General features: G+C 40.4%; 47 protein-coding genes, 1 tRNA gene, 1 pseudogene and 1 riboswitch (2 of these 50 only partly in view). Of the genes and pseudogenes, 30 read left to right on the top strand and 19 right to left on the bottom strand.

Going from position 1 to position 57671, the window contains the following annotated elements; all coding sequences use genetic code 11:
• Positions 1–274, top strand: the 3' portion of a protein-coding gene (gene dtd, locus PALI_RS04250) for a D-aminoacyl-tRNA deacylase (protein WP_193155006.1). 164 nt of this gene lie to the left of the window's left edge; 274 of the gene's 438 nt are visible here — the last part of the coding sequence; its start codon lies off the left edge, out of view; it ends in the stop codon at positions 272–274.
• On the opposite strand, the gene PALI_RS04245 is transcribed toward dtd, so the two are convergent.
• On the bottom strand, positions 271–981 hold the full coding sequence (locus tag PALI_RS04245) for a spermidine synthase (protein WP_193155005.1): 711 nt from the start codon (positions 979–981) through the stop codon (positions 271–273). The two genes, dtd and PALI_RS04245, sit on opposite strands and share 4 nt — an antisense overlap.
• A gap of 163 nt (positions 982–1144) precedes the next feature.
• On the opposite strand from PALI_RS04245, the gene PALI_RS04240 reads away from it, so the two are divergent.
• Positions 1145–2038 carry a bifunctional GNAT family N-acetyltransferase/hotdog fold thioesterase gene (locus PALI_RS04240; RefSeq protein ID WP_077536706.1) on the top strand — a complete coding sequence of 298 codons (894 nt, stop codon included), beginning with the start codon at positions 1145–1147 and terminating at the stop codon, positions 2036–2038.
• Between the two features lie 221 nt (positions 2039–2259).
• Here PALI_RS04240 and PALI_RS04235 read toward each other — a convergent pair whose 3' ends face one another.
• The 6 genes from PALI_RS04235 to dapA form a co-directional block, all read right to left on the bottom strand.
• Positions 2260–4506: a hypothetical protein gene (locus PALI_RS04235; protein ID WP_226894486.1), complete on the bottom strand. Its 2247-nt coding sequence runs from the start codon at positions 4504–4506 to the stop codon at positions 2260–2262.
• A 295-nt stretch (positions 4507–4801) separates the two neighbouring features.
• Positions 4802–5836, bottom strand: a complete 1035-nt coding sequence (locus tag PALI_RS04230) for a phospholipase A (RefSeq protein WP_193155004.1) — start codon at positions 5834–5836, stop codon at positions 4802–4804.
• Between the two features lie 377 nt (positions 5837–6213).
• Positions 6214–7335, bottom strand: coding sequence for a succinylglutamate desuccinylase/aspartoacylase family protein (locus tag PALI_RS04225; RefSeq protein WP_193155003.1), 1122 nt, complete (start codon positions 7333–7335; stop codon positions 6214–6216).
• A 5-nt stretch (positions 7336–7340) separates the two neighbouring features.
• Complete coding sequence (locus PALI_RS04220) at positions 7341–8546, bottom strand: PLP-dependent decarboxylase (RefSeq protein ID WP_193155002.1); 1206 nt, start codon at positions 8544–8546, stop codon at positions 7341–7343.
• The gene (locus PALI_RS04215; RefSeq protein WP_193155001.1) at positions 8546–9286 is read right to left on the bottom strand and encodes a 2,3,4,5-tetrahydropyridine-2,6-dicarboxylate N-succinyltransferase; all 741 of its coding nucleotides are present in this window, start codon (positions 9284–9286) and stop codon (positions 8546–8548) included. The genes PALI_RS04220 and PALI_RS04215 overlap by 1 nt, the downstream gene beginning before the upstream one ends.
• A 15-nt stretch (positions 9287–9301) precedes the next feature.
• Complete coding sequence (gene dapA, locus PALI_RS04210) at positions 9302–10186, bottom strand: 4-hydroxy-tetrahydrodipicolinate synthase (protein ID WP_193155000.1); 885 nt, start codon at positions 10184–10186, stop codon at positions 9302–9304.
• Between the two features lie 129 nt (positions 10187–10315).
• A riboswitch (Lysine riboswitch) is annotated at positions 10316–10516 on the bottom strand.
• Positions 10517–10707: 191 nt separating this feature from the next.
• Here dapA and PALI_RS04205 point away from each other — a divergent pair.
• From PALI_RS04205 to PALI_RS04180, 6 genes are all read left to right on the top strand, one after another.
• A complete protein-coding gene (locus tag PALI_RS04205) occupies positions 10708–11403 on the top strand; it encodes a DNA-3-methyladenine glycosylase I (RefSeq protein ID WP_077536713.1) in 696 nt (231 codons plus the stop codon).
• A gap of 11 nt (positions 11404–11414) precedes the next feature.
• Positions 11415–12824 (top strand): protein adenylyltransferase SelO, encoded by a 1410-nt coding sequence (locus tag PALI_RS04200; protein ID WP_193154999.1) that lies wholly within the window; start codon positions 11415–11417, stop codon positions 12822–12824.
• Positions 12825–13050: 226 nt separating this feature from the next.
• A complete protein-coding gene (locus PALI_RS04195) occupies positions 13051–14115 on the top strand; it encodes an OmpA family protein (RefSeq protein ID WP_193154998.1) in 1065 nt (354 codons plus the stop codon).
• A 603-nt stretch (positions 14116–14718) separates the two neighbouring features.
• Positions 14719–17316 carry a bifunctional aconitate hydratase 2/2-methylisocitrate dehydratase gene (acnB, locus tag PALI_RS04190; RefSeq protein ID WP_193154997.1) on the top strand — a complete coding sequence of 866 codons (2598 nt, stop codon included), beginning with the start codon at positions 14719–14721 and terminating at the stop codon, positions 17314–17316.
• 200 nt (positions 17317–17516) lie between these two features.
• Positions 17517–18149, top strand: a complete 633-nt coding sequence (locus PALI_RS04185; RefSeq protein ID WP_193154996.1) for a 2OG-Fe dioxygenase family protein — start codon at positions 17517–17519, stop codon at positions 18147–18149.
• 9 nt (positions 18150–18158) lie between these two features.
• Positions 18159–19394, top strand: a complete 1236-nt coding sequence (locus tag PALI_RS04180) for a cysteine desulfurase-like protein (protein WP_193154995.1) — start codon at positions 18159–18161, stop codon at positions 19392–19394.
• A 20-nt stretch (positions 19395–19414) separates the two neighbouring features.
• Here the strand turns inward: PALI_RS04180 and PALI_RS04175 are convergent, their stop codons facing one another.
• A complete protein-coding gene (locus tag PALI_RS04175) occupies positions 19415–20119 on the bottom strand; it encodes a 2OG-Fe(II) oxygenase (RefSeq protein WP_138585195.1) in 705 nt (234 codons plus the stop codon).
• Between the two features lie 24 nt (positions 20120–20143).
• Here PALI_RS04175 and PALI_RS04170 point away from each other — a divergent pair, with 24 nt between their 5' ends.
• On the top strand, positions 20144–20542 hold the full coding sequence (locus tag PALI_RS04170; protein ID WP_138585196.1) for an acyl-CoA thioesterase: 399 nt from the start codon (positions 20144–20146) through the stop codon (positions 20540–20542).
• A 13-nt stretch (positions 20543–20555) separates the two neighbouring features.
• Here PALI_RS04170 and glpD read toward each other — a convergent pair whose 3' ends face one another.
• Positions 20556–22058 (bottom strand): glycerol-3-phosphate dehydrogenase, encoded by a 1503-nt coding sequence (gene glpD, locus PALI_RS04165; protein WP_193154994.1) that lies wholly within the window; start codon positions 22056–22058, stop codon positions 20556–20558.
• 86 nt (positions 22059–22144) lie between these two features.
• Positions 22145–23638 (bottom strand): glycerol kinase GlpK, encoded by a 1494-nt coding sequence (glpK, locus tag PALI_RS04160; RefSeq protein ID WP_138585198.1) that lies wholly within the window; start codon positions 23636–23638, stop codon positions 22145–22147.
• A gap of 263 nt (positions 23639–23901) precedes the next feature.
• Here glpK and PALI_RS04155 point away from each other — a divergent pair, with 263 nt between their 5' ends.
• From PALI_RS04155 to speD, 8 genes are all read left to right on the top strand, one after another.
• Positions 23902–24483 carry an anthranilate synthase component II gene (locus PALI_RS04155; protein ID WP_138585199.1) on the top strand — a complete coding sequence of 194 codons (582 nt, stop codon included), beginning with the start codon at positions 23902–23904 and terminating at the stop codon, positions 24481–24483.
• 41 nt (positions 24484–24524) lie between these two features.
• Entirely contained in the window at positions 24525–25685 is a 1161-nt protein-coding gene (locus PALI_RS04150) for an HDOD domain-containing protein (RefSeq protein ID WP_193154993.1), read from the top strand.
• Positions 25686–26064: 379 nt separating this feature from the next.
• On the top strand, positions 26065–27270 hold the full coding sequence (locus PALI_RS04145) for an aspartate aminotransferase family protein (protein WP_077536726.1): 1206 nt from the start codon (positions 26065–26067) through the stop codon (positions 27268–27270).
• An 83-nt stretch (positions 27271–27353) separates the two neighbouring features.
• Positions 27354–28373 carry an arginine N-succinyltransferase gene (gene astA, locus PALI_RS04140; RefSeq protein ID WP_193154992.1) on the top strand — a complete coding sequence of 340 codons (1020 nt, stop codon included), beginning with the start codon at positions 27354–27356 and terminating at the stop codon, positions 28371–28373.
• 16 nt (positions 28374–28389) lie between these two features.
• Positions 28390–29859, top strand: coding sequence for a succinylglutamate-semialdehyde dehydrogenase (astD, locus tag PALI_RS04135; protein WP_138585202.1), 1470 nt, complete (start codon positions 28390–28392; stop codon positions 29857–29859).
• Between the two features lie 140 nt (positions 29860–29999).
• Positions 30000–30347, top strand: coding sequence for a DUF3802 family protein (locus PALI_RS04130; RefSeq protein ID WP_077536729.1), 348 nt, complete (start codon positions 30000–30002; stop codon positions 30345–30347).
• A 91-nt stretch (positions 30348–30438) separates the two neighbouring features.
• On the top strand, positions 30439–30852 hold the full coding sequence (locus PALI_RS04125; RefSeq protein WP_077536730.1) for an OsmC family protein: 414 nt from the start codon (positions 30439–30441) through the stop codon (positions 30850–30852).
• 88 nt (positions 30853–30940) lie between these two features.
• Positions 30941–31753: an adenosylmethionine decarboxylase gene (gene speD / locus PALI_RS04120; protein ID WP_077536731.1), complete on the top strand. Its 813-nt coding sequence runs from the start codon at positions 30941–30943 to the stop codon at positions 31751–31753.
• A gap of 65 nt (positions 31754–31818) precedes the next feature.
• Here the strand turns inward: speD and PALI_RS04115 are convergent, their stop codons facing one another.
• Positions 31819–33102 (bottom strand): aromatic amino acid transport family protein, encoded by a 1284-nt coding sequence (locus PALI_RS04115; RefSeq protein WP_077536732.1) that lies wholly within the window; start codon positions 33100–33102, stop codon positions 31819–31821.
• 399 nt (positions 33103–33501) lie between these two features.
• Here PALI_RS04115 and PALI_RS04110 point away from each other — a divergent pair, with 399 nt between their 5' ends.
• Both PALI_RS04110 and PALI_RS04105 read left to right on the top strand, forming a co-directional pair.
• Positions 33502–34299 carry an alpha/beta fold hydrolase gene (locus PALI_RS04110; RefSeq protein WP_193155044.1) on the top strand — a complete coding sequence of 266 codons (798 nt, stop codon included), beginning with the start codon at positions 33502–33504 and terminating at the stop codon, positions 34297–34299.
• Positions 34300–34669: 370 nt separating this feature from the next.
• The gene (locus tag PALI_RS04105; protein WP_193154991.1) at positions 34670–35110 is read left to right on the top strand and encodes a DUF6979 family protein; all 441 of its coding nucleotides are present in this window, start codon (positions 34670–34672) and stop codon (positions 35108–35110) included.
• Positions 35111–35166: 56 nt separating this feature from the next.
• Here the strand turns inward: PALI_RS04105 and cysQ are convergent, their stop codons facing one another.
• The 6 genes from cysQ to cysG are packed head-to-tail and all read right to left on the bottom strand — an operon-like array spanning position 35167 to position 42128.
• Entirely contained in the window at positions 35167–35937 is a 771-nt protein-coding gene (cysQ, locus tag PALI_RS04100; RefSeq protein WP_077536737.1) for a 3'(2'),5'-bisphosphate nucleotidase CysQ, read from the bottom strand.
• Positions 35938–35946: 9 nt separating this feature from the next.
• Positions 35947–36540, bottom strand: coding sequence for an adenylyl-sulfate kinase (cysC, locus tag PALI_RS04095; RefSeq protein ID WP_010555008.1), 594 nt, complete (start codon positions 36538–36540; stop codon positions 35947–35949).
• Between the two features lie 32 nt (positions 36541–36572).
• Positions 36573–38297, bottom strand: a complete 1725-nt coding sequence (locus PALI_RS04090; protein WP_193154990.1) for an SLC13 family permease — start codon at positions 38295–38297, stop codon at positions 36573–36575.
• A 30-nt stretch (positions 38298–38327) separates the two neighbouring features.
• Positions 38328–39752: a sulfate adenylyltransferase subunit CysN gene (cysN, locus tag PALI_RS04085; protein WP_193154989.1), complete on the bottom strand. Its 1425-nt coding sequence runs from the start codon at positions 39750–39752 to the stop codon at positions 38328–38330.
• Positions 39752–40651 carry a sulfate adenylyltransferase subunit CysD gene (gene cysD / locus PALI_RS04080; RefSeq protein ID WP_008133447.1) on the bottom strand — a complete coding sequence of 300 codons (900 nt, stop codon included), beginning with the start codon at positions 40649–40651 and terminating at the stop codon, positions 39752–39754. Before cysD ends, cysN begins: the two co-directional genes overlap by 1 nt.
• Before the next feature lie 49 nt (positions 40652–40700).
• Positions 40701–42128: a siroheme synthase CysG gene (cysG, locus tag PALI_RS04075; RefSeq protein WP_182701855.1), complete on the bottom strand. Its 1428-nt coding sequence runs from the start codon at positions 42126–42128 to the stop codon at positions 40701–40703.
• A gap of 288 nt (positions 42129–42416) precedes the next feature.
• On the opposite strand from cysG, the gene deoC reads away from it, so the two are divergent.
• Positions 42417–43169: a deoxyribose-phosphate aldolase gene (gene deoC, locus PALI_RS04070; RefSeq protein ID WP_193154988.1), complete on the top strand. Its 753-nt coding sequence runs from the start codon at positions 42417–42419 to the stop codon at positions 43167–43169.
• Positions 43153–43667 (top strand): annotated as a pseudogene (locus tag PALI_RS04065) (hypothetical protein). Before deoC ends, PALI_RS04065 begins: the two are co-directional and overlap by 17 nt.
• Positions 43668–43704: 37 nt before the next feature.
• Here PALI_RS04065 and PALI_RS04060 read toward each other — a convergent pair.
• Together PALI_RS04060 and PALI_RS04055 are read right to left on the bottom strand one after the other, a co-directional pair.
• Positions 43705–44835 (bottom strand): CsgG/HfaB family protein, encoded by a 1131-nt coding sequence (locus tag PALI_RS04060; RefSeq protein ID WP_193154987.1) that lies wholly within the window; start codon positions 44833–44835, stop codon positions 43705–43707.
• A gap of 118 nt (positions 44836–44953) precedes the next feature.
• On the bottom strand, positions 44954–48952 hold the full coding sequence (locus tag PALI_RS04055) for a hybrid sensor histidine kinase/response regulator transcription factor (RefSeq protein WP_193154986.1): 3999 nt from the start codon (positions 48950–48952) through the stop codon (positions 44954–44956).
• Positions 48953–49211: 259 nt separating this feature from the next.
• Here PALI_RS04055 and PALI_RS04050 point away from each other — a divergent pair.
• The 9 genes from PALI_RS04050 to rpoC all read left to right on the top strand — a co-directional run.
• A tRNA-Trp gene (locus tag PALI_RS04050) sits at positions 49212–49288 on the top strand.
• Positions 49289–49420: 132 nt separating this feature from the next.
• Entirely contained in the window at positions 49421–49798 is a 378-nt protein-coding gene (gene secE, locus PALI_RS04045) for a preprotein translocase subunit SecE (protein WP_002958877.1), read from the top strand.
• Positions 49799–49802: 4 nt separating this feature from the next.
• On the top strand, positions 49803–50366 hold the full coding sequence (gene nusG, locus PALI_RS04040) for a transcription termination/antitermination protein NusG (RefSeq protein WP_007378450.1): 564 nt from the start codon (positions 49803–49805) through the stop codon (positions 50364–50366).
• 213 nt (positions 50367–50579) lie between these two features.
• A complete protein-coding gene (gene rplK, locus PALI_RS04035) occupies positions 50580–51008 on the top strand; it encodes a 50S ribosomal protein L11 (RefSeq protein ID WP_024610771.1) in 429 nt (142 codons plus the stop codon).
• A gap of 3 nt (positions 51009–51011) precedes the next feature.
• Positions 51012–51716, top strand: coding sequence for a 50S ribosomal protein L1 (gene rplA / locus PALI_RS04030; RefSeq protein ID WP_077536745.1), 705 nt, complete (start codon positions 51012–51014; stop codon positions 51714–51716).
• A 322-nt stretch (positions 51717–52038) separates the two neighbouring features.
• A complete protein-coding gene (gene rplJ, locus PALI_RS04025) occupies positions 52039–52533 on the top strand; it encodes a 50S ribosomal protein L10 (RefSeq protein WP_024610769.1) in 495 nt (164 codons plus the stop codon).
• A 74-nt stretch (positions 52534–52607) separates the two neighbouring features.
• On the top strand, positions 52608–52970 hold the full coding sequence (gene rplL / locus PALI_RS04020) for a 50S ribosomal protein L7/L12 (protein WP_077536746.1): 363 nt from the start codon (positions 52608–52610) through the stop codon (positions 52968–52970).
• A 272-nt stretch (positions 52971–53242) separates the two neighbouring features.
• Entirely contained in the window at positions 53243–57268 is a 4026-nt protein-coding gene (gene rpoB, locus PALI_RS04015; RefSeq protein WP_077536747.1) for a DNA-directed RNA polymerase subunit beta, read from the top strand.
• A gap of 104 nt (positions 57269–57372) precedes the next feature.
• Positions 57373–57671: the beginning of a DNA-directed RNA polymerase subunit beta' gene (gene rpoC / locus PALI_RS04010; protein ID WP_077536748.1), read on the top strand. Its footprint extends 3877 nt past the window's final position; 299 of the gene's 4176 nt are visible here — the first part of the coding sequence; the start codon lies at positions 57373–57375; the stop codon falls past the right edge of the window.

Genomic DNA, 57671 nt, shown 5'->3' with positions numbered 1-57671 from the left:
TACTGACGAAAACGACAAAATGAACTTAAGCCTTAAAGATATTAAAGGCGAGTTATTAGTGGTTTCGCAATTTACGCTAGCGGCTGATACTAAAAAGGGTATGCGCCCTAGTTTTTCGTCTGCGGCAACGCCAAGCCAAGCTAATGAGCTTTACGAGTACTTTGTTGATAAAGCTAAAGAGTTGGGGCTTACAATAGCCACCGGTGAGTTTGGTGCCGATATGCAGGTAAGCTTGTGTAACGATGGACCCGTTACGTTTAACTTATCTGTTTAAGCTTTTTTGGTTACCACGACAATATGATTCACGTAGCCCGTAATTTTTTGCGGGCTGACTGTACAGTCAAACACATCAAATAAGAGTTGCTGAAGTTGCTTTAATTGCGACTCATGCTGGGATAAAAAGTTAATAAATAACACGCCGTTGTTATTTAAAGCCAAATAAATTTTTTTATAAAATGCTTCTTCAAATAAAAACCGAGGCGCGTCTATTTGGCTAAATAAATCTAAAATAATCCAATTTATATTGTGCGCTGTTTTTAAAACCTGTTGTGCGTCAGCGCAAACTAGTTGCTCATTTTTTCTTGATGAAAAAAACTGTGTATAGCAATTAATAATACCAGCGTTTTTTTCTACTGACATGACGTTTGCATGTGGATATTGGTGAAATAAGTAATTGCGAATAGCACCACCACCCAAGCCAAGTTCAAGTACGTTATTAGGTGAAGTGAGAGATTGCCATTGATTTGCTAAGTATTGCAAATGTGGAAAAAGTAAAGCGGATGGGTTTGTTGTATCAATAACAGATTGCAGCGTGTCGTTAATTAATAACCATCTTAAATTCTCATGCTCACGTACCTGAATATGATCACCATTATATTTATGCCAATAAAGTAATAGGCCTTCATTGTGGCTATTTTCAATAAAGTGGCTATTAATTAGGCCTGTAGATACATTTATATAATCGCTCATGACCTTTAGCATAAACCAGCTTTATCAAAGCGCAATGGCTTGTGTCATTAATTTTTTACGTATTGAGTTGTCATCACTAAAGTCGTATTTGCAGTTTTTTAAAGATGGAGTATGGTATTTGCCATAAATAAGCGCTGTAGTCTATTTTCTTTATGGCCAAACAACAGGAGTATGTATGTTTCAGGTAAGCACCCCCCAAAGTAGCGAAGATTGGCAAGCCTATTACCAGTTGCGTTGGCAGGTTTTACGCGCTCCTTGGGGCGAGCCACGTGGCTCTGAGCAAGATGATTTAGAACAAGATGCAGAGCACCGCTTTATAAAAAATAAAGAGGGTGATGTACTTGGCGTCGCGCGTCTGCACTTTAATAATCATGAGCAAGCACAAGTACGTTATATGGCAGTTGCCGAAGGAAATCGTAACCAACATATTGGCAGTCGTTTGTTGCATGAGCTCGAAAAAATAGCGTGGACTCAAAACGCAGGTGAATTGGTTTTATTTGCTCGCGAACGTGCGCTAGAATTTTATAAACGCCACGGTTATGAATTAAAAGAGAAAGCGCACTTAGCGTATGGCGATGTGCAGCATTTTAAAATGATAAAACAAAAACCATGCGAGCCAGGTTGGTTCCGCCATCCTAATTGGACTCAAGTACTACAAAATACATGGCGTGAGTCGATTCCAATTAGTGATGCAATGGGGATTAAAGTAGAAAGCTATACCGATTGGCAGTTCACAACTCGCGCTGATTTAGACGCGAATTTGAATTTACATAATACGATGTTTGCAGGATCTATTTATAGCTTAGCTACACTCACTGGATGGGGAGCTACTTACTTAGCACTTAAAGAAGCAGGGCTTGAAGGTAATATTGTATTAGCCGATGCGAGTATTAAGTATTTAAAACCGCTTAATACAGATCCACGTGGTAGCGTTGATATTCAAACATGCAAAGGTCAACTTAGCGATTTAGAAACTGAAGGAAAGGCAAGCTACTTGGTCCCAGTCACTATTTTTGATGGTAATGACATTGTTGCTGAGTTTGAAGGACAGTTTGTTGTAAAAAAATAGCCATACTGAGATTTTAAATATGTTGAAAAGCCAAGTGTCTACTTAGCTCAAGTTGAAATGCTTTATAGCTTAATTAACTTGGGCTATAGCGGCATATTGCTAATAAATTCAGCGTGGTTAGCAGAATGTGCTGCAATAACGATGGGTTTATCCCCATCGTTATTGCATAGGTTATATCATTATCAAATCGATGTATTATGAACTGTACTCATGCAAATCACTTATGACTCTGAATCAGGGCGACTAACTGATACGCCGCCATTAAGTGAGATAATACGAGTTTTACTGATGCGGTGACGATAAATTTCTCTTAAATAATAAATAGCTTGCTTCACACAGTCTACAGATAAACGAATATCGTTAATCGAAGTAAACTTAGATTTATCTGTTATCAACTCTTTGTATTTTTTCTCATACATGGGCTTAATTGCATACCAATTTGTATCGAGGATTTTGGCTGGATTTTCAAATTTCTCGAGCATAGCTTCCAATTTAGCGTCATCGAACTCATCAGCACGAATAAACTCAATAACAGCGTTATCCAGTGTATCGTCGTAACGATAATCGCTTTTGGCAAAACAGCGTTTAATATAAGAAACAATTAGAGTTAAAAAATCGTCGCTTAAACAAGGGCTTTTAGCAATTAATGTCGTCATAGATAGATTTGCAGAGGCACCTATAACGAGTGCGTAACGTTTAAGAGTTGTGTTCGGAAATAAATTATTTAAGTGCATTTTAAGCTTATTTAAATCTAAATAAGATAATTTATAATCTTTTGGTAAGGAGACAATAGAAACAACAGAAGAGCAGTGTTTATAAAAATGCAGTTCTTTTAGAGCTTCAGACTTATAACCACTTTCTTGATATTTTTTGAGCAGCTCGCTATAACGGCTCGCTTCAATGGGTAATAAACTAATACCTTCAATTGCTTGCGTTGTTTTATTAAAATGCGGTAAATCGATAGACCGGAAAAATAAATCATCAATATCTAGATCACTTTGTCCTTTGTCAGATACCTTTATTTTTTCAGCATTATCCGCAACAACGGATTCTGCGTAAGCAATTGCCACAGGACCGGCTAAGCTCATAAATAAATCGTTTGCATCTAATCTAATTGTTTCACCAATATCTATACCTGCGCGTCTAAAGTAGTCCTGATCGTAATCGGTAGTAACTGACTGAGCGGTCAATATGTTGAAGATTTGTTGACTAATATATTGATTAGCATGTTTTTCCATCGAGTTAACGTCAATATACTGCATGCCATTACTAGCATCATTTTGCTCAGCATAGCGCATAATGTCGTTTGAAATTAGCATCATGGCATTCCAAGGTCTAAGCTTGTTGGTGTCTGTACCTGTCCTTTCATTATTGTCCATATTGTAAGAAAAATTCCATTCTTCAGATAAATACTTACACAACAGACGCCCTGCATTAATGTGCAACGCTTCAGACATTTCCTGATGGTCCGATATATTAGGCAAAATACAAATACCACTAGTGAATATCGGTTCAAAAACAAAAGATTGATTTTGACTGGTGGCTGAGTTTTCTGGCTTTATATCAAAGGTCTTATTAATGTATGAATATTGCTGTGCAAGCCCAAACTCAGATGCCATGCCTGAGCCAGTACCACCGCCAGCACTGAATATGTAAAAATACAATCGAGATTGATTAGCCCTGATCCCGCATGAATCAATTAGATAGGAATGTATGTATTTCCAATCTTGATTATTAAAATGCTCTGTATCTTTATTTAAAATTATTTTTGCTAGATATTGGCCTAATATCGGTGCATTACCTGCACCACCAGCGTGAACTTCCGATAAATCCATTATTTTTAGTTTATTATATTTTTCAATAAACCCGCCATTAGTCCCTTTGGATGAAAATCGGATCCGTCCTTCTATATCTTTATCTAGGTCACCCAACATAACTAAAGGCTCAATTAAGAACACAGGTTTAAATGTTTTACTGCTTTGTAAGTTGATGCTTCTTTGTATCCACTTTAACGGCCTTGTTTCTTGTTCTTTTGCCTTTGTTAAATCATTACGGTATTGCGCTAAGTAGTAGTCGCGAGCATCGTGCACAAGTGATGCCACATCTAAAGCAATATTAGAACCACAACGCCCTAAACCAATTAAGCAAACAGATGGAAAGTTAGGTTTATCACCACCACTGTCCATATTTTCATAGCTTTCTGGGTATACAGAGGCTCTTAATTTATCTAGGTGACTTAGAATTTTATTGATATCTTTTTCTGTAAAGTATTGGTATTCGCTATCAAATATAGGGGATGGTTCAGAAGCTTCTACGGGCTTGTTTTTTACAATAATATCAAATTCATCAGATGGCTGAGGTTTAGTGGGCGCAACTTTAGGTCTAACAGCGGGGTTGTTTAGTGATGGTTTATTGGTAGTTGCTTTAGCCGCTACTGATTTAGTTTGCGTTGTCTTATTAATTGGCATTGCGCACCCTTATAACTTTATATTCCATTCATTCAATTATTTAACTATAGTAGAATGGTGAAAAACTGCGCAATTATCCAGCAATTAAATAAATAACGAGTTACTTAAAGTCAAAACAGTGATTAAGAAGGGTTCTCTCATTATTATTTGGATACTTTTTTGGTTAACAGAGGCTAGGCTTAATGATTAAAGCATCATAAGTAGCAGTAAAATTGATCTCGTTTTTAAAAATATTACCCGTTTATACAAGTGATAAACGGGTAATATTTATTTTTGATTAAGGGCGAATACTTATTTAAAGTAAATCTGTCAGCAATATACCCACGCCAATACGTTCTATATCAGTGTTATAATCTATTAAGCTTTCGCCATAACCATTAAAGTATTGTGCGTAACCACGTACACGACCCCAGAGTGGGAATGACCAATCTACTTGAATGGCACCACGATTATCTGAATTTAAGTTGTTACGTGTCATAAAGCTAAATTCATGATCATTAAGTCGATACGCACCGCTAAACTCAAAGTAACCCATGTAACGATAAATATCTGGGTTATCGTCGCCTTTTGCTTCTAGAACATTTTCTTTTTCATCTTCAGCTATGCGGTACCAAGGTTTAAAGCTAAAAACAAAGCCTTCATTTTCCCAAATGAAATTAGCATAAATACGATTCCATGAGCGAGAGTTTGGCTGACTGCGGCCATTTGATTGATGCGAAATACCTAAAGCAATTGCCATTTCGTCGCCCCAAGGTACGTTTTCTTGGTCGAGATAATTAACCCAAAATATTTCTGGTTCATAGTTGGTTTCACGAAACGGCGAAGAAATTTCTGAATTATAAAGCTGCCAATATGATTGCAGCGTAAAGCCAAAAAATATTGCTTGATCATCATCAGCAAAATCATCATAAAGCGGCACTTTAATAGATAGCTGATATTTTGCTTCTAAATGGTCAAGAGGTTCGCCATCTTCTTCGTCAGTTAGTTCATCAAAGCGATCAAAAGGACGACTGTTAGGATGTGAGACGTACGAAAGAGGTAAAATATAGTTGCGCTTATGTGGCGTAATTACATTTCTATTCTTTTTGCCGACTTCTTCACGTGCTTGGCGTTTATCAAGTGCGGTAAGTTGTTTTTCTTCTTCAAGGGCCGAACATTTTTTACGAAGGTCGTCTAGAGTTTGCTTTCCATCTCCGCCAATAACTTCGTTTAAAATACACTGTTTTACAAGCTCAATATTGTCGTCTTGCTCGTTTGTAGGGGCTTCTTCTTGTGCGAAGGCCGCAGTACTTATTAAAGCAGAAAGAGTGATCCAGTGGCGCCAGCTCATTGTAATTCCTTTGTGAGTTTGAGGGGGAGTTAGGTTAATTTAATTATAACGTCTTTTTACATATGTAACGGTGAACTTTTCCTGAATTTTTATTTAAATCCAAAAATATACGAATGCAAAGTATATATAGATCAGAAAAAAAGCGGCCTAGGCCGCTTTTTTAATGCAAATTAACCATTTTAGTTAATTTATACCAATTTTATTAAAAACATGATCGTTCTAGCGTATTAAATAGCTCACTAACGACGTTAAAAATTATTTATATAGAACAACCTGTATCATAATTTTAGCCTTGTTATTGAGCTATTTTCTTATCGCTATAATAGATCACTAATTTAATGCAATTGGTATTACTCTCACGCAATGAGAAGTGGGAGCTAAAGCTCGAATACGTTAGTAAAAAATTTATAAAGTTCTGTACCTTGGTTAACGCTTGCCGATGCAAAGTGCAAAATGGCAATTGCATCGCAATCAAGAGTAAGTGTTTGTAGTGGCTGCTCGGTTAAGTAGCGCTCCATGCGTAAAATATGTGCAATAGGCTCACCGGCTTTAATGTGCCCGCCAAGCGGTGCTATGTATTCAACCATACCGCCAATAGGGGCGTAATAAGCAAAGTAGTCGTCTAAATTACACGCATAACGAGTAATATCAGCAGGGGTATGCATTGCATTTTGTAATACGCCTTTGTGGTTTAAGTAACTCAAAATACTGTTTGCATCGTTTAGTGCTTCTTTTAAATCTATTTTTTCTTGGCTGCCTAGCTCTACCGTAAATGCTTCTACAGGTATTGTTAACTTACGGCCTTGTGAACTAAGTTCATTACTTAAATGCCACCATGGGCAAAAGTTAGCTTCGTCCATAGCGCCGTCAAAATCACTAGGTATAAGCAGTACATGTTCAATATTAAAGTAACGCGCGCTGTCGGTTGCATAGATTGGGCAGTACAAATGCTTGCTTGAAATAGGACCCGTGTGTAAATCGAGTACTATATCAGCCTGATGAGCGAGCTTTTGTAGGTTCAGCGCAATGCGCTTACCCGTATTAAGTAAATAAGCAGGGCCGTTAAGTTTGCTGTCTACTTCGTCAATAAGCGCCTGTTTAAAGTTACTTTTTAATGTAGCGTCGTCATACTGAGTATGATTTTGTGCAAACTGCGTCACTAAATTTTTATTGTAGTGGTACATGCGATTCCAATTAGTACCTGTAATCGGATCGAACCTGCCAAGGGTAAACTCGCCCGACTTTTGATTACAACCAATCGGATTTGCATAAGGCACTAATGTAATGTCGCCATTAAGGTTTAGGTGTTTTAATTGCTCAAGCAGCTGAAAAATAACTGCGTTACCTTGCACTTCGGCGCCATGCATATTGGCCTGAATATACACACTTGGCCCTGTGCCATCGCCTTTTAAACGATATACAGGAATTGTAAGCGGTAAGCCGTTTGCAACTTCCCCTACTACAATGTTCTCTTGGCTGATGTGGGTTGTATTACTCATACTTATTACCTTAAATAATGACTGGCATTTTCAGCTTGGCGAACACAGGTAAGCTCGCCGTTTTGCAGGGTATACTCGGCGGCTAGCTCATGGCATAAAAAATACGGCATACTTTCGCTAAAGCCGTAGGCGCCGCATTGGCTAAACACAAGCCAGTCGTGCTCATTTAAATCGCTTGGCAGGTTATGTTTACCTAAGCAATCAAGCGCTGTACAAAGTGGCCCGTATAAAGTGACCGTTTGAGCTTTAGCACTGGATTCACGTAGTAATGCAGCAGGAAAGTCTTGGCTGGTAACAGCGGGGCGTAATAAATGATTTATACCGCCACTTAAAATAACTTGTTGTTGATTATAGTTTTGTTTGCGCTCTACTACTGGGTTTGCGTAATGACCACATTCGCCAACGGCATAGCGGCCAAGTTCCATCCATAACTCTTCTACACCCGCATCACTTTTAATTTTAGCGAGCGCAGCAATTAAGTCATCCCAATCAAGTATTGTTTCGCTTTGTGTATAGGGAATGCCTAAACCACCACCTAAATCGAGAATTTTAAGGCTAATATTTAAATCGCCGGCAAGTTTGCTAAGTGGTGCAATCATTTGTGACCACAATTCGCTTAGCTTTTGCGTGCTAAGCATATTGCCCCATTGAAAAATATGTAAGCCATCAAATTTAAGTGCAGGGTAGTCGGCTACATTGAGTGCTTGCCACTCATCACAACCCAAACCAAATGGCGTAATGCTATCACCACCCAGTGGGTTCTTTTCACCTTCAGGCCAACGTAATTGCACCCGCAGTAATACTTGTAACTGCGTATTTTGCAGTTGTGCTTGTTGGTTTAACCAACGGACTTGATTGAGGCTCTCAGCTACAAATATACGTACGCCGCGCTCAATAAAGTGTTTAATTTGTTTAGGGCTTTTTGCAGGCCCTGTATTGAGCACGCGCTGTGAGCTAATACCTTGTGCAAGTACTTGCTCAAGCTCACCTTTACTTGCTACGTCAAAATTAAAACCGGCGTTGTCTAAGCTTTGAATAATTTTAGACAGTGGGTTTGCTTTTACGGCGTACCACAGTTTTACATCGGTCTGCGCAACTAAACGCGCAAGATGCGTGTTTAGTCTATCTAAGTCGTAAACAAAAAAAGGTGTATCAAGTTGTTGTGTAATAGTATTTACAGCAGTTTTGATAGACGTGCTTAAAAAGCTCATTATCGTAAAACCTCTTCAAGTAATAATGATGCATCGCTTTGTTCGTCACGGTATTTAACAATTAACGCACACGACATGCTTAGACCTTGCTCGCGTGCCCATTCGTTTGACGCAGGACGAGAGCCCGGTATTACAATGGCATATTCAGGAATAGGCTCGCCTTTATCTAGTTGGCGCTCGTTTACGCAGTCGTATACCGGAATAGTTGCTGATAAACGCACGCCAGGGGCAAGTACTGCGCCTTTTTTAATGACCACGCCTTCAACAATAATACAGCCAGCGCCAATAAATGCATCGTCTTCGACCACTACTGGGCTTGCACCAATTGGCTCAAGTACACCACCAAGCTGCACTGCAGCACTTAAATGTACGTTTTTACCTACTTGTGCACACGAGCCAACTAATGCATGGCTATCGACCATTGTGCCTTCGTCGATATATGCACCAATGTTTACATACGCTGGTGGCATAATAATGGTGCCTTTAGCCACATAAGCACCACGGCGAACACTCGAGCCACCCGGTACCATACGCACGCCATCGTCAGTACTAAACTCTTGTGGAGCTAAGTTATGTTTATCAACAAAGCCGCCTGCAAACTCAGTATTAGTGCCATTTTTAAAGGCTTCTAAAATGCCTTGCTTTACTTCTACGTTAGCTTGCCATTGGCCGCTTTCGTTTTGTGATGCTGCGCGTACTGCGCCCGATTCTAAATTATTTAATAGTTCTAACCAGCTCATTATAAAAACCTGTATTTAATGCCAAGATAAAATGGTGTTGTTTGCAGTTGTGATGCAATCGGTTTGAGTTAACTCAAGATGTGTTAAAGGTGGACGAAGTTGTGGGCTGCTTAAGCGGCCTTGCAAATGCATCAATACCTTTACGGGAATGGGGTTTGCGACAGCAAATAGGCTATCAATGGCACTAGTCCACTGAGCAAATAAATTAGGATGTTGACCACTTAAACTACGTTTAACAAACTCGTGAGTTTGTGCGGGCCATGCGTTTGCAGCTACCGACACTAAACCTTTTGCGCCAGCTTGGGCAAAATAAGGCATTAGCGCATCGTCGCCACTAAATAAGGCTAAATTAGGCGCGGCTTGGCGATAAGCCTCAAACTGAGCAATATCGCCACTGGCTTCTTTTAACGCCCATAATTTTTTATGATTTTGTAAGTTAGTCACTGTTTGAACAGGAATACTGACACCACTGCGGCCCGGTACGTTATAAAGCATACACGGATGAGCACTTGCATCGAGTAGGCTTTCAAACCAATGAGTTTGACCTACAGCGCCGGGCTTTGCATAAAGCGGTGAGCCAAGTAAAAAGCTATGAATTGGGAGTGTATTACAGTAGTTAACCCACTCAATTTGTTGCTTTAAGTTACTACCGCCCACGGCAACCATAAGTGGTACACTTGGTTTTAGCTGGCATACGTGTTCAACAATGGCTTGTTGCTCGTTAAGCGTTAGTGCCAAACCTTCGCCCGTACTGCCAAGTAGTAAAATACCGTTATGTGCCGCTTCTTGATCGCTAACCAGTTTAGTTAACGTGTTGTAGTCAACATCGCCGTGTTGATCTAATGGCGTAACGAGCGCGGTCCATAATGTGTAGTCGTTTATATTGAAGTTATTGGTCATCTCTCACGAACTTATAAGTTATTCGAAGAGTTAAAAAGCTTTATGGAAGGAGCCGCATTAACGTCGTTCGAACTAATAATTCGAAGAGCGAATGGGCTTAAAATAATAGGGCGCATGGCCTTAATATTTAAGACCAGAAGCTCTCCACCAAACTAATAAGCTGCTTGTTATAAGCAGCTATTGGTGACAGTCGCTAGGGTTCAACCTAGTCGCCCGAAATAAACACCTCGCAAAAGTGATTACTTCTCGGCGTTAATTCCCCTCACGTATGCTCACTGGAGTTTGCGCTCCTAACATACGCTACCTGAATAACGCACCTCTTCTAGCCCTTTGCACCTGTTTGAAGAGTAAAACTTACAAACCTGTGCAATTTAAATAGGGTAATTGCAGCGATTAAAGCATTTTAGCCGTCTGGGTGTCAAGCGGCTAAATATAGATTAATTCATCGATAATGGGAGTGGTTACGTATTGGCTGCTTTTCTCGTACACTAGCAACATAAGTAGTGAGGTATTTAATTAGTATGGAAAAATTTAGCGATATTTATAAGCGAGCGGTAGAGCGAAAAGGCTCTGAAAAAATGCTTAAGTTATTACTTGCAAAACCACTATCTAAAAAACAACTAAGCACGTTAAGTGACGACGATTGGCTGGAAGAATTTACTCGAAAAGTATTTCAAAGCGGCTTTTATTGGTCAGTCATTAATAATAAGTGGTCGGGATTTAGAGAGGTTTTTTGGGATTTTAGCGTTGATAAGTTATTAATGATGCCCCCCGATATGCTGGAACAAAAAGCAACGGATGAGCGTATTGTTCGTAACTATAAAAAAGTAAAAACAATTACTGAAAATGCTTACATGATCCACGAAATAGCACAAGAACATGGCAGTTTTAGCCAGTTTGTCGCTAATTGGCCAGCAGACAATATTATTGGTTTATGGGCGTATTTAAAAAAGCATGGCGCGCGTTTAGGCGGAAATACAGGGCCTTATGCGCTACGAGCACTTGGTAAAGATACTTTTTTACTATCACGCGATGTAGAGAATTATTTGCGTGCCCATAAAATTATAGATGGCGGCTTACAAACTAAAAAGTCATTGAGTGCAGCCCAAGCTTTTTTTAATGAAATGCAAAAGCAAAGTGGCTTAAGTATGCAAGAGCTGAGCTTAATTGTGGCCTATGGTGTAGGTGACAACCGCGTTGGTATAAGTCAGCAATAATAGGAATTACCATGAAATTAGTGCCAAGATATACGCAAATAGCCGAAAACTTTGCGATAGAAGATTTCCCTGCAAGTGTTGCCTCTCCTCAGTTATTGCTGTGGAATGAGAGCTTAGCAAAAGAGTTTAATATTAACGTTGCTGCTGATTTACGTGCTAGCACTTTTAGCGGTAACGAAAAACAGGCAATTCCTGCAGTAGCACTTGGTTACTCTGGGCACCAATTTGGACATTTTTCACCACGTTTAGGTGATGGGCGAGCGCATTTACTGGGTGCTATTAATGATGATAAAAACCAGTTGTGGGATATTCAATTAAAAGGCTCTGGTGCTACTCCTTATTCAAGAGGGGGTGATGGCCGTTGTGCACTTGGGCCCGCTATTCGTGAATACGTAATGAGCGAGGCAATGCATGCACTAGGCATTAAAACTACCCGATGTTTAGCCGTCGTTGGCAGTGGCGAAACGGTTTATCGCAACCCGCCACAAGCAGGCGCCATAGTGACTCGTTTAGCGACGAGCCATATTCGAGTTGGCTCGTTTCAATATTTAGCGACGCAAGGCGATGTTGAAGGACTTAAAAATTTAGCTGATTTAGCTATAGAGCGACATTACTCAGAAATAACTGGTACAGGATCGCAGCGCTATTTAGCATTTTTAGGCGCTGTGATTAAAAACCAAGTTAAGCTAGTTGTGAGCTGGATGCGTGTTGGCTTTATACATGGGGTTATGAATACAGATAATACGTTAGTGAGTGGAGAAACCATTGATTACGGCCCGTGTGCCATGATGAATAGCTTTGATTTTGATACTGTATTTAGCTCTATCGATAAACAAGGTCGTTATGCTTTTGGGAATCAACCAAATATGGCTAACTGGAACTGTGCACGCTTAGCAGAGAGCTTAATACCACTAATTCATGACGATGATGAACAAGCTGTTTCGTTAATGACGCCACATATTAATAGCTTTGCTGAACTGTTTAATATTGAATTTACAGCAATGTGGGCACAAAAATTAGGGTTGGCAAAAGCAGATATTGACGACAGTGATTTGATTGGTGAGCTATTAAAATTATTAAAGGACCATCAATTAGATTACACCAATACCTTTGATGCATTAACTGAATCATTGAAATATAAAGCGACAGTGCCAGACGTGCTAGCACAGTGGGCTATAAAGTGGCATCACCGCACTGATGAAAATAGCTATCAAACAATGCGCCAAGCTAATCCTAGAGCCATTCCACGAAATCACATCATCGAAAAAATAATTACCGAGTATAATGAATTTGGCTCAAGTGATGTGTTAAATCGCTTTACGAAAGTGATAAATAACCCATATTTAGCGAGTGAAGAATTATTAGAGTTCCAGGTTGTGCCAGAGAGTGACAATGGTTATCGCACTTTTTGTGGTACTTAATCATTGATTGTAAATGTAATGGCATGATTATAAAGAGCCATTTTTAATCGTAAACACGCCATCGCTAGGGTAAGCCATGTTCGAGTGGTATTATCCGATGCAATTAAAATAAACTTTGTTTTCGTTAAGTATCGATTAACAAAGGTTAAGGTAGTCTGTACAAAACTGGTTGAGCTAGAGTTTATTAGCTACAATTTATTAGTTGTTAAAAAATGGGAACAAAACAATGAAATTAAAATCACTTGCAATCGCAATTGCGCTAGCTGCAACTAGTGCATCTACATTTGCTGCAGATAAAGAAGAAGGCTTTTACATTGGTGCATTCGGTGATTACTACGATGCTTCATGGGAAAACATCCGCGCTCAAGCTGGCCTTGATATCAATGAATCGACTGGTTGGGGTGCCGAAGTAGGCTACCGTTTCAGTGATTACTGGAGTGCACGAATTGAATATGCAGACATGGATTTTAACGCTTTTGATAAAGTAAATGGTAACCGCAACAATGTTGACGGTGAGCGTTACGGCATTGACGGTTTGTACCACTTTAATGGCGGTCCTTTTTACGGTTTATTCGGTATTAAAGAAATTGACGTTGTTAAAGATAATACGTTTTTAAATGTAGGTGTTGGTTACCAACATTTCATCACAGACGGCTTATTTGTAAATGCAGAAACAGCTGTTTACCAAGGTCTTGATAAAGGTTATACAGATTTAGGCGCTAAAATTGGTATTAACTACTTATTTGGCCAAAACTCTGCACCTGCTGAGCCTGTTAAACCGGCACCAGAACCTGTAGTTGTTGAAGCACCAGTTGCAACTCCTGCTGATAGCGACAATGATGGTGTTGTTAATGCAGATGATAAATGTGCAAACACACCAATGACAGATGCAGTTGATAGCGATGGATGTACTTTATATGAAGAAGCTAAGGTAACGACTAGCTTATTAGTTACATTCCCACATGACTCTGCGATGGTTAAGCAACAATATTTTGACGACATTGCTGCGGTATCAAAGTTTTTGAAAGAGCATACAGAGACAACAGTATTACTTGAAGGTCATGCTTCAGCTGTTGGTGACGCAAGTTACAACAAAAAACTATCTAAAAAGCGTGCAGATGATGTTGCTGATGAGTTAGTTAAAGATGGTATTTCAAGAGATCGTATTAGTACTGTAGGCTACGGCGAAGAACGTCTTAAAAATACAGCTAATACTAAAGCTGCACACGCAGAAAACCGTCGTGTTGAAGCTCATGTATCAACTGTTGAGCGCGTAAAAGTTAAGCGTTAATAGTTAGAATTTAAGTTTTGTAAACCCAGCCACGCGCTGGGTTTTTTTATGCGTATATTAAAAGTAGGTAACGTTATAACAATGGTACTTTATCAATTTGAGGGATTAAACCTGACGCCTAACTGCGTTAAAATTTTCTGATATACAACTACATGGATGCGGATCAACTGTCGATAAAACTATAAATAACCTGAACTCTGGATAATAAACCCATCTCGAGCAGCTATTTTTAACGCTAACTGCGTTGAATTTACTTGCAATAGACCCGCTATTGACGCGTAAATTCGCCTTGTTTTCACTGAAAATCTCTGACTAGAAAAAATAAATTTAAATATCACAATAATTCAATATGTTAGTAAATCCCTTAACCAGAGTTAAGGTTAAATAGCAATGATTCTTACTTAACAAACATTCATGAAAATAGATTTTAACCTAACCACTATTCATAATATTTATAGTCGGTATAATCAGTTGCGTAACTGGATGGATTTTCATCTATCTATAAAAGCTTTATAATCACGCGATAGAATACTATAAGTATTGGGTAATATGTTGCGCATGAAGCGCTACCGGATACTTTCACGTCACCAAGAGGGCAATATTGTGCTACAAGAATATCGTAAACACGTAGAAGAACGTGCCGCGTTAGGTATCGTACCAGCGCCATTAGATGCTCAGCAAACAGCTGATCTTATTGAATTAATTAAAACTCCACCGGCTGGTGAAGAAGAGTTCATTTTAGATTTATTAGTTCACCGCATTCCTGCAGGCGTGGATGATGCTGCTTATATTAAAGCAGGATTTTTAGCGGCAGTTGCTAAAGGTGAAGCTAATTCTCCACTTATTTCTAAAGAAAAAGCAGCAGAACTGTTAGGTACAATGTTAGGTGGTTACAATATCGCACCTATGATTGACCTACTTGATGATGAAACGCTTGCGCCGATCGTAGTAAAAGGCCTTTCAAACACATTACTTATGTTTGATGCGTTCTACGATGTAGAAGAAAAAGCAAAAGCAGGTAACACATTCGCTAAGCAAATTATTGAGTCTTGGGCAAATGCAGAATGGTTTACTAATAAACCAGCGGTTGCTGAAAAGATCTCAGTAACTGTATTTAAAGTAACTGGCGAAACAAATACTGATGACTTGTCTCCTGCACCAGATGCATGGTCTCGTCCAGATATCCCACTGCATGCTTTAGCAATGCTAAAAATTGAACGTGACGGTATTACACCTGATAAAGCGGGCGAAGTAGGTCCAATTACTCAGCTTGAAGAATTAAAAACCAAAGGTTTACCACTTGCATACGTAGGTGACGTTGTTGGTACGGGTTCTTCTCGTAAATCTGCAACTAACTCTGTACTTTGGTTTATGGGCGATGATATCCCATTCGTACCAAACAAGCGTGTTGGCGGTGTATGTTTAGGTAATAAAATTGCGCCAATCTTCTTCAACACAATGGAAGATTCAGGCGCATTACCAATCGAATTAAATGTTGATGAACTCAACATGGGCGAACAAATCGACATCTATCCATATGAAGGTGTTGTTAAGCAACATGGTACTGATAAAGTAATTTCTACTTTTGAACTTAAGTCTGATGTGATCTTAGATGAAGTTCGTGCTGGTGGTCGTATTCCACTAATTATCGGTCGTGGTTTAACTGATAAAGCGCGTACATCTCTTGGCTTAGGTGCAACTGATATATTTAAAGTACCAACAGCAACAGAAGTTTCAGATAAAGGCTTTACATTAGCGCAAAAAATGGTTGGTAAAGCATGTAACGTTGCAGGTATTCGCCCAGGTCAGTACTGTGAGCCTAAAATGACAACTGTTGGTTCGCAAGATACAACAGGTCCTATGACACGTGATGAACTAAAAGATCTAGCATGTTTAGGTTTCTCTGCAGATTTAACAATGCAGTCTTTCTGTCATACATCAGCTTATCCTAAGCCTATTGATGTAAACACTCACCATACGCTTCCTGATTTCATCATGAACCGTGGCGGTGTTTCACTTCGTCCAGGCGATGGTATTATTCACTCATGGTTAAACCGTATGTTATTACCAGATACCGTAGGTACTGGTGGTGATTCACATACACGTTTCCCATTAGGTATTTCATTCCCAGCAGGTTCGGGTGCAGTAGCATTCGCAGCTGCAACGGGTGTTATGCCACTTGATATGCCTGAATCTATTTTGGTTCGTTTTAAAGGCGAAATGCAACCAGGTATCACTTTACGTGACCTAGTCCATGCAATCCCTTACTACGGTATTAAACAAGGTTTATTAACAGTTGAGAAAAAAGGTAAAATTAACGAATTCTCTGGTCGCGTACTAGAAATTGAAGGCGTTGAGCACCTAACTGTTGAGCAAGCGTTTGAACTATCAGATGCATCTGCAGAGCGTTCTGCAGCTGGTTGTACAGTTAAATTATCTAAAGAGTCTATCTCTGAATACCTAGAATCAAACATTGTTATGCTTAAGTGGATGATCTCTGAAGGCTACGGTGATGTACGTACGATTGAACGTCGTATTACTGCAATGCAAGATTGGTTAGCTAATCCAGAGCTTATGGAAGCTGATAAAGACGCTGAGTACGCTCATATAGTTGATATCGATTTAGCCGAAATTAAAGAACCTGTTCTTTGTGCACCAAATGACCCTGATGATGCGCGTCTTCTTTCTGACGTTGCTGGCGAGAAAATCGACGAAGTATTTATCGGTTCTTGTATGACAAACATCGGTCATTTCCGTGCTGCTGGTAAGTTGCTTGATGGCTTTAAAGGTCAATTACCGACTCAGCTTTGGGTTGCTCCACCTACTAAGATGGATAAAGACCAACTTACAGAAGAAGGTTACTACGGTATTTTTGGTCGTGTTGGTGCACGTATCGAAACTCCAGGTTGTTCACTATGTATGGGTAACCAAGCACGTGTTGCAGATAAAGCAACGGTTGTGTCTACTTCTACCCGTAACTTCCCTAACCGTTTAGGTAATGGCGCAAACGTATTCTTAGCATCATCTGAACTTGCTGCAGTAGCAGCTATTTTAGGTAGATTACCAACATCTGCTGAGTACCAAGAATACGCAGCGAAGATCAATGCAACGGCGTCAGATACATACCGTTACTTGAACTTCCACCGTATGCCTGCTTACACTAAAAAAGCAGATAAAGTGATTATTCAACAAGCTGTATAATTTTTAAAGTTTGTTTAAAAACCCGCTTCGGCGGGTTTTTTATTGGCTAAAATAAATATTAGATAGTTCATGTTGTTTTTTTTACATTATTGTATTAAATCTGGTCTTAAGTTGCTTTTAAAGTAAGTAATAAAGCAAAAAATCCTCTCAAAATGCATTAAAATCCTCGCCAATATTCTCATTATTTTAGGCGAGATTTTATGACAGCATTAAACAACCAGAATTTACTGCAACTTCGTTTTATTAACCAAGCAAACATTGATTTGGTTAAGCCTTCTTTTGATAACCTACCTGCTAATCCGTATGCAGATGGTGCTTTTCGAAAACGTCGTTATTCAGTAGTTAAAATGCAAAATGGTGAATTACAGTTACAAAAAACCAAAGCATTTGTGCAAGATGATTCAATTAATACCTTCCAAGGTAATGTAGAGCGCACCTATGAAAATCTAGAGCAAAGCTTGCTTGAATCAGCAGGTATGAAAAATATTGTAAATGAGTTTTGCCAAATTACCGGTATTGATGAGCAGCGCGATATAGAAATTCATCAGTTTCGTATGCTTGCCATTGATAGTGATACACCTGCAGCCCCAGAAGGCGTTCATCAGGATGGGTTTGATCATGTGTGCGTATGTGGTGTTTCTCACGAAAATTTAGAAGGTGGCGAACTACTTGTATACGAAAACAAACAAGCAGAGCCGTGTTTTAAAATGGAAATAAAAGACGGTATGTTTGCATTAATAAATGACCGTCAAGTATGGCATAACGCAACACCTATGAACAAAATTGATGCGAGCAAACCAGGTTACCTGGATTGTTTCGTATTAACGTCTTAAGGAATAAGTATGAACATAGCGCAATTACGTGGGCAGTTTCCTGCACTAATGCAAAACGTTGATGGTAAATCGCCGGTCTTTTTAGATGGTCCAGGTGGTTCGCAAGTACCACAGCAAGTACTTAATGCAATGACGGCTTATTTAGGGCATTACAACTCAAACTTAGGCGGTGCATTTTTTTCAAGTGATAAAACGGTTGAGTTAATGGCGAATGCGCGCCAGGCGGCGGCTGATTTACTCAATGCACCTAGCTCACAACAAATTGTGTTTGGTCCAAACATGACCAGTCTAACGTTTAGTTTTAGTCGTGCAATTTCACGTGATTGGCAGGCAGGCGATGAAATAATTGTAACCAATGCTGATCACTTCTCAAATGTATCGTCATGGCAACAAGCTGCAGAAGATAAAGGTGTAAAGGTAAATACCGCAGTTATTAACGAAGCAGATTGCAGCTTAGATATGGCGCAATTTGAAAGCTTACTAAACAGCAATACAAAGCTGGTAGCGGTAACTTATGCGTCAAATACCACAGGCTCAATTAACAATATTAAACGCATTGTAGAGCTTGCTCACGCGGTGGGCGCACTTGTTTATGTTGATGCCGTACATTATGCCCCTCATGAGCTTGTTGATGTACAAGCGCTTGATTGTGACTTTTTAGCCTGTTCTGCGTATAAGTTTTTTGGTCCGCATTTAGGCATGGTTTACGGTAAAAAAGAACACTTAGAGGGGTTTACTCCCTACAAAGTTGAGCCAGCTAAAGACGTAGCGCCAGGTCGCTGGGAAACCGGCACACAAAGTTTTGAAGCAATGGCAGGTTTTATAGCCGCTGTTGATTACATTGCGGCAATTAGCGAGCTTGACGATAGCTATTCACGACGTGAAAAACTAAGTGTGGCTTTTGCTAAAACTAAACAACACGAAATGGCGCTTAGTGAGCACTTTTTAACGCGCTTAGTTAATTACCCACGCATTAAGTTGTTTGGTATTGATGACTTTGATCGCTTAAATGAGCGTACACCTACTTTTGCTTTAATTTTTGAAGGGCTTGAGCCGCGTGCAGTGTCTGAATTTCTAGGCAAGCATCACATCTGTGTGTGGGATGGTAATTTTTATGCACAAGGCTTGTGTGAACAACTAGGCGTTCTCGACAAAGGCGGTGTAGTGCGTATTGGTTGTATGCATTACAACACCATCGAAGAGTTGGATCAGTTATTTGATTTATTTGATGAACTACTCGGTTAAATCATACTGATTGTGGTGCGCTAGCTTTCAGGCGCACCATATATTTGCTCTGCACGATTAAACAGTACCCACGATGTTAAAATATACTTATCGTTAGATACAGGCTTATTGCCTCGGTGAGTATGTGTAAAGTAGCCAGGCGCTATTACCATCGTGCCTTTTTTAGGTGCTATTTTACGATTTTGATAGTAAAACTCTGTTTCACCACCTTCTTGCACATCGTTTAAATAAAACATGAATAACAATACGCGATGCAAAGCTTCGTTATGCTGTAGCTGCGGATAAACTTCACTGTGCCAATAAGGATAGCCACCTTTATTTACCTCATATTTTTGCGCTTGAATATTACCGAGTCTAAAAATTTGCTGAACAAGCAAAGGTAATTGCGGTTTACCCACTTCTTCAAAATTTTCTTGAGTTAAATCGACAACTTCAGCTGTTTTTGGGTGATAAACCTTTAAGCCAAATGCTCCGATCATCATAAAAATATGTTCTTCAATGTATTTAAAAACATACTGTGCAGTGGTTTGCTGAATATGTTTTAATTGCTGGGCATATTCGGGGTGATTATTTAAATGTAAATCGTGGCTGTCTTTTTTCTTTAAATCGACTCCGCCTGATGTGACCCCTTGTTTTACATGCGGGCTTTGCGTGAATGTAGTAATAAAGTTATCGCAAAAATCATTGCTTAGCGCATTATCGAATACGCGAATAAAGTCCGTCATGAGTTACCTTTTATAAGGATTATTATGTTTATTGAAAAAGTGATGCCGCGCTTTAGTGAAACAGATGCGCTCGGACACATTAACAATACAGTACTCCCTGTATGGTTTGAAGTTGCACGTGCCCCTATTTTTAAATTTTTTACTCCTGATCTTAACCCACACGACTGGAAATTAATTATTGCCAAAATAGAAGTGTCGTTTGTTGGTGAGTTGTTTTATGGCTATGAGGTAACAGTCAAAACCTCTGTAGAGCATATAGGCACTAGTTCTTTTGTGTTACGCCAAGAGGCATGGCAACACGATAAATGCTGCGCAATAGGTAAAGCAATTATGGTGAGATATGATTTTACTGCCAAGGCTAAACAAGCGCTTTCAACACAAGAAAAACGCTTGCTAAATGAGCATCTCACGACGCAAAGTTAGCCCTAATATTTAATTAACCTCCTACTGCTAAGCGTTGCTCGATGTAATCACTAAGCGCTGCGGTTTGTGCGTCGTCAAAGCGCAGGCCAAGCTTGGTGCGACGCCACAATAGATCGTGTGCGTTTTGTGCCCATTCTTCTTGCAATAAAAAATCAACTTCAGCGGCAAATAAACCGTGGCCAAAGTTTTGGCCTAAATCAGTTAACTGTTTTGCATAGCCTAAAATGTTTTTAGTGCGTGTACCATAAGTGCGTATAAAGCGATTCAATATTTCTGCGGGCAACCAATTATAGTTACTTTTAAACTCAGATTTTAACCGCTCTACGCAGCTAAAGTCACCACCAGGTAATGCGCTGTCTTTAGTCCATGCGGGGCTCATTTGTGGGTAAAACTCTTGGAGTTTATCAACCGCATTTTCAGAGAGTTTACGATAGGTTGTTATTTTTCCGCCAAAGACACTTAGTAACGGTGTTTGTTTATTTTCGCTAGAAAGCGTTAATTTATAATCACGAGTGACCGATTGGGCATCAACCGATTCATCGTCGAGTAACGGTCGTACACCCGAAAAGGTATGCACTATATCGTCGTATTTAATCTGTTTTTTAAAATAACTGTTCGTTACGTTGATTAAGTAATCGATTTCTTCATTACTTATTTTCACATTTCGCGCAGCGCCTTTGTATTCAACATCGGTAGTACCAATTAAAGAATAGTCATCCTCGAAAGGGCTAACAAATACAATGCGCTGGTCTTTATTTTGCAAAATATAAGCATGTGGTTGGCTGTGAATGCGAGGCACAATAATGTGACTGCCTTTAACAAGGCGGATATTTTGTGGCGATTTTTCTGTTAATGCATCATCAAACAGCTTGGCAACCCAAGGACCTGTTGCATTAACAATGCCTTTGGCTGAAATACTATATTGCGATTTAGAATCCTGCTGCTCAAGTGTTACTTGCCACTTATCTTGTTTGCGCTGTGCTTTTACACATTTGGTTTGCGTGGCAATAATGGCGCCTTTATTTTTTGCTGCAAGGGCATTTAAAACCACTAATCGGGAGTCATCAACCCAACCATCAGCGTATTCAAAGCCTTTAGTTATAGAAGACTCTAATACACTATGCTCATCAAATTTTATACTTTTGGATGCAGGTAAGGTAACGCGCTTTGCTAAATTGTCGTAGATAAACAAGCCAATGCGGATCATCCAAGCAGGGCGTAAATGAGGTTGATGGGGTAATCTAAAAGTTAGCGGCCACATAATATGAGGCGCATTTTTTAATAATACCTCACGCTCTGTTAATGCCTCTTTTACTAATCTAAATTCGTAATGTTCAAGATAGCGTAAACCACCGTGGATCAACTTAGAGCTATTTGAGGATGTTGCACAAGCGAGATCCGCTTGCTCACATAGCAGTACTTTGAGTCCTCTACCTGCAGCATCTGCAGCTATACCTGTACCATTAACTCCGCCACCGATGACGAGTAAGTCATAGTCGTTATTTATTAATTTCATCGATCACCTTGTTTGGTTAGGGTTAGTTAGTCGTGGCTTGTAATTTCAAGTCATCGGCTTGATAACTATTTTGCGCCGTTTAACGGTTAGCTATCTTCGCTCGATAAGCATACCTGCGCTACGCAGTGCTGCCATTTTGCGTATAGATCGTTACGTTCATCGGCGCTCATTGTTGGCTCAAAGCGACGCTCGCATACCCACATTTTTGACAGCTGCTGAGTTGATGCAAAGACTCCAGTGTGTAAGCCTGCCAAATAGGCTACGCCTAAAGAGGTTGTTTCAGTGACTACTGGGCGCTCAACTGTGGCACCTAAAATATTGGATAAAAACGTCATTACCCAGTTGTTTTTAACCATACCGCCATCCACCCTAAGTACACTTGGGCGCAGGCCATCACGCTCCATCGCTTTTTGTAAGTCTTTAGTTTGATAACCAACTGACTGCAACGCCGCTGCAACAATGGTACTAATACCAGAGTCGCGTGTGAGTCCCAATATTGCGCCACGTGCATTAGCATCCCAATAAGGTGCGCCTAAACCTGTAAATGAGGGAACTAAAAATACACCATGATCCAGTGGGACATCTTTAACTAAAGATTCACTCTCACCTGCATGGCTGAGTAATTTTAAACCTTCAACAATCCATTGCATGGTGGCACCCGCCATAAAAATACTGCCTTCAATGGCATAGGTTGGTTTTCCTTTTAAGCGATAGGCAACGGTTGTAAGTAAACGATTTTTAGATGTGAGTGCTTTTTCGCCCGTATTTAGCATTAAAAAACAGCCGGTACCGTATGTACTTTTAGCCATACCTTGTTCAAAACAGGCGTGGCCAATAAGTGCGGCTTGTTGATCGCCAGCAATACCACACACACGAATTGGTGCGCCAAAAATATCAGCACTTGTTGAACCAAATTCAGCCGCTGAGTCCATTACTTCTGGCAACATAGATGTAGGAATATCAAATAAGTCGAGTAACGCCTGATCCCACTGCTGAGTATGAATATTAAATAACATGGTGCGTGACGCATTTGTTGCATCAGTGCGGTGCGCTTTACCACCAGTTAGGTGCCAAAGTAAGTACGTATCAACAGTACCAAAAGCAAGTTCGCCAGCATCAGCTTGCTCTTTTGCACCTTCAACATTATCTAAAATCCAGCGAATTTTAGTCGCTGAAAAATAAGGGTCGAGTAATAGGCCTGTTTTTTCGCTAATGGTCTGGCAAAGCTCATCGCTACTAAGCTTTTTACAATAGTCGCTGGTGCGTCTGTCTTGCCAAACAATGGCGTTATAAATCGGCTTTCCTGTTTTTTTGTTCCATACCAGCGTCGTTTCGCGCTGGTTAGTAATGCCAATGGCAATAATTTCTTCAGGCTTAACGTTATTTTTAGCCATCACTTCTCGACTAGTACTGAGCACGGTTTGCAAAATGTCATTCGGATCATGTTCAACCCAGCCATTTTGAGGGTAATGCTGCGGGAATTCCTGTTGAGCTAAATCAAAAGCGTCAGCGTCTTTTGTGAATAAAATAGCACGAGAGCTTGTTGTTCCCTGATCAATCGAGAGTATATATTTGGACATAATTTAACGTTATTTATCTTAGATATTACTAGCATCTCTTTAACGTAAGGTAATGGCAATATTTTTTTAGGAACATATTCGCTTGATTTATTATAAAGGAAGAACGATAGAGTACGCAGTCGTGGTCATTATGTTGATTAATAATAAGCCTCGTGACGCGATTAAATCGCCTCTACAAACCGCTGACACTTTTAACCGCTTGAGTTAGAATGCGTGGTGCGGAAATAATCCGCGATAAATAATTACTTTGAGTGCTTTATTACATGCTTTTAATGATCGATAACTACGATTCGTTTACCTATAACTTAGTACAATATTTTCAGCGATTAGATCAAGACGTGTTAGTTAAACGTAATGATGAGCTAAGCATTGCACAAATAAAACAGTTAAACCCGCAGCATATCGTTTTATCGCCGGGGCCATGCACGCCTGACGAAGCGGGTGTCTCGTTAAGTGTGGTTGAGCAGTTAAAAGGCCAATATCCTATTTTAGGTATTTGCTTGGGGCATCAAACTATCGCACAAGCTTTGGGTGGCGACGTAGTCCGTGCAAAAAAAATAATGCACGGTAAAACATCACCTATAATTCATACCAATAAAGGTGTGTTTAAAGATTTAGTTAACCCATTAACAGTGTGCCGTTATCATTCTTTAGTAGTTAAAGCACAGTCGCTACCCAGAGAGCTTGAGGTAACCGCATGGACGCAAACGCAGCAGGGCGAGTTCGATGAAATTATGGGATTATTACACAAAGAATTAGCCATTGAAGGGGTGCAGTTTCACCCTGAAGCCATTTTAACTGAGCAAGGCTTACAATTGCTTGATAACTTTTTAACTCGGTTTTAATCTAGTACTATTAAATGTATGTTTTTTAATTAATGGATGTTATGACTGAACTCGTATCGCAACAGCGTACTGCAAAAATACTTAACCAACGAGCGCATGACTTGTTGCTTGGCCATAGTTTTGCACATCAACAAATTGGCTTTATCCATACGTTAGATATTGATTATGGCGAACCAATGAAACAGCGCACTTTACTGCAAGTAGAAGTGGCTGCTCAACATAAGCGCCAGCAAGGTAGTACAGCTCATCATAAGTATCGTGCACAAGCGAGTGAAGTGCTTCATAACGCGATCGAAACGGCTATTTTTAAACAGCTCAACGACATAGACGCCGTCATCGAAAATACATTAGGGATAGAGGATGGTATTGCTACTATTCTTGATATTCTTGCTGTTAAGTCTGCGTCGATTGGGCGGTTAGAGCCATTAATTAATGATCTAAGTTGGCTCGGGCGAGAGCTAGTAACTTTGGTTAACTTGCCTTATTATCGTAAGCAGCGTAGTAAAAATACCTCAGTAAAAGTGGATAACCCTGCTTTAGCGCTTCGTTATATTGGCCTTGAAAATTTACGATTTATCATTCCTACATTTGCAGTACGCCATTGGATGCCGCACAGCACAGAACCCTTTTCATTATTAAAGCGTAGGCTCAATGAAAGCGTAATGGCCAATGCCCTAGCTGCGCAAAAAATAGCGCAAATGAATGATGTAAATGAAGTGCACGCATTTACTCTAGGTATGCTTTTAGATATTGGGCGTGTTGCATTAACGCGTTTATATTTAAAAACGTTTGAGCAAGTATGGCAGCGTAAAGTACAGCTCGCGCGTAAAGAAAACGAAAAAGATCTACACACTGCGTTATTGGAACTTAAGCCCGACCCTCTGTTTTTAACCACTTTACTTAATAATAAATCTTTAGAGGTGAGCGCTAAAGTAATTGAAAAAATGGCGCTGAGGTATTTACCCTTCAAAGGTGTAATGCAGCAGTTGGTAAGTGGCGTAGAAAAAGGTGACTCAATGCTGCCTTTAACTGAGGTTATGCTAAAAGCTCGCTGTTATTCTCAGTATTTAGGCTTAAAAGAGCATCAGCTTATTGAACCAGACGAAATAGTGGCGTGGTTTTCGCACTTTAAGTTCACTAAAACGGAGTTAAAAACCCTCCAAACAAGTAATTTTACTAATTTAGCTATTCAAATTGACTAAAAAATTGAAATTTTTGTTAATTTTTTAGCGACTAACCATTCATTCTCATTTGATTGTTATATCGTAAATTAGATGCTTAAAGCGTGTACTCTTCAGTGCTCATGCGGTTAGTTACTTAAAATTGATCGCAATTGGCTATGCAAATAGTTATTCACTATCTATGAAATAATATCTTTAGCCCTTTATTTTCAAGGGATACATGAAAGTTTTTAACGAGACAGATATCAGTAATTCTGAAATAATGTGCGTCTGAAAATTGAACCACAAAACAATTTTGCGCAATTATCAGGCTACTGATCTTGCCTATAAAGTTGGTTACAAATAGTAACCAAACACCTATTTTGATGTTTTGTGTTGCTCACAATTAAGAGGAAATAAAATGACAGTCAATCGCGAATTATTTGATCACGTAATGGTTCCTAACTACGCACCTTCAAGCGTAATCCCTGTTCGAGGCGAAGGCTCTCGCGTATGGGATCAACAAGGTAGAGAGTTTATCGACTTTGCTGGTGGTATTGCAGTTAACTGTCTTGGCCATTGCCATCCTGCATTAGTAGGCGCATTAAAAGAGCAAGGCGAAAAAATCTGGCATTTATCAAATGTAATGACCAACGAGCCGGCACTACGCCTAGCTAAAAAAATGGTTGATGCGACATTTGCTGAAAAAGTTTACTTTGCTAACTCTGGCGCAGAAGCCAATGAAGCCGCGCTTAAACTAGCACGTCGTTTTGCGCTTGATAAATTCAGCGCAGAAAAATCACAAATCATTGCATTCAACAAAGGTTTTCACGGTCGTACTTTCTTTACCGTAACGGTTGGCGGCCAAGCGGCATATTCAGATGGCTTTGGTCCAAAACCTGGTGACATTGTACATTGTGATTACAACGACCTAGCTGCTTTTGAAGCGCTTATTAGTGATAAAACATGTGCCGTAATGATGGAACCACTACAAGGTGAAGGCGGTATTATTTCGCCAACTGATGAATTTGCTCAAGGCGTTCGCGATTTATGTACTAAACATAACGCACTGCTTATTTTTGATGAAGTTCAAACGGGTGTTGGTCGTACTGGCGATTTATACGCATACCAAGGCTTAAACGTAGTACCTGATATTTTAACTACCGCTAAAGCACTTGGCGGCGGTTTCCCGATTGGCGCTATGATCACAACAACTGAAATTGCACAGCACCTTAAAGTAGGTACTCATGGTTCTACTTATGGCGGCAACCCGCTTGCGTGTGCTGTAGCAGAAGCTGCATTTGATACAGTAAATACACCAGAGGTACTTGCTGGCGTTAAAGCAAAAGCGGCTTTATTTAACGAACTACTGACTGCGGTTAACGAAAAATACAATGTATTTAGCGAAATTCGCGGCCAAGGTTTATTAATTGGTGCGGTAGTAAACGAGCAATACAAAGGTCGTGCAAAAGAGTTTTTAGTGGCAGGGACTGAGCAAGGTCTTATGTCATTAGTAGCGGGTGCAGACGTAGTACGTTTTACTCCATCGTTAGTCATTCCTGAAGCGGATATTCGTGAAGGTATGGCACGCTTTGAAAAAGCAGTAGCCAACGTTGTAAAAGGGTAATACCTTAACCAACAAATTAAGGGCAAGCATTGCTTGCCCTGCAATTCCTATTTACCGTTATTTATAAGGGAGCAAGCGGACTCATGATGATCCTTCGCCCAATCCAGCAAAATGATTATTCAGCATTACTGAAAATTGCCCACGAATCAGGGCATGGTTTTACCTCTTTGCCATTAAACGAAGCGCTATTACAAAAGAAAATAGACCATTCAGTAGAGTCATTTGCTAAACAAACATCACAACCAGGTGATGAAGGCTACCTGTTTGTTCTTGAAGATAGCGAAACCGGTGAGGTTGTAGGCACATCTGCAATTGAAGCTGCGGTAGGGCTTGATGATGCGTTTTATCATTACCATTTAAGCAAAGTAATTCACTCGTCACGTACATTAGATGTATATAAAGCGGTTGATATTTTGACTCTGTGTAACGACTACACAGGGGCTACAGAATTATGTACGTTATTTTTAAAAGAAGCGTATCGTAAAAACTGTAACGGTAAATTACTGTCTAAAGCGCGTTTTATGTTTATAAAACAGCACCAAGCACGTTTTGCGCAAACCGTTATCGCAGAAATGCGCGGTGTGTCTGACGAAGATGGCAGCAGTCCTTTTTGGCAGTGGCTAGAAGAGCACTTTTTCTCAATGGACTTTCCTACAGCCGATTACCTTACCGGTATTGGTCAAAAGGTTTTCATCGCTGAGCTCATGCCTAAATACCCAATTTACGTAAACTTGCTAAGTAAAGATGCGCAAGCTGTTATCGGGCAAGTTCACGACAACACGCGTCCAGCAATTGAGCTATTAAAAAGTGAAGGCTTTACATTTAATGGTTACGTAGACATTTTTGATGCTGGCCCAACGGTTGAAGCAAAAGTTGATAATATTGCCACCATTCGCAATGCCAACAGTTTTACTGTTGAAATTGGTGAAATGGCAGCAGGCGATACAATGGTGCTATTAGCGAACGAAAAACTCGAAGGCTTTAGAGCCACAGTTACGCCTATGTCGTTTGATAGTCGAGTGAAAAGTATTGTTTTATCGCAAACAATAGCTGATGCATTGCATCTACAAGCGGGCGATATAATTAGCGCAACCACGATTTAATTTAGGAGAAAGTATAATGGCTCATCCTGCACAATTTATTAATGGTCAATGGTCACAAGGCCAAGGCACAGAATTTAATTCAGTAAACCCTGCGAATAACGACGTTATTTGGCAGGCATCTTCAGCAACTGCGGCGCAAGTAGATACCGCCGTTAATGCTGCGCGCGAAGCATTTTATGCATGGGCTGATAAAAGCTTTAGCGAACGTTTAGAAATAGTTAAAGCATTTGCAGCACAATTAAAAGAAAACAGCGAAGAGCTCGCTGTTACTATCGCACAAGAAACAGGTAAGCCACTGTGGGAAACTCGCACAGAAGCGGGTGCTATGGTTGGTAAAATTGCCATTTCTGAAAAAGCATTTTTAGAGCGCACAGGCGACGTAGAAAATGCAATGCCATTAGGGCGTGCAATGATCCGCCATAAGCCACATGGCGTTGTAGCAGTATTCGGCCCGTATAACTTTCCGGGTCACTTACCTAATGGTCACATTGTGCCTGCGCTTTTAGCGGGTAACACGGTTGTATTTAAACCATCTGAATTAACACCTAAAGTAGCCGAGCTTACGCTTAAACTTTGGGAAAAAGCAGGTTTACCAGCAGGTGTAATCAACCTTGTTCAAGGTGAAGTAGAAACGGGCAAAGCCCTTGCTGCTCACAAAGGTATTGATGGCTTATTCTTTACAGGTTCTTCGCGTACGGGTCATATTTTACATGAACAGTTTGCAGGCCAACCTGGTAAAATTTTAGCGCTAGAAATGGGTGGTAATAATCCACTTATTATTACCGATGTTGAAGATACTAAAGCGGTTGTTCACGATATTATTCAATCTGCGTTTATCTCAAGTGGTCAACGTTGTACCTGTGCACGTAAATTGTTTTTACCAACAGGTAGCAAAGGCGACGTAATTTTAGAGCGTTTAATTACAGCCACTAAAGCCATTAAAGTAGGTAACTATGACGATGCAGACCAGCCATTTATGGGCTCTATGATCTCATCTACGGCAGCTGCTGGCATGGTTAAGGCGCAAAACGAGCTAGTTGAGCTTGGCGGTCAAGTACTTGTAGAGCTTAAGCACACAGCTAACACAGGCTTTGTAACACCAGGTATTATTGAGTGTACAAATATTAGTGATTTCCCAGATGAAGAACACTTTGGTCCGTTATTAAAAGTATTCCGCTTTGACGACTTTGACCAAGCAATTGATAAAGCAAACGATACAACGTTTGGTTTGTCAGCTGGTTTATTAAGTGATAATGAAGCCGATTACGATCATTTCTTACGTCGTATTCGCGCAGGTATTGTTAACTGGAACCGCCCAATTACTGGCGCATCAAGCGCGGCACCATTTGGTGGTATTGGCGCATCAGGTAATCACAGAGCAAGCGCGTATTACGCTGCTGATTACTGTGCATACCCTGTTGCTTCAGTTGAACTTGAAAAAGTAGCAATGCCAGCAACATTAAGCCCAGGCTTAAAAATAGATTAAGTAATAATTTATTTTAATACTTTTTACTTATAAAAGCAGCCTAGGCTGCTTTTATAAGTATTGCGGTCTTGCAAAGCTAGTAATTTGAATTGCTTTCTGCTTAAATCATGGCAATTAATTATTTTATGGTGGTGTAAAAAATGGTTTTAGATAGGCAAGGGTACGATGATCTGATCATGTATCTAACTCAAAACTTAGCGTTGTTTGAGAAGCCAGGCGAAATAAAACCAGGTGCTCCAACGGTAATGGAATTAATCGAAGATGTGATTGCCGAAAACGTGATGCGTATCTGCGAGCAACACAAAGAGCTTAATACAGAGCAGCGTAGCTTAATTGTACGCGAAGTTGACGGCATAGTTTACGATTTAGAAGAAGTCCTCAGTAGTATCACCTCACAGCCTGTTACAGTCGAACAGCACGCCTTTATAGATGAATTTGCTGGTTTAGTTAAAAACTTATTCGACAGCGCAGTTTCGCAACAGTACTAATCAATTGCTTATATAGCCGCGTAACGCAATTTCATTTGCAACTGCGGCTAAGTTGCTTACAATCGAGAAAATATTTTTTTGAGATAAGCACATGCAAGCAAATGTAAAATGGGTTGAAGGCGACACGTTTATTGGTCGTTCTAATTCTAATCATAATATTGTTTTTGATGCAGGTAGCGATAGCGCAGCACCAAGCCCAATGGAAATGGTTTTAATGTCAGTCGGCTGTTGTTCATCAGTTGACGTGGTCAGTATTTTAAAAAAAGCGAAACAAGATTTCTCAGACGTGCAAGTTCAGCTTAGCGCAGAGCGTGCCGAAACAGCCCCCCGCGTATTTACTAAAATCAACCTACACTTTGTTGTTAAAGGCAATAATGTGTCTGAAAAGCACCTAGCTCGCGCCGTTTCGCTCTCTGCTGAAAAGTATTGTTCTGTTGCATTAATGCTTGATAAAACAGTAGAAATTACGCATAGCCACGAAGTTGTACAAGATCAAGGAAAATAACGCTTTTTCCATGAGGAAAATTCGTATAAAATCCGCGAACTTTTCATTCTGCAGGTGCAGATTTCACTAATTTATAGGTTGGTTTATTATGAACAAACCCTTCGATAAACTTAAACTTCATGGCTTTAACAATTTAACCAAAAGTTTAAGCTTTAGTATTTACGACATTTGCTACGCAAAGACCGAGCAACAACGTAAAGAATATATTGAATATATCGATGAGCAGTACAGTGCAGATAGACTAACCGACATTTTAGGTGAGGTTGTTGATATCATTGGCGCTAACATTTTAAATGTAGCTCGCCAAGATTATGAACCGCAAGGTGCGAGTGTTACTATTTTGGTTTCAGAAGAGCCAGTAGAAGAGCAGCAAAATTACGATGCTGACGAAGCACCAGGGCCATTACCTGATTCAGTTGTTGCGCACTTAGATAAAAGCCACATTTGTGTACACACATACCCAGAAGCTCACCCTGATGATGGTATTTGTACATTCCGTGCTGATATTGAAGTATCAACTTGTGGCATTATATCGCCACTTAAAGCGTTAAACTTCTTAATTCATAGCCTTGAATCAGACGTAGTAACCATTGATTACCGTGTACGTGGTTTTACCCGCGATATTAACGGTGTCAAACACTACATTGACCATGCAATTAACTCGATTCAAAACTTCATGACAGAAGATACCAAAGAAGCGTACCAAATGATGGACGTGAACGTGTATCAAGAAAATCTGTTCCACACCAAAATGATGTTAAAAGAAACCGATTTAAACACCTATTTGTTTGGTCTTTCAACTGATGAATTATCAGATGACGAAGAAGAAGAAATTCGCTCTAAACTGACTCGTGAAATGCAAGAAATATTCTATGGCCGTAATCTGCCAGAAACAGAGTAATCGCAACGAATTGAATTAAAAATGGCGCTCAGTGAGCGCCATTTTTTTGTGCCTTAAATAAGTGTTTATTTAAGCATACTATATAAAAGTGCAAACACAGCAAGTGAACCAACCGCTAATATAAATAGCGTACTTAAACGATTACGGTATTTATGAAGTGCAGGCACTTTATAAACAGCAATCATTGGCATAATGAATAAAATCATCGCAATGATTGGGCCCGATAGTTGATCCATCATGTCTAAAATACTTGGGTTTTTAACAGCGCAAAACCAAATAGCTAAAAACATAATTAACACACCAATTTTATCGGCAACGCCAGCACTTAATCGTGTTTGTTTAGTCACTAAACCCGTAAAGCTTTCGCGTGCTCCTAAAAAGTGACCTAAAAACGACGACGTAATAGCAATAAAGGCAACAAGCGGCCCAAGCGTGGCAATAAACGAGTTATCAGTAATATTAGCAAGGTACGATAAAACCGAAACGTTAGCCGCTTTAGCTGCTGCCATTTGCTCGCCTGTAAGCGACAGCACGCACGAAAACACAAACAATAGGACAAAGGTAATAAGTAGCAAGCTAGTGCGCTTTAAAATCGCCTCAGACTTACGTGTAGCTTGTTCGCCGTAATGACCGCGTTGCACATTTACAAAGCTTGAGATAGCCGCTGCGTGGCTAAACGAAAACACAATTATAGGAATCGACAACCACAACGTTTTACCAAAGCTGCCCATTTCAGGCATGCTCATATCGGGCACTTGCCAGCTTGGAATCAAATAAAGCGATAAAAACAACAATATACCCACAAGCGGGTAAACTAAAATAGCAAAAGCACGCAGCATTAAACGCTCGCCACCCATCATTAAGCTAATCATACCCGCCACTAATACGCCCGAAAGCAATACGCGAGAAGGTGACTCCATTCCCATTTGATTAACCATAAAGCTATCCACAGTATTGGTTAAGCCTACACCGTAAATAAGCAAAATTGGGAATATAGATAAAAAGTACAACAAGGAGATTAATCGACCCGCAGTCACACCAAAGTGTTCTTCAACTACATCGGTAAAATCGGCATCTTTATTTTTCGACGAAAGCACAAAACGTGCTAAGCCACGGTGGGCACAAAAGGTCATAGGGAATGCTAAGCACGCCATAATAATTAATGGCCAAAAACCGCCAATGCCAATATTAATAGGTAAAAATAAAATACCCGCACCAACGGCCGTGCCAAATAGACTTAGCGTCCATTGTGTGTCATGCAGATTCCATTTAGATTTGTTTGTATTAGCTGAACTTGTATGTGTGTTTGTTGATGCATTTGAAAGCGTTGCATCTTGAGATGTGGTCATATGTGTGTGCTCATCCATTATTTAAAATAATAATTGCGCCGAAGAATATAGTTTTTAGCTAAAAATTTCATGTTTTGCGGGGATTTGTAGACTAATTAATTAGACCCAATTGGAAGGTAAGTGTCATGAATACGAAACAGCGGTGTAAAAGTGAGCAAAACCCTTAAACGGCAACACGCCATTGCGTCATGCGATCAGCAAAGCCAAGAGAGGCGGTTTTCATGTCGTGAAAACAGGGGCAGGCCATTTTTATTGGTTTTCATTTCAAAACCATAGTCTGCTCCCAAAAGCTTTTAAGTAGAAGGCATTGATCTCAACTCCATAAGAGATTTTTATTAAACTCCGTTATACTTCTTGCAATTGAATATGCCAAACGAAGTAAATAGGCCGCTAACTGCAATGAGCAAAGACATTCTTTTCCATACTATTTTTCCACACGAAACCAGTAAAACATGGGTTGTATTTGTTCATGGAGCAGGTGGTAGTTCGGCAATCTGGTTTCGTCAGATAAAAGCCTATAAAAAAGAATATAATGTGTTGTTGCTAGATCTTCGTGGTCACGGTAAATCGAATAACTTAGTACAAAACTTTGTTGATAATAATTATTCGTTTAATAATGTCTCTAAAGACATTATTGATGTGTTAGATCATAACAATATTACCAGCGCGCACTTTGTTGGTATTTCATTGGGCACAATTATTATTCGAAATATTGCTGAAATTGCGCCGCAATATGTTTCTAGCATGGTGCTAGGTGGAGCGGTTACTCGTTTTAATACTCGCAGTAATACATTGGTTTATTTAGGTAATACTTTTAAACACTTCCTGCCTTATATGTGGCTGTATCGTTTATTTGCTTTTATTATGATGCCGAAAAAGCGCCATAAAGAATCTCGACTTTTATTTGTTCGTGAAGCAAAGCGCTTGTGCCAAAAAGAGTTTATAAAATGGTTTAAATTAGCCATGGACGTAAATCCTTTAATGCAGTATTTCAAAGAAAAAGACATTGATATTCCCATTCTGTACATTATGGGTAAGGAAGATCATATGTTCCTTGGCCCTGTTAAAGAAATGGTTAAGCGTCATAAAAACAGCGTACTGCAAACTATTCACCATTGTGGCCATGTCTGTAATGTGGAACGTCCTGACTTATTCAATCAGCACTCGCTTGCTTTTATTGCCCAGCAAAATCGTTAAGGGTTGTTGCTTTTAAAAAGCTTTCAATTAGTGGCAAGTCCTAAAAACTTATAACAGCCATTATTAGTAAACTGGAACAGGTCATTCTTTTTGACTTTCGTCTCAAACTAAAAACAAGACCTACCGCTGAAGTAATAAACCCAACATGCCATAGCGTGATGCAAGTCGTAAAGCCAAGATAGGCTGTTTTCATAACGAACAGCCTATCCGAATGTAATATTTATAATTGGTAATAACTTACACGCTTTGCTATTAATAGATGCTCGCAAAGTAATGACATTCCACGTAATGATAGAAAAGAATCTTTCAAAACTTGGAGATATTGCTTTTCACGAGAAGCTATTAGTGCCACTAATTAGGAGTGACTTACATGAGAGGGGATATGCTTGGAATAAGCCTGAATGATTGGCTTGAAGGAACAATAGCAAAGGTTAAAAATAATGAGCCTTGGAATAAAGCATGGCTAAATACCTATAAGGATTTAGGTGGCCAAAGTTTAGAAAGTGGAAAGAAATCTTGCCCAAAGAACGCCGCGAGGGTGTTATATCAAAATGGGAGAATTACAGGATATGATGAAAATTATAAAGCAGTCTCATTCCAAGAGGTTATAGAAAATGATTCTGTAAATGGGGTATATGCTCTTATGGCTATTGATGAACTAAAACAAAATAATAGTATTGCACTTAGTTCGCTTGTAAAAGCTGTTCATTGTAAATTCGATAAACAGTTTGGTTCAGCTCCTAACTCAGATCAAGGTGCTATAAAATTAACATTCAAACTATGGCATTTGAATAAAATTGTTCAACAGTAAGCTAAAGCTATCACTTGTCTTGCTGACAACCGATAGCTAACCACTTAAAACTGGGCTTACTCTTCTATCGCACTAACCACAAAATACGGATTTAAGTACTCATCTTTGGTGTTATAAATTAGTGGGCTGCCATCAAGCTTAGTGACTTTTGCACCGGCTATTTGTGCGATTGCATGGCCAGCACCTGTATCCCATTCGCAAGTTGGACCTAAGCGCGGGTAAATATCGGCGCTGCCTTCGGCGACTAAACACAGTTTTAGTGAGCTGCCTTTAGACACCATTTCAACTTCGTCAAAGCGTTTTACAAACTCGGCTAAATCGGGAGATGGGTGCGAGCGGCTGCCTACAACTCGAATTAACCCTTTGTTAGGTTTGGTAGTTACCTTAAGCTCAATTCGCTCATCGCCTTTATCTTTAAAAGCACCAATGGCTTCAGCGGCAAGGTACGATACGCCAAGGGCAGGTGCATCAACTACGGCTAAAATAGGAATGCCGTTTTTAATTAGGGCGATGTTTACGGTAAATTCACCGTTCTTTTTAATAAATTCTTTAGTGCCGTCTATTGGGTCAACTAACCAGTAGCTTTTCCACGTTTGGCGTACATCCCAGCTTATGTCGGCGTTTTCTTCACTGAGTATTGGAATATCAGGTGTGAGCTGTTGAAGCCCTGCCACAATCAGTTTGTGAGCTGCTAAATCGGCGTCGGTTACGGGGCTTTCATCGGCTTTGTACTCAACGTTAAAATCCTTTTCGTAAATTCCCATTATCGCTTGGCCTGCTTTGCGGGCAAGGATGAGGGTTTCTTCTAGCAGTTCGGTTTGATTCATGGGGTTAACCTATATTATGTGCTTTTGTTTTAGATACGTTATCAGTTGTGTAACCGATTGGTCTAGGGTGTTTTTACTTGTATCTAAAATTATTTCTGGATTGTTTGGCACTTCGTAGCTTGAATCGATACCCGTGAAGTGTTTTATCTCTCCAGCGCGGGCTTTTTTGTATAAGCCTTTTGGATCGCGACTTTCGCATACATCCAGTGGGGTATCGATAAATACTTCGATAAATTCGCCGTCATCTACTAGGCTGCGCACCATGTCGCGCTCCGCTCTAAAAGGCGATATAAACGCAGTAAGTACTAACAAGCCAGCGTCGGTCATTAGTTTTGCGGTTTCGCCTACGCGACGTATGTTTTCAATACGGTCTTCGTCGCTAAAGCCTAGGTCTTTGCATAAACCGTGGCGTACGTTGTCGCCATCGAGCAGGTAAGTGTGCGTACCTTGTTGATTAAGCGCCGCTTCTAGTGCGTTTGCTACGGTGCTTTTGCCAGAGCCTGAAAAGCCGGTAAACCATAAAATAGCGGGCTTATGTTTTTTTTGCTCACTACGCTGTGCTTTTGTCGTTGCGTAGTTATGCCAAACTATATTTTCATCCATAATGAGAGTCTCTTATGCTGTGAGCGCAGGTATTAAAACGGAAATACCAGCGGGATCAAGGTTAATACCGTGATTGAATAAATAATAGAAAGGGGTAAGCCCATCACTATGTAATCTTTTAAGCGATAGTTACCCGCGCTATAAACCATTAGATTAGTTTGATACCCAAATGGCGATATAAAGCTGGCTGATGCGCCAAAGGCAACCGCCATAATAAACGGTAGCGGGTCGACATTAAAACCAACTGCGAGCGAGTATGCAACAGGGAACGACAAGGCTGCTGCGGCGTTATTAGTAATAAGCTCGGTAAATAATACGGTCATTAAAAATATAGCTATAAATGCGCCGTACGGGCCAAAATCCCCAAGTACCATAAACATGGCGTCGGATATTTGCCCTGCAAGTCCGGTGCCTATCATTAATTTAGCTAGGCCAATGGCGCTGCCTACAACCACGAGTAGCTCAAGTGGAAAACGGCGTTTTACTTCATTAAGTTTTATAGTGCCACTGAGCATTAAGCCAATCAGTAATACTAATAAGCCTTTAACCAGCGGCACTATGCCAACAATGCTTAATCCCAGTACGGCGGCAAAGCACAGTAGCACAATGTTTGATTGTTTAGGGGCAAGGTGGGTTTGTAAATCAAGGCCCGATATATACACAAACTCGCGTTTTAAATTTGGCAAGGTGTAAAAGTTTTTGCCTGGTGCGAGTATTAGTGAGTCGCCAGCTTGTAATTGTACTTGCCCAAGGCCGCCTTGTAAGCGGTCGTGCCCACGGCGAATGGCAATAACGGCGGCATGAAATTGCTCTCTAAAGCGGGCTTCTTTTACGGTTTTGCCAATAAATTTTGATGACTGACTTACAACTACTTCGACTAAGTGTTCGATGTCTTTTTGATGATTGTCGTGCACTACTTTTAAGCCGTCGAAACGAGTCAGTAATGGCACCGATTTTATGTCACCTACAAAAAGTAGCACGTCATCTTTTTGAATAATTTGCTGCGGGGTGACTGCGCAAATGCGGCTGCCATCGCGAATGATTTCCGCAAGGAATAAGTCTTTTAAATCACGCAGGCCGTTTTCTTCAACGGTTTGGCCTATTAATTTTGAATTTGCTTGTACTTTACCTTCTAGGTAAAAAGGCACCACTTCTTGATCGCTTTTACCGTTGTCGGGTAAAAATTTAAGCATCACTAAAATAGTAATTAAGCCTACGCTTAGCGCGCCTAAACCCACTAGGGTAAAGTCAAAAAAGCCCAGCGGTGCCATGCCTGCATCTACTGCAAAGCCATTGACGATTAAGTTAGTTGATGTGCCAATAAGCGTAATAGTGCCGCCCAAAATAGCAGTGTACGACAGCGGTAATAATAGCTTTGAAGGGGAGTGATTAGGGTTGTCTTTTATTGCGGTAATAAGCGATGCAACAACGGCGGTATTGTTAGTAAACGACGATAAAAAAGCAGTTGATAACCCCAATTTTGTTACCGATTTTACTAAACTACCTTTAGATAGTGATTGTGCTAACTTTTGAATTAGCGTGGTTTTTTCAATCGCAATCGACACTACCACCAGTAAAATCAAGGTAATAAGCGACGGATTAGCGTAGTTAACTAACATGTTTTCAAGATCAATTAATCCGGTTAAATAACTAGTACCAATGGCACTTACAAATAACCATGCAGGATTAATACGGGTGCCAAATAGGCACCCAACTAAGATAAGCATAATGCCTGTTAAAACGAGCTGTTCTACCATGCTTTTAAATTCCTAACAGACATTTTGTACTTACAGCTTTGATATATCAAGCGCTTGCCAATGTGGAAAGTGCTTGCGTACTAAGCTGTTAAATTCAACTTCAAATTCGCTAAAGTTACTTTGCTGTACTTGGCTTTGCAGTACTTGTTCAATCATGCCGGCAGCAACCGTTAGGTTTGATAAGCGATCGATTAGGATAAACGAGCCTGTTTCGTGATTGCAGTGGTACTCGTCTGCCAAAATAGTTTCGGTTAGTTCAAGCGTTACAATCGCAATTTCGTTTAACTGTAGTGAGTCACTAGTGCCGTGTTCAAGCGTGTTCACATCAATCGTGTAATCAATCTTTTTAACAATAGCTGAGGTGTTTTTGCTGCCTAGTTTTAGGTTATAGCTTTTACCTAATACTAATGGCGACTCATGCATCCAGACAATTTTAGCTTGCAGCTGGTTGGTAACCACGGCCGTTGAGTTTGCAGGAACGATTACATCCCCTCGGCTAATATCAATTTCGTTATTTAGGGTAACGGTAATTGCTTGGCCTGCTTGTGCGCTATCTAGGTTGCCATCAAAGGTAACAATTTCTTTAATGCTTGATGTTTTACCCGACGGTAATACTTTTATAGCATCGCCTACATGTATCTTGCCCGATGTCAGTGTGCCCTGAAAACCACGGAAGTTTAAGTTAGGACGCACAACATATTGTACCGGTAGGCGCGCTTCAAAGCCTGTATCTGTTTCGGCTGCTGGCGAATCTTCTAGTAATTCTAGTAGCGGCTTGTCGGTGTAATACGGTGTATGTGCAGAGCGTGTTACTACGTTGTCGCCTTTAAGCGCCGACATAGGCACAAACTTAATGTTTGATACGTTAAGTTGCTCAGCAAATTTAAGGTAATCGGCCTTAATTTTTTCATACACGGTTTCGTCAAAATCAACGATATCCATTTTATTAACGGCAACAACAAACTGCTTAATGCCCAGCGAGTCACAAATAAAGCTATGGCGCTTGGTTTGTACTTGCACGCCGTAACGCGCATCAACCAAAATAATGGCGACATCGCTTGTTGATGCACCTGTTACCATGTTACGCGTGTATTGCTCGTGCCCAGGTGTGTCGGCAATAATAAATTTACGCTTAGCCGTTGAAAAGTATCGGTACGCTACGTCAATAGTAATGCCTTGCTCACGTTCAGCTTGTAGGCCATCAACTAATAAAGCAAGGTCAAGATCTTCACCTGCGTTACCTACTTTTTCGTTATCTTTATGAAGGGCAGCAAGCTGATCTTCATAAATTTGGTGGCTGTCGTGCAGTAGGCGGCCAATCAATGTCGATTTACCGTCATCTACGCTGCCACACGTAAGCATACGCAATAAGCTTTTGTCTTGTTGGCGTGCTAGGTAGGCGTCTATGCCTATTTCTTTTACTTCGTTAAATGTATCGTTATTTTGGCTAGACATTAAAAATACCCCTCACGTTTTTTCTTCTCCATTGAGCCGGCTGAATCATGGTCAATAACGCGACCTTCACGTTCAGATGACGTAGATAGCAGCATTTCTTCAATAATTTCGGTTAAAGTACTTGCTGTTGACTCAACTGCACCGGTAAGTGGGTAGCAGCCTAATGTACGAAAACGTACAGATTTCATTTGCGGTACTTCACCTTCATTCAGTGGCATACGCTCATCGTCAACCATAATTAGGGTGCCATCGCGATCAACAACAGGGCGCTCTTTTGCTAGGTAAAGCGGTACCATGTCGATGTTCTCTTGGTAAATGTATTGCCAAATATCAAGCTCAGTCCAGTTAGACAACGGGAAAACACGAATGCTTTCGCCCGGATTAACTTGGCTGTTGTAGGTATTCCAAAGCTCAGGACGTTGGTTTTTAGGATCCCAACGGTGGTGTTTGTCGCGGAATGAGTAAACACGCTCTTTTGCGCGTGATTTTTCTTCGTCTCGGCGTGCGCCACCAAATGCAGCATCAAAACCATATTTGTTAAGTGCCTGCTTTAAGCCTTGGGTTTTCATTATGTCAGTATGTTTACCCGAGCCATGCGTAAACGGGCCTACACCCATTTCAATGCCTTCAGGATTTTTGTGTACCAGTAGATCAAAGCCGTATTCTTTAGCTATACGGTCGCGAAACTCAATCATTTCACGAAACTTCCAATTGGTGTCTACGTGCAATAACGGAAACGGAATTTTTGCAGGGTAAAATGCTTTACGCGCTAAGTGCAAAAGTACCGACGAATCTTTACCAATAGAGTAAAGCATTACTGGGTTCTCAAACTCAGCAGCGACTTCGCGCATGATTTTGATACTTTCAGCTTCAAGTTGCTGAAGGTGAGTTAAAGCCATTGTTAGTCGTCCTACTAAAATGATTAAAAGTTATAAATTTAAAATTCGGTTATGTATTTGATACATCTGTAAGCGGCTGTGCAAAACTGCTTGTTTGTTCGTTTTTCCCAAACCACGCTAGTTGCGAGTGCAGGGCGGCTACTTCGCCAATAATGAGTAGCGCAGGCGATATAATGCTGTTGCGCTGGATTAAGTCGGCAAGTTCGCCTAATTGGCCTGTTACCACACGCTGATTTTTACGTGTACCGTTTTCGATAATGGCAACAGGAGTGTCGGCTTTGCGGCCATGCTTTAAAAGCTCGCTTTGTATGTGCGGCGATTTAATTACGCCCATGTAAATAGCAAGTGTTTGATTTGCTTTTGCCAGCGATTGCCAATCAAGTTCTTGACCGTCTTTTTTACAGTGGCCAGTTACAAATTGAATGGCTTGTGCATGGTCACGATGCGTAAGCGGAATACCCGCATAAGCACTGCAACCTGCAGCGGCTGTAATACCCGGTACAATTTGATAATTTACCTTGTTAGCAGCCAGTACTTGTACTTCTTCGCCACCACGACCATAAATAAACGGGTCGCCACCTTTAATACGACATACTTTTTTGCCTTGTTTAGCAAGGTCGACCAACATTTGGTTGGTGTCGTCTTGAACAACACTGTGATCGCCTAAACGTTTGCCTACACAAATAAGGTCAGCATCGCGACGCACTAATTCCATAATTTCATCAGAGACTAAAAAGTCATATACAACCACATCGGCTTGTTGCATAAGTTGCAGCGCTTTAAGTGTTAAAAGCTCAGGATCGCCTGGACCTGCACCGACTACATATACTTCGCCTTCAGGCTCTGCTTTAGCATCTAGCATTTGCTCTAGTTGCTGCTGTGCGGCTTGAGTATCACCGGTTTGCACTTTACTCACGACAGAAGAGTCGAACACGCCTTCCCAAAATTGGCGGCGGTCAGAAAAGTGTTTAAAGCGTTTTTTTACTTTGTCTCTAAATCCGCCTACAAGTGTTGCAAGTGGGCCAATATGTTGTGGGATCAAGGTTTCGAGCTTTTCGCGTAGGCGGCGTGCAAGTACGGGCGCAGTGCCCGCACTTGATATAGCAATCGTAATTGGGTCGCGGTCAACAATCGATGGGAATATAAACGTACATTTAGGTTGGTCATCAACCACGTTTACGAATACATTGCGGGCATTGGCAAGCTCAAATACGTTGTTGTTTACTTCATCGCGGTCAGTTGCCGCAATAACTAACATTTTGCCATCAAGATGCGACTCATCAAAATAAGCATCAATAAGCGTGACTTCATTATTATGTGCATGCTCTTTTAATTCATCACAAAACCAAGGTGCTACTAAGGTAACGCTTGCTCTCGCTTTTAAAAACGCGCGACATTTGCGTAATGCGACCTCTCCACCGCCAACAACCAATACTGGTTTGTTGTCGAGTTTGGTAAAGATAGGTAAATACTGCACGTTAATAACACCCCTAAACAAATTCAAATACAAGAAAAACGCTTTATTCTGGCAAGCAGAATATAGCGGCTATCAATAAGTAAAAAATAATTAAAACCAAGTTGATATAACCAAAAGTTATAATGGGTGGGCTTTTTAGGCCTAAGAGTTAGTTAACAAGGGATTGCGACGAGTTACAAGTAAAATAATCAGCTTATAGTGTTTGGTTATGAGCTATAGCGAGTTTGATTTAATTTGTTAATATGGGGGTATATTAAATTTTGTACTTACATAGGCAAGGGAGTCTACATGACACAGCATCAAAAAGACGCGGCATTAGCAGTCGCACTGATGGATTTAACAAGTTTAAACAGCAGTGATACAACTACAGACATTCAAGCGCTTGTTAATAGTATAAATCCGACCTTAGGCACGCCAGCAGCCTTATGTGTTTATAGCGACTTTGTTGATGATGCAAAAATAGCACTGGCAGCGCGTGAGCTTAGCCACGTAAAAGTGGCAACAGTCACTAATTTCCCAACGGGTGATGCGCCACTCAGTGATGTAATTAACGAAACACTCATTGCAATAGAGCGCGGTGCGGATGAGATTGATTTAGTTATTCCTTATAAAAAACTCATAGCGGGCGATGCTCAAACAGTACTTAGCTATGTAAGCGAAAGTAAAAAAGCGTGTGGGTCGCGCGCGCAACTAAAAGTAATTATAGAAAGCGGTGAGCTTAAAACTGACGCGCTTATTACTCAAGCCACGGAGCTTGCAATTGAAGGTGGTGCCGATTTTGTAAAAACCAGTACGGGTAAGGTCGCTGTTAATGCTACGCTTGAATCAACAAAAATTATGCTCAGTGCAATTAAAAGGACTGGTAAGCGTGTTGGCTTTAAAGCCGCCGGAGGTGTTAAAACAGTGGCTGATGCCAGTGATTATTTAGCACTGGCACGCACGATAATGGGTGATGATTACCTGCAAGCAAAGACATTCAGGTTTGGTGCTTCAAGCCTATTAAGTGATGTTTACAAGGTGTTGAATGAAGCGCAGCAGTGATGAGGAAAAGCGTCAGTTAGAGCATGATGCGGCTAAATTGTTTTTACGTTGTTATGAGCAGCAGTTAGGCATTCATATGCGTAATATTTGGCATAATGAGCCCAATAAACCTTATGTTAGTTGTTATCAAGAAGATGAACAGCTTGATATAGAGATTGCCCATTTGTATGCCAGCGAAACAGAAGCGATGGCTGTTTTAGGGCGCCCGCTGTCAATGCAAATGCAGCGAGATTTAGCAGACATGGCACAAAAGCCAAGTGAGCACAGATTGCGGGCCGCATTAGAGCGATTGCTAAAATAAAAAGAAAAAAACGTTATTATTCAAAGCGTACTTGGCTTGTTATTCGTAATGCGAGTACTATTTGGCGCAAAGCTGACTTTGAAGCAGTGATCGATGACCTTAACTTTCCAAGAACCTATCAATTTGAACAAATTTGGTTAGTGTGTGATTTTTATCGTGGTGAGTTATTACGTGTGGATGAAAAACGGCCTATATAACAGCCGTTTTTTATTTTAAGCTTAAAGCTAATACTGATTAATTAAATTTAAACATGTTGCTTATACTTTCGAGGCTAGATTTGTTCGTTTTGGCAATACAACCACTGTCATCAAGTGACTTTTTAGTTGTTTCATCAGCTAAACCCGTTACCTTTATTTTTTTGTCTTGTTGGTACTCACGCAGTGCGATAACTGTTTTACGATCGTATTCAACATCTTGTGTTTCAAATTCTTCATAATCAGGCTGGTTTCTTAGGTAACCCAAGCACACTAAGCTTAGGCGTGACATTGCTAAATCCATTTTTTCATAATGCGGCATTCTATGAGTGGGTACATCTACTGTTACAGCGGGCTTGCTGGCTGCTTTTGCGCGTTTAGTAGCTGGCGGCGGCGCAGTGTAACCCGGTGCTAAAGTGTTGTTACTGTTATAGCGATAGTAAGTATCTGGAATTTTAGTTTCTAAAAACTCAACTGCTTTAATAATAACTTCACGCAGGGCTTTTTCTTTAGGTGTATCAGACCATCCACTTATATTACCGCCAACAAGTGCGCCACCAAAGTTGGTTGCAGCGCCTGTGAAATCAAAATCTTTACTGCCACCTTCAACACTTGTTGCAGCTAAAATACGTGATGTGCGAGTATCTATAAGGCGTAGATCAATTGCCATATGTGAACCCGAAAAACCGGCAGATACAGAGCTAAATACATCACCGATAAAGCCGCCACTACCTACACTTGCACCAGAGCTATCGTCATCAAATTCTGTGACCGCAGCAATCACGACTATTTCAGCACCTTCAATCTCGCCATAAGCAGCACCCGATGAAGCGCTAACGCGACCTGAGGCCGCTAGATCTTGTTCTGATAAAACCGCGTCAAGTGCTTGGCGCTCTAAAACAATAAAACGATTTGTTGATACTAGAGCGGTAGTTAATTGATCCGCCATACCGTCGCCTATTTCTTTACGCCACCATTTTGAATTATTTGATTTGTCGGTGAAGCGTGCAACTGCAATTCGGGCTTTTGGACCGTTGTATTGTTCCTGTGCAACTGCATTTATATCTGGTGAGTTTTGACCCGATGTCACATTGGTTGAAGTGCTTTGACAAGCGCTCAGAGTGGTCGTTAATAGTGCCGTTAATAGTAATTTTTGTGGTGTTCTTAACATATGACTGTCCTTAATTAATATGCTTAAAGGAAATGTTGTGCATTCCCTTTAATATTTATATTCATGTTAATTTAGATAAATCAGTAGGTTAAAAATAGTACTGGCGCGAAGTGTTTGGTCACACAGGCGAAGTTTTTAATCTTTTTTCACGAAATTGCTTAGGCGACGTTGCATATTTTGCTTTAAAGCAGCGAGCAAAATAACTTTGTGAATTAAAGCCGACTTGTTGCGCAACTAATCCTATTGCAAGATTACTGTTTTTCAAAAGTTCTTCTGCGAATTCTAAACGAATGTTTCGAATGTAGTCGCTAGGTGTTAAGTTATATAAGGCTTTCATTTTTAATTGCAAAGCGCGAGGGCTCAGGTAAAGCGCTGCTGCAAATTCTTCTACGCTAAACGCCTCGTCTTGATAACACTCTTTTACTATTGCTTTTACACGCTGGGTAAATATGTAGTCTTTACTTTGTACCATTTTTGGGTCTAGTTGGGTTGTTTGTGATAAAGCCGGTAACTGCTGTTTTAAATGTTGATTAAGCACTTCTCTAATCGTTAATAATCCTTGAACGCGGCTTAATAACAGCTGTGGTTCGAAGGGTTTACTTAAATAATCATCAGCAAGTAAGTCCAGGCCCTTTAATTTGCTGCGCGTATCAGCCTTTGCTGAAAGTAATAGAACTGGAATGTGGCTAATAGCCGTGTCGCTGCGCAGTGCTTTAATAAACTGATAGCCATCCATAACGGGCATCATTACATCACTTATTACCAAATCGGGCATTTCACTTGTACATAATGCTAAGCCTTGTTTGCCATTGAGTGTACTTATGCATTCATAGCTGTTACTAAAGAGAGAAGTCAGTAAGTCACGCATTTCGTTGTTATCTTCAATAATAAGAATTTTATTATTTTTTGCGCTACGTTTATTGTCGTTTTTAGATGTAGTAAGCACTGTGAGGTTAGAGACTTCTTGGTTTTGAGCTGTGGGCAATGAAACTGTAAAGCGGCTACCTTTATTTATTTTACTTGTTACATTTATGGTGCCTCCATATTGCTCGGTGAGCTGTTTTACTAGCGCTAAGCCAATACCGCTGCCATTTTTATTGCTGGTATTTATACGAGTAAAACGTTGAAAAATTGCTTCAAGGTGTTCTTTATCTATACCGACACCCGTGTCTGATACAGATATTACAAAAGTTTTATTTTGAGCTGATAATTGAAGTAGCACTTTTCCTGTGTTTGTTGTGTACTTTTGAGCGTTACTCAATAAGTTACTAACAATTGAAGTTATATGCTCATGCTCTAACTCAAGGTAAATACTTTGCTGCGTTAAATCTTTAAATTCGAATGTAATATCTTTTTGTTCAAATAAGGGAGTAAAGTCTTCTATTAGCTGTATTATCAATGGCTTTATAGCATAGGGCGTTACGTATTTTACTACTGAACTAGGGCGTTGGCTTAATTGCAAAAGTTGATTTATTTGATCTAATAATTTATGACTGTTGCGATGAATCATCGCTAGCTTTTGTTGAGTGTCTGAATCTTTATGGCTTTTTTGTAAACTCTCAAGTGGCGCTAATATTAAGCTCAATGGTGTTTTAAGCTCATGGCTAACGTTATCTAATAGTTGAGTTTTTAAGCTGCTAAGTTCTCTCTCTTTTAAATTAGCTTGTTCTGCTATTTTAGCCCTATACCTTGCGGTTACAATTAGCCAGATTATAAATAGCACTGAGATAATGTAACTCGCATAGGCAAAATTGCTTTTCCACCAAGGTGGAGTAACCATAAGTGCAGCCATCGTTTTATCATCACTCCATTGGCCGTATTGGTCTTTAACTTTTACAATAAAGTGATAGTTTCCAGCGGGAAGTTGAGAATAGCTAACTTGCCTCTGATTTTTGTTTGCGTATAAAAACTGCTTATCTAATCCAGCTAACTTATAAGCATATTGATATTGAGAAGGGGGCTCCGCACTGTTTAAAGCAGAAAACTTAAAGCCGATAACACCGTCTTCTTCTTTAAAAAAGAGCCTGTCTGTATAGCTTATAAGCTTAGCCGCTTGAGTATTGGCTTTAATATATTGCTGCGTCGCGACTGACTGGTTATAAATAAGTAAGTCTGTAATAACGGGTTCTGGAGGTTGGGTTGCTAGAGTTAGTTTTAACGGATCAAATTGATTAAAACCATTAATACCACCAAAAAATAATTCGCCATCATTGGCTTGAAAAGCGGCGCCTAAAATAAAAGAATGATGCTGTATACCGTTTGCGGGTAAAAAATGCTGCATTTGTTGGGTTTGAGGAGCGTAACGGGTTAAACCTTGATTACTACTGAGCCACAAGTAGCCGTTGCTATCTTGTTTAATTGCAAAAATATTATCATTAAGTAAGCCATCGAACTCGGTAATGTTTATAACGTTGTTTGTTGGGATATTTAATTTATTGAGCCCGCCAAAAGTACCTACCCATAAAGTATTTTTATCTTGTAAATGCAAGGATGTAACCATGTCGTGCGTTAAACTATTAGGCTTTTTAAGATCGCTTTGGTAATGAGTGAATATTTCATCATCTAAAGAAAGTTTATTGAGTCCTGCACGGGTTCCAGCCCATATAATGTTGTTGTAGCTGTCATACGTAATACTAAAAACAGTATTATTTGAGATACTATTTTTATCTGTGCTGTATTTAAAGTGTGTAACTTGCAATGTATCGGGGTTAAAACGCGTTAATCCTTCATTACTGCCCAGCCATAAATTACCATTTTCATCGCCCTCGATTGCATAAATACGGTTACTACTGAGTTGATGACTTTGCACAGTAAAAGCTGAAAAACTATCATTAATTGGGTTGTAAAGCAGTAAACCACCGCCGTATGTGCCTATCCATACGCGTTTATTGGCATCCTCATAAAGACTAAATATATTGTTGTTAGTTAAGCCCGTTGTAGAGTTTTCATTCACTTTATAGCGTTTAAAACCACTGTTAGTTTGCTTGTTAAGGCCATCGCGTGTGCCAATCCAAAGTAAGTTGTTGCTGTCTTTGAGAATTGCTCTTACAAAGTCATTCGAGATAGAAGCCGAGTTATTACTTTGATGTTTTTGATGACCAAACTGAGCCTGCCTTTTATCATAGCGATGTAATCCATAGCCGTCTGTACCAATCCAAATAATGCCTTGAGGGTCTTGGTAAAGTGATAATAGGTGATCGTTAGCTAAGCCATGTTTTAAATCTGAAGAGTGAGTAAGTTGACGAAACTCGCTACTTAATAAATTATCTGTAGCTTGGTAATAAAGACCATGACCATAAGTGCTTACCCATAATTTTTTTTCACCATCAAAAAGTATATCTGTGACCCAAACATTTTTGAGTTGCTCAAAGTTATAAAATGCTCGTGCGTTTGAGTCAAAAACACTTAGACCAGTTTTACTTCCTATAATAAATTTGTCGTTTGGGGCTTTTTTTAATTGCCAGATCTGTTTAGGGCTATTAGGTATATGCTCGAACCGATTTGTTTTTGAATCGAACTTAATAAGCCCAATATTACTTGCTAACCAAAGGTTTTTGTTGTCATCAAAAAGCATATTTTTAAAAACAACATTTAATTGATTGATGTCTTGATAAGTAAATAATTCGGTAGTATTAGTGTTTGTATTTAACCGAGTAAGTTGCCCCTTATCGTGACCAATCCAAATTGTTTCGGGGGAATTAGAGATTATTGCTGAAATGCGTTCGTTTGTAATAGAGGGAGTTGAATACTGGTTAAAAACACTAAAATTTCCTGTTTCAGTATTTAATAAGTTGAGGCCATTGCTTGTTGTTGCAAACCAAAGTTGACCGTTTCCTGAATTCAGGCAGTCTGTAATCCAATTCCCCGAAATACTCGATTGTGAAGGGTTGAATTTATAGTGTTTAAATTCATATCCATCGAATCGATTTAAGCCGCCTTGGGTCGAAAACCAATGAAACCCTTTTTCATCAGTGGTACTGCAGGTGATTGAATTTTGCGATAAACCTTGCTCATTTGTATATGTATCTAAGTACAGTGGTAGAGCAAGCGAGCTAATATGAAATAATAATAAAAAGCTGATGACTTTATATTTTATGATTGTTTTAATTGCTTTCACAGACTTCCTATCTCTTGTGAATCCCTTAGGGCGTGTTGACCTTTGTGGATTGAAATTTGTTCAATCTAGGGGCGGTTTAATCGCGGCGCGAGTTTTGTAGCCTAGTGGCTAAGTAAAAACCGAGTATCTGGTCAATCATAAACTGCTTTTTAATCAATGTTAAGATTGATTTTTTAATGTAATGTTGGGATTTTGCACTGTGGGTATCTTTTAGGCTTGTGTTAATGGACTGCGTAAGTATAATAGGCATCCACTTTGCAGGGGCGTAGTTCCAATTGGTAGAACAGCGGTCTCCAAAACCGATGGTTGGGAGTTCGAGTCTCTCCGCCCCTGCCAGATTTACTTGTGTATTGAGTAGTCTGAGATTAAAAACCGGTTTAAATTAAGTCTGTTTTTAAGTTTAGATTTTAATGGATTAACCCTACCTAGGTGTAGAGTTGTTGTGTCTGTAGTTAAGGTAATAATATTATGAGCACGAATGTAGAAACACCATCAAGTGCGATGGAGTCAGTAAAGTGGTTAGTAGCAATCGCGCTACTTGCAGGCGCAGTTGTTGGTAATCATATGTATGCAGATCAATCTGTATTACTACGTGCTATCGGCGTTGTTGTTGCAATAGCGGCTGGATTAGCAATTGCCTCACAAACATTTAAGGGACGTAACTTTCTTGCTTTCGCTAAAGAAGCTCGAATTGAAGTACGCAAAGTTATTTGGCCAACTCGCCAAGAAACTACCCACACGACATTAATTGTAATGGTTGCAACAGTGATTATGGCGCTTATCCTTTGGGGATTAGATGGCATTTTATTCCGCGCTGTTGGCTTTTTAACTGGATTGGAGATCTGATCCCATGTCGGATGAGAACGAGAACAAAGAAATTAAATTACGTTGGTACGTAGTACAGGCTTTTTCTGGTTACGAAAAACGTGTAGCACAAACATTAATCGAACATATCAAAATTGAAGGTCTTGAAGCGAGCTTTGGTGAGATATTAGTACCAACTGAAGAAGTTGTTGAGATGCGTGCCGGTCAAAAGCGTAAGTCTGAGCGTAAATTCTTCCCAGGTTATGTATTAGTACAAATGGATATGAACGACGCAAGCTGGCACTTAGTGAACAGCACTGAACGCGTAATGGGCTTTATTGGTGGAACGTCTGATCGTCCTGCGCCAATTAGTCCTAAAGAAGCAGAACGCATTCTTAATCGTTTACAAGAAAATGCCGAAGCACCTAAACCTGCAACATTATTTGAACCAGGTGAAGTTGTACGCGTTACAGATGGACCATTTGCAGACTTCAGTGGTGTAGTTGAAGAAGTTGACTACGAAAAAAGCCGCGTAAAAGTATCTGTACTTATTTTTGGTCGTTCTACGCCAGTTGAACTTGAGTTTGGTCAAGTTGAACAAGATAAGTAATTGATTAAAAAAGCTTCGTCACTATTTTTGTAAATTTTGGCACGAAGCTTGAAAAAGGCCGTTGATTATCTTATAATCAGCGGCCTTTTTGTATTAAGGTAAAATTAATTTTTACTATACAAAAAGTACGAAACCAATTTTTAAACTGGGAAGCCGCTAGAGTACGCGTCCTCGCGCGCACAAGGCTAAGACCCACCTAATGAGGTATTTATAATGGCTAAAAAAGTTGAAGCTCTAATCAAGCTACAAGTTGCCGCTGGTATGGCTAATCCTAGTCCTCCAGTTGGTCCAGCACTAGGTCAACACGGTGTGAACATCATGGAATTCTGTAAAGCGTTTAACGCACGTACAGAATCTATTGAAAAAGGCGCTCCAGTTCCTGTAGTGATCTCTGTTTACGGCGACCGTTCTTTTACGTTCGATATGAAAACACCACCTGCAGCTTACTTACTTAAGAAAGCAGCTGGTATCAAATCAGGCTCAGGCCGTCCTAACACTGATAAAGTAGGCACAGTAACTCGTGCTCAACTTGAAGAGATCGTTGAGACAAAACGAGCTGACCTTACAGCGGCTGATATGGACGCTGCGGTTCGCACTATCGCAGGTTCTGCGCGTGCGATGGGCTTGAACGTAGAGGACTAAGAAATGGCTAAATTAACTAAACGTATGCGTACTATCCGCGAAAAAGTGGAAGTAACAAAAGATTACGAAATCAATGAAGCAGTTGCTCTTTTAAAAGAGTTAGCGACAGCTAAATTCGTAGAAAGTGTTGACGTTGCCGTTAACCTTGGTATCGATGCTCGTAAATCTGATCAAAACGTTCGTGGTGCAACTGTACTACCTAACGGTACTGGTCGTGACGTTCGTGTTGCTGTATTCACACAAGGCGCTAACGCAGAAGCTGCGAAAGAAGCTGGTGCTGAATTAGTAGGTATGGAAGATCTTGCTGAGCTAGTTAAAAAAGGCGAGATGAACTTTGACGTTGTTGTTGCATCACCAGACGCTATGCGTGTTGTTGGTCAACTAGGTCAAATCTTAGGCCCACGTGGTCTAATGCCAAACCCTAAAACTGGTACTGTAACGCCTAACGTTGCAGAAGCAGTTAAAAATGCTAAAGCTGGTCAAGTACGTTACCGTAATGACAAGAATGGTATCATCCATACTACTATTGGTAAGGTTGATTTCACCGCTGAGCAACTTCAACAAAACCTTGAGTCACTAATTGTTGCACTTAAGAAGGCTAAGCCTTCTCAAGCTAAAGGTGTTTACTTGAAAAAAGTAACTATCTCTACAACAATGGGCGCAGGTGTTTCTGTTGACCAAAGCACTTTAAGCACAACTGTAGCTTAATTTAGTGTTTACATGGCGTGAAATTTGTACTATAATTTCGCGCCATTTTGTTGATTAATTTATTAGTCGGCAAAGTAAAGAATTCGGGTTGAAGTCCATAATTTCGTTAAGCCTTAGGTTTAACGATAAATTGGGCTTCCGTCCAAGACCGTAGGTGGCTTCGGCCTTAATATTCACCTACGTAGACGGTGTAGACCCCAGATAGATTTTTCCTAATCCTTCTGGCTCTCGCCGTAAAAAGCATCTCTATCTTGTTTGATAGGGAAGAGTAGAACAGGGGAGTCCGATAATCGGTATCCCCATTAAACCAGGAGTAACACCCATGGCTTTAAATCTTCAAGGCAAAAAAGCAATAGTTGCTGAAGTCAACGAAGCAGCCAATGGTGCTCTATCTGCAGTTGTTGCAGATTCTCGTGGTGTAACAGTTGGCGCAATCACTGCCCTTCGTAAAGAAGCTCGTGCAAACGGTGTTTGGATGAAAGTTGTCCGTAACACTTTAGCAAAACGTGCTCTTGAAGGAACAGATTTTGAGTGTCTTTCTGATTCATTTGTTGGTCCAAGCTTAATCGCTTTCTCATCAGAGCATCCAGGTGCTGCTGCGCGTATCTTTTCAGATTTCGCGAAAAAGAATGAGAAATTCGAGCTTAAAACGGCCGCTTTTGAAGGGAATGTTGTTGATGCAGCAATGCTTGCTACATTACCTACATACGATGAAGCTGTTGCACGCTTAATGAGTGCTATGAAAGAAGCGTCTGCTGGCAAATTGTGTAAAACAATTGAAGCAGTACGTCTACAGAAAGAAGAGCAAGCTGCTTAATTTTAAGCTGTTTAATCACTTTCGGTGTAAAATTTATTTGGACTTAATGTCCGTTAATTATTAGGAAATTTGTAATGTCTGTATCTAAAGACCAAATCCTTGACGCAATTGCTGAAATGTCAGTAATGGACGTTGTTGCTCTTATCGAAGCAATGGAAGAAAAATTCGGCGTAACTGCTGCAGCTGCAATGGTAGCTGGTCCAGCTGCTGAAGCTGCTGAAGAGAAAACAGAATTTGACGTAATCCTTACTGGCGCTGGCGCTAATAAAGTTGCGGCAATCAAAGCTGTTCGTAGCGCAACTGGCCTTGGCCTTAAAGAAGCGAAAGCGCTTGTTGAAGCTGCTCCTACACCTGTTAAAGAAGGTGTATCTAAAGAAGAAGCTGAAGCTCTTGCTAAAGATCTTACTGAAGCTGGTGCTGAAGTTGAGGTTAAGTAATTTAGCTTTTGCTAAGTTCGCTGCCTGAGAAATCAGGCAAGGGCTGGTGATTATTTAATCACCGGCCTTTTTGCGCTATGGAGTGAACTACTCTTTTAGCGCAAATAAAATCTGATTTTTTCTTTACTTTCAACGCTTTATAGTTTGCTAGTGTTAAAAGGAAGACTAAGTTAGAACAACACTTAAATGTTGTAAAATCTTGGCATAGCTGCCAGTTAAGTCTGTTCTTACAAGAACAGGTCGGGTCAAAGAACAGCAAGCTGAGGAACCCCATGGCTTACTCTTATTCTGAAAAGAAACGTATCCGTAAGGATTTTGGTAAACGTCCACAAGTTTTGGATATACCTTTTTTACTGTCTACACAGTTAGAATCGTTTAAAAAATTCTTAGTGCCGGACGCTGATGGCGATCATGGTTTGGAAGCTGCCTTCCGTTCTGTGTTCCCTATTAAAAGCTACTCGGGAAATTCTGAGCTTCAATACGTAAGTTATCGTATTGGTGAGCCAGTTTTCGATGTAAAAGAATGTCAAATTCGCGGTGTGACTTATTCTGCTCCACTTCGCGTGAAACTGCGCCTTGTTGTTATGGATAAAGAAGCGCCAGGCACAGTTAAAGACATTAAAGAGCAAGAAGTTTACATGGGCGAAATTCCGCTCATGACCGATACCGGTACCTTTGTAATCAATGGTACAGAGCGTGTTATCGTTTCTCAGCTACACCGTAGCCCTGGTGTATTCTTTGATAACGACCGCGGTAAAACTCATTCATCAGGTAAAGTACTTTATAACGCACGCGTTATTCCTTACCGTGGTTCATGGTTAGACTTCGAATTTGATGCAAAAGATAACTTATATGTACGTATTGACCGTCGTCGTAAATTACCGGCGTCTATCATCCTACGTGCACTTGAGTACTCTAGTGAAGAAATCCTAGAAATCTTCTTCGACAACACGACGTTTGAAGTAGCGAACGGTAAAGTTCTTATGGAACTTGTGCCTTCACGTTTACGTGGTGAAACTGCCGCTTTTGATATCAAGAGCGAAGACGGTGAAGTATTTGTTGAAAGCGGTCGTCGTGTTACGGCTCGCCACATCAAGAGCATCGAGAAGAAAGGCATTAACCGCCTAGAAGTACCTCATGAGTATATTATTGGCCGTATTATAGCTAAAAACTACGTTGACGAGTCAACGGGTGAAGTTATTGCTAGCGCGAATGATGAATTAACTCTTGAGCTAATGGCTGAGCTAGTTAAAGCTGGTTACACTAAAATTGATACGTTATATATCAATGAAGTGGACAGCGGTGCTTACATGTCAAATACATTGAACATTGACTCTTCAAGCAGCCGTTTAGAAGCATTAGTAGAAATTTATCGCATGATGCGCCCAGGCGAGCCACCGACGAAAGACGCGGCTGAAGCCTTATTCCAGAACTTGTTCTTCTCTGAAGAACGTTATGACTTATCTACTGTAGGTCGTATGAAGTTCAATAGCCGTGTTGGTTACGATACAGACACAGGCCCTGGCACATTAAGCAAAGAAGACATCGTGTCTGTTATGAAAGTATTAATTGCTATTCGTAACGGTCAAGGCGATGTTGATGATATCGACCACTTAGGCAACCGTCGTATACGTAGTGTTGGCGAAATGGCTGAGAACCAATTCCGTGTTGGTCTAGTACGTGTAGAACGTGCTGTACGTGAGCGTTTAAGCTTAGGTGACCTTGACGCGATCATGCCACAAGATCTTATTAACGCTAAGCCTATTTCGGCAGCGGTTAAAGAGTTCTTCGGCTCGTCTCAGTTATCACAGTTTATGGACCAAAATAACCCGCTATCAGAAGTTACGCATAAACGTCGTATCTCTGCATTAGGTCCGGGCGGTCTGACTCGTGAACGCGCAGGCTTTGAAGTACGTGACGTTCACGTAACTCACTATGGTCGCGTATGTCCAATCGAGACTCCTGAGGGTCCAAACATCGGTCTAATTAACTCATTGTCTACGTACGCACGTACCAATGACTACGGTTTCTTAGAAACACCTTACCGCAAAGTGGTAGACGGTGTTGTAACTGATGAAGTTGATTATTTATCAGCCATTGAAGAAGGTCAGTTTGTTATCGCACAGGCGAATTCAAACTTAACTGAAACCAATGAGTTTGTTGATGAACTTATTCCATGTCGTCACAAAGGTGAATCTACCTTTATGGGTCGCATGGACCAGCAGTATATGGATGTATCACCACAACAGGTGATCTCTGTAGCGGCAGCACTTATCCCGTTCCTAGAACACGATGATGCTAACCGTGCATTGATGGGTTCAAACATGCAACGTCAAGCAGTACCAACATTGAAAGCGGATAAACCGTTAGTAGGTACTGGTATTGAGTTAACACTAGCGAAAGATTCTGGTGTAACGATTGTTGCAAAACGTGGTGGTGAAGTAATGTATGCTGACGCAAGTCGCATCGTTGTTAATGTACATGAAGAAGAGCGCATCCCAGGTGAAGCGGGCATCGACATTTACAACTTAACCAAATACACACGTTCTAACCAAAACACATGTATTAACCAAAAACCAACTTGCATGGTTGGCGAACCAGTTACTCGTGGTGACGTGTTAGCAGATGGTCCTTCGACTGACTTAGGTGATTTAGCCCTTGGTCAAAACCTTCGCGTGGCATTCATGCCATGGAACGGTTATAACTTCGAGGATTCAATCTTACTATCAGAGCGCGTAGTTGAAGAAGATCGTCTAACGACAATCCATATTCAAGAACTACAGTGTGTTGCCCGTGATACTAAATTAGGTCCTGAAGAGATCACTGCAGACATCCCGAACGTGGGTGAATCTGCACTAGGCAAGCTTGATGAATCAGGTGTTGTATATATTGGTGCGGAAGTTAAAGGCGGCGATATTCTAGTAGGTAAAGTGACTCCTAAAGGCGAAACACAGCTTACACCTGAAGAGAAGCTTCTACGAGCTATCTTCGGCGAAAAAGCGTCTGACGTTAAAGACAGCTCTTTACGTGTACCAAATTCTGTAACTGGTACTGTAATTGACGTACAAGTCTTCACCCGTGATGGTGTTGAAAAAGACAAACGTGCGTTAGAAGTTGAAGACATGCAGCTTCGCGAAGCGAAGAAAGACTTCAACGAAGAGTTCCGTATTTTAGAAGCTGGCGTTTTAGGACGTGCTCGCAAGTTACTTGTTGATGCAGGCTTCGATGAAGACAAACTAACGTCACTGAATGCTGAAAAACTACTTACTCAAAGCCTTGCACAAGAAGACAAGCAAGCTGAACTTGAGCAACTAGCTGCACAGTACGATGAGCTTAAAGCTGAATACGATAAAAAGTTTGAAAACAAACGTCGTAAAATTACCCAGGGTGATGACCTAGCACCAGGCGTACTTAAGATTGTTAAAGTATACCTAGCTGTTAAACGTCGTATCCAACCAGGTGATAAAATGGCGGGTCGTCATGGTAACAAAGGTGTTATCTCGACTATCGTACCAGTAGAAGATATGCCTTACGATGACAAAGGTCGTACGGTAGATATCGTATTGAACCCACTAGGTGTACCATCGCGTATGAACATCGGTCAGATCCTTGAAACACATATGGGTCTAGCTGCACGTGGTATCGGTGAACGCATTGAAGAAATGATGAAAGAACAACGTGAGCTTCATGAGCTACGCGACTTCATCAAGCAAGCCTACGAAATTGGTGAATCTCGTCAAGTTGTAGACATTGCTAGCTTCACGGATGACGAAATTCGTCGTCTAGCTGAAAACTTAAAAGGTGGTTTACCAATAGCTACTCCTGCATTTGATGGCGCGAAAGAAAGCGAAATCAAAGACATGCTAGAGCTTGGTGGATACCCAAGAAGTGGTCAGGTTACACTTTATGATGGCCGAACTGGCGATCAGTTTGAACGCCAAGTAACCGTAGGTTACATGTACATGCTGAAACTGAATCACTTAGTTGATGATAAGATGCATGCACGTTCTACTGGTTCTTACAGCCTTGTTACTCAGCAGCCGCTGGGTGGTAAAGCACAGTTCGGTGGCCAGCGTTTTGGTGAGATGGAAGTATGGGCACTTGAAGCTTACGGTGCTGCTTACACTCTACAAGAAATGCTAACAGTGAAATCGGATGACGTGAACGGTCGTACTAAGATGTATAAAAACATCGTTGATGGTAACCATAAAATGGAACCAGGTATGCCAGAATCGTTCAACGTATTGTTGAAAGAAATCCGCTCACTGGGTATCAACATCGAGTTGGAAGAAAATTAAGCCAATTAGATGCTGCAGTTAACGCTGCAGCATCTGTTACGGCTGAATAGAATGTAGGGACGAGATTACCCGTCCTCAAGATTAACTCCGACAGGAGAGCTAAGGTGAAAGACTTACTTAAGTTTCTGAAGCAACAAAATAAGACCGAAGAATTCGATGCAATTCGCATTGGTCTTGCTTCACCAGACATGGTTCGTTCATGGTCATACGGTGAAGTAAAGAAACCTGAGACTATTAACTACCGTACTTTCAAGCCTGAGCGCGATGGCTTATTCTGTGCCCGTATTTTCGGCCCAGTGAAAGATTATGAGTGTTTATGTGGTAAATATAAACGCCTTAAACACCGTGGTGTGATCTGTGAAAAGTGTGGCGTTGAAGTAACACTCACTAAAGTGCGACGCGA

This window comes from Pseudoalteromonas aliena SW19, from assembly GCF_014905615.1.
Classification (GTDB): Bacteria; Pseudomonadota; Gammaproteobacteria; order Enterobacterales; family Alteromonadaceae; genus Pseudoalteromonas; species Pseudoalteromonas aliena.
The sequence above is the reverse complement of the archived record's forward strand: the minus strand, read 5'-3'. Positions and strand labels throughout refer to the sequence as shown.

Bases quoted from the DNA above. Each gene is read 5' to 3' on its own strand.
- PALI_RS04230 (WP_193155004.1), bottom strand. From the start codon at position 5,836: ATGAGCTGGCGCCACTGGATCACTCTTTCTGCTTTAATAAGTACTGCG.
- cysQ (WP_077536737.1), bottom strand. From the start codon at position 35,937: ATGAATCAAACCGAACTGCTAGAAGAAACCCTCATCCTTGCCCGCAAA.
- PALI_RS04195 (WP_193154998.1), top strand. From the start codon at position 13,051: ATGAAATTAAAATCACTTGCAATCGCAATTGCGCTAGCTGCAACTAGT.
- PALI_RS04205 (WP_077536713.1), top strand. From the start codon at position 10,708: ATGGAAAAATTTAGCGATATTTATAAGCGAGCGGTAGAGCGAAAAGGC.
- rplA (WP_077536745.1), top strand. From the start codon at position 51,012: ATGGCTAAATTAACTAAACGTATGCGTACTATCCGCGAAAAAGTGGAA.
- PALI_RS04130 (WP_077536729.1), top strand. From the start codon at position 30,000: ATGGTTTTAGATAGGCAAGGGTACGATGATCTGATCATGTATCTAACT.
- PALI_RS04225 (WP_193155003.1), bottom strand. From the start codon at position 7,335: ATGAGTAATACAACCCACATCAGCCAAGAGAACATTGTAGTAGGGGAA.
- cysD (WP_008133447.1), bottom strand. From the start codon at position 40,651: ATGGCTTTAACTCACCTTCAGCAACTTGAAGCTGAAAGTATCAAAATC.
- PALI_RS04105 (WP_193154991.1), top strand. From the start codon at position 34,670: ATGAGAGGGGATATGCTTGGAATAAGCCTGAATGATTGGCTTGAAGGA.
- PALI_RS04185 (WP_193154996.1), top strand. From the start codon at position 17,517: ATGACAGCATTAAACAACCAGAATTTACTGCAACTTCGTTTTATTAAC.
- PALI_RS04060 (WP_193154987.1), bottom strand. From the start codon at position 44,835: ATGTTAAGAACACCACAAAAATTACTATTAACGGCACTATTAACGACC.
- astD (WP_138585202.1), top strand. From the start codon at position 28,390: ATGGCTCATCCTGCACAATTTATTAATGGTCAATGGTCACAAGGCCAA.
- cysN (WP_193154989.1), bottom strand. From the start codon at position 39,752: ATGTCTAGCCAAAATAACGATACATTTAACGAAGTAAAAGAAATAGGC.
- PALI_RS04150 (WP_193154993.1), top strand. From the start codon at position 24,525: ATGACTGAACTCGTATCGCAACAGCGTACTGCAAAAATACTTAACCAA.
- cysC (WP_010555008.1), bottom strand. From the start codon at position 36,540: ATGGATGAAAATATAGTTTGGCATAACTACGCAACGACAAAAGCACAG.
- astA (WP_193154992.1), top strand. From the start codon at position 27,354: ATGATGATCCTTCGCCCAATCCAGCAAAATGATTATTCAGCATTACTG.
- PALI_RS04215 (WP_193155001.1), bottom strand. From the start codon at position 9,286: ATGAGCTGGTTAGAACTATTAAATAATTTAGAATCGGGCGCAGTACGC.
- glpD (WP_193154994.1), bottom strand. From the start codon at position 22,058: ATGAAATTAATAAATAACGACTATGACTTACTCGTCATCGGTGGCGGA.
- PALI_RS04180 (WP_193154995.1), top strand. From the start codon at position 18,159: ATGAACATAGCGCAATTACGTGGGCAGTTTCCTGCACTAATGCAAAAC.
- speD (WP_077536731.1), top strand. From the start codon at position 30,941: ATGAACAAACCCTTCGATAAACTTAAACTTCATGGCTTTAACAATTTA.
- rpoB (WP_077536747.1), top strand. From the start codon at position 53,243: ATGGCTTACTCTTATTCTGAAAAGAAACGTATCCGTAAGGATTTTGGT.
- glpK (WP_138585198.1), bottom strand. From the start codon at position 23,638: ATGTCCAAATATATACTCTCGATTGATCAGGGAACAACAAGCTCTCGT.
- dapA (WP_193155000.1), bottom strand. From the start codon at position 10,186: ATGACCAATAACTTCAATATAAACGACTACACATTATGGACCGCGCTC.
- deoC (WP_193154988.1), top strand. From the start codon at position 42,417: ATGACACAGCATCAAAAAGACGCGGCATTAGCAGTCGCACTGATGGAT.
- PALI_RS04125 (WP_077536730.1), top strand. From the start codon at position 30,439: ATGCAAGCAAATGTAAAATGGGTTGAAGGCGACACGTTTATTGGTCGT.
- rplJ (WP_024610769.1), top strand. From the start codon at position 52,039: ATGGCTTTAAATCTTCAAGGCAAAAAAGCAATAGTTGCTGAAGTCAAC.
- PALI_RS04090 (WP_193154990.1), bottom strand. From the start codon at position 38,297: ATGGTAGAACAGCTCGTTTTAACAGGCATTATGCTTATCTTAGTTGGG.
- PALI_RS04240 (WP_077536706.1), top strand. From the start codon at position 1,145: ATGTTTCAGGTAAGCACCCCCCAAAGTAGCGAAGATTGGCAAGCCTAT.
- nusG (WP_007378450.1), top strand. From the start codon at position 49,803: ATGTCGGATGAGAACGAGAACAAAGAAATTAAATTACGTTGGTACGTA.
- secE (WP_002958877.1), top strand. From the start codon at position 49,421: ATGAGCACGAATGTAGAAACACCATCAAGTGCGATGGAGTCAGTAAAG.
- PALI_RS04155 (WP_138585199.1), top strand. From the start codon at position 23,902: ATGCTTTTAATGATCGATAACTACGATTCGTTTACCTATAACTTAGTA.
- PALI_RS04245 (WP_193155005.1), bottom strand. From the start codon at position 981: ATGCTAAAGGTCATGAGCGATTATATAAATGTATCTACAGGCCTAATT.
- PALI_RS04200 (WP_193154999.1), top strand. From the start codon at position 11,415: ATGAAATTAGTGCCAAGATATACGCAAATAGCCGAAAACTTTGCGATA.
- PALI_RS04235 (WP_226894486.1), bottom strand. From the start codon at position 4,506: ATGCCAATTAATAAGACAACGCAAACTAAATCAGTAGCGGCTAAAGCA.
- rplK (WP_024610771.1), top strand. From the start codon at position 50,580: ATGGCTAAAAAAGTTGAAGCTCTAATCAAGCTACAAGTTGCCGCTGGT.
- PALI_RS04220 (WP_193155002.1), bottom strand. From the start codon at position 8,546: ATGAGCTTTTTAAGCACGTCTATCAAAACTGCTGTAAATACTATTACA.
- PALI_RS04170 (WP_138585196.1), top strand. From the start codon at position 20,144: ATGTTTATTGAAAAAGTGATGCCGCGCTTTAGTGAAACAGATGCGCTC.
- PALI_RS04115 (WP_077536732.1), bottom strand. From the start codon at position 33,102: ATGACCACATCTCAAGATGCAACGCTTTCAAATGCATCAACAAACACA.
- PALI_RS04175 (WP_138585195.1), bottom strand. From the start codon at position 20,119: ATGACGGACTTTATTCGCGTATTCGATAATGCGCTAAGCAATGATTTT.
- PALI_RS04145 (WP_077536726.1), top strand. From the start codon at position 26,065: ATGACAGTCAATCGCGAATTATTTGATCACGTAATGGTTCCTAACTAC.
- rplL (WP_077536746.1), top strand. From the start codon at position 52,608: ATGTCTGTATCTAAAGACCAAATCCTTGACGCAATTGCTGAAATGTCA.
- PALI_RS04110 (WP_193155044.1), top strand. From the start codon at position 33,502: ATGAGCAAAGACATTCTTTTCCATACTATTTTTCCACACGAAACCAGT.